This is a genomic window from Roseovarius ramblicola, assembly GCF_042430665.1.
Taxonomy (GTDB): Bacteria; Pseudomonadota; Alphaproteobacteria; order Rhodobacterales; family Rhodobacteraceae; genus Roseovarius; species Roseovarius ramblicola.
The window spans coordinates 165,701-209,102 of sequence record NZ_JBHMEC010000009.1; the positions used below are offsets into that span (position 1 = coordinate 165,701).

32 protein-coding genes, 1 tRNA gene and 1 other annotated feature (1 of these 34 only partly in view) are annotated in these 43,402 nt (G+C 67.0%); of the genes, 17 read left to right on the top strand and 16 right to left on the bottom strand.

Features of this window, described 5'->3' with window-relative positions:
- From ACFFU4_RS06205 to ACFFU4_RS06240, 8 genes are all read right to left on the bottom strand, one after another.
- Positions 1–431 carry the beginning of a hydantoinase/oxoprolinase N-terminal domain-containing protein gene (locus ACFFU4_RS06205; RefSeq protein WP_377068159.1) on the bottom strand. The gene continues 1,570 nt to the left of window position 1, outside the view, so only the first 431 of its 2,001 coding nucleotides appear in the window; it begins with the start codon at positions 429–431; the stop codon falls past the left edge of the window.
- A gap of 49 nt (positions 432–480) precedes the next feature.
- Positions 481–1,533: a tRNA epoxyqueuosine(34) reductase QueG gene (gene queG, locus ACFFU4_RS06210; protein WP_377068161.1), complete on the bottom strand. Its 1,053-nt coding sequence runs from the start codon at positions 1,531–1,533 to the stop codon at positions 481–483.
- Positions 1,534–1,602: 69 nt separating this feature from the next.
- Positions 1,603–2,268 carry an FtsZ-binding protein FzlA gene (gene fzlA, locus ACFFU4_RS06215; RefSeq protein WP_377068163.1) on the bottom strand — a complete coding sequence of 222 codons (666 nt, stop codon included), beginning with the start codon at positions 2,266–2,268 and terminating at the stop codon, positions 1,603–1,605.
- Positions 2,269–2,329: 61 nt separating this feature from the next.
- Positions 2,330–3,061, bottom strand: coding sequence for a monofunctional biosynthetic peptidoglycan transglycosylase (gene mtgA / locus ACFFU4_RS06220; RefSeq protein ID WP_377068165.1), 732 nt, complete (start codon positions 3,059–3,061; stop codon positions 2,330–2,332).
- Between the two features lie 169 nt (positions 3,062–3,230).
- Positions 3,231–7,763, bottom strand: coding sequence for a glutamate synthase large subunit (gene gltB, locus ACFFU4_RS06225; RefSeq protein ID WP_377068167.1), 4,533 nt, complete (start codon positions 7,761–7,763; stop codon positions 3,231–3,233).
- A gap of 5 nt (positions 7,764–7,768) precedes the next feature.
- Positions 7,769–8,194 (bottom strand): GFA family protein, encoded by a 426-nt coding sequence (locus ACFFU4_RS06230; protein WP_377068169.1) that lies wholly within the window; start codon positions 8,192–8,194, stop codon positions 7,769–7,771.
- On the bottom strand, positions 8,191–8,634 hold the full coding sequence (locus tag ACFFU4_RS06235; RefSeq protein WP_446692661.1) for a GFA family protein: 444 nt from the start codon (positions 8,632–8,634) through the stop codon (positions 8,191–8,193). Before ACFFU4_RS06235 ends, ACFFU4_RS06230 begins: the two co-directional genes overlap by 4 nt.
- A 114-nt stretch (positions 8,635–8,748) precedes the next feature.
- Complete coding sequence (locus ACFFU4_RS06240; protein ID WP_377068173.1) at positions 8,749–10,182, bottom strand: NAD(P)-dependent oxidoreductase; 1,434 nt, start codon at positions 10,180–10,182, stop codon at positions 8,749–8,751.
- Between the two features lie 217 nt (positions 10,183–10,399).
- On the opposite strand from ACFFU4_RS06240, the gene ACFFU4_RS06245 reads away from it, so the two are divergent.
- On the top strand, positions 10,400–11,203 hold the full coding sequence (locus ACFFU4_RS06245) for an undecaprenyl-diphosphate phosphatase (protein ID WP_377068175.1): 804 nt from the start codon (positions 10,400–10,402) through the stop codon (positions 11,201–11,203).
- A gap of 6 nt (positions 11,204–11,209) precedes the next feature.
- Here the strand turns inward: ACFFU4_RS06245 and ACFFU4_RS06250 are convergent, their stop codons facing one another.
- Positions 11,210–12,190 (bottom strand): complex I NDUFA9 subunit family protein, encoded by a 981-nt coding sequence (locus ACFFU4_RS06250; RefSeq protein WP_377068229.1) that lies wholly within the window; start codon positions 12,188–12,190, stop codon positions 11,210–11,212.
- Positions 12,191–12,335: 145 nt separating this feature from the next.
- Here ACFFU4_RS06250 and ACFFU4_RS06255 point away from each other — a divergent pair.
- Positions 12,336–12,422 (top strand) — tRNA-Leu (locus ACFFU4_RS06255).
- 460 nt (positions 12,423–12,882) lie between these two features.
- Here the strand turns inward: ACFFU4_RS06255 and ACFFU4_RS06260 are convergent.
- Both ACFFU4_RS06260 and ACFFU4_RS06265 read right to left on the bottom strand, forming a co-directional pair.
- Positions 12,883–15,978 carry an efflux RND transporter permease subunit gene (locus tag ACFFU4_RS06260; protein WP_377068177.1) on the bottom strand — a complete coding sequence of 1,032 codons (3,096 nt, stop codon included), beginning with the start codon at positions 15,976–15,978 and terminating at the stop codon, positions 12,883–12,885.
- Complete coding sequence (locus ACFFU4_RS06265) at positions 15,975–17,282, bottom strand: efflux RND transporter periplasmic adaptor subunit (protein WP_377068179.1); 1,308 nt, start codon at positions 17,280–17,282, stop codon at positions 15,975–15,977. The genes ACFFU4_RS06260 and ACFFU4_RS06265 overlap by 4 nt, the downstream gene beginning before the upstream one ends.
- Positions 17,283–17,905: 623 nt before the next feature.
- Between ACFFU4_RS06265 and ACFFU4_RS06270 the strand changes: the two genes are divergently transcribed.
- The 6 genes from ACFFU4_RS06270 (at position 17,906) to ACFFU4_RS06295 (ending at position 23,491) form a co-directional block, all read left to right on the top strand.
- Complete coding sequence (locus ACFFU4_RS06270) at positions 17,906–19,030, top strand: C4-dicarboxylate TRAP transporter substrate-binding protein (protein ID WP_377068181.1); 1,125 nt, start codon at positions 17,906–17,908, stop codon at positions 19,028–19,030.
- A gap of 64 nt (positions 19,031–19,094) precedes the next feature.
- Positions 19,095–19,727: a TetR/AcrR family transcriptional regulator gene (locus ACFFU4_RS06275; RefSeq protein ID WP_377068183.1), complete on the top strand. Its 633-nt coding sequence runs from the start codon at positions 19,095–19,097 to the stop codon at positions 19,725–19,727.
- On the top strand, positions 19,724–20,251 hold the full coding sequence (locus ACFFU4_RS06280) for a TRAP transporter small permease subunit (protein WP_377068185.1): 528 nt from the start codon (positions 19,724–19,726) through the stop codon (positions 20,249–20,251). Before ACFFU4_RS06275 ends, ACFFU4_RS06280 begins: the two co-directional genes overlap by 4 nt.
- 1 nt (position 20,252) lies before the next feature.
- Positions 20,253–21,563 (top strand): TRAP transporter large permease, encoded by a 1,311-nt coding sequence (locus tag ACFFU4_RS06285; protein WP_377068187.1) that lies wholly within the window; start codon positions 20,253–20,255, stop codon positions 21,561–21,563.
- A gap of 20 nt (positions 21,564–21,583) precedes the next feature.
- Positions 21,584–22,228 carry an isochorismatase family protein gene (locus ACFFU4_RS06290; RefSeq protein WP_377068189.1) on the top strand — a complete coding sequence of 215 codons (645 nt, stop codon included), beginning with the start codon at positions 21,584–21,586 and terminating at the stop codon, positions 22,226–22,228.
- 33 nt (positions 22,229–22,261) lie between these two features.
- The gene (locus tag ACFFU4_RS06295; RefSeq protein WP_377068191.1) at positions 22,262–23,491 is read left to right on the top strand and encodes a metal-dependent hydrolase family protein; all 1,230 of its coding nucleotides are present in this window, start codon (positions 22,262–22,264) and stop codon (positions 23,489–23,491) included.
- Positions 23,492–23,806: 315 nt separating this feature from the next.
- Here the strand turns inward: ACFFU4_RS06295 and ACFFU4_RS06300 are convergent, their stop codons facing one another.
- Positions 23,807–24,541, bottom strand: coding sequence for a glutathione binding-like protein (locus tag ACFFU4_RS06300; RefSeq protein ID WP_377068193.1), 735 nt, complete (start codon positions 24,539–24,541; stop codon positions 23,807–23,809).
- Positions 24,538–25,752 carry a CaiB/BaiF CoA transferase family protein gene (locus tag ACFFU4_RS06305; RefSeq protein WP_377068195.1) on the bottom strand — a complete coding sequence of 405 codons (1,215 nt, stop codon included), beginning with the start codon at positions 25,750–25,752 and terminating at the stop codon, positions 24,538–24,540. Before ACFFU4_RS06305 ends, ACFFU4_RS06300 begins: the two co-directional genes overlap by 4 nt.
- Before the next feature lie 496 nt (positions 25,753–26,248).
- Positions 26,249–26,305 (top strand) — a sequence feature (sul1 is cis-regulatory element that is thought to sense ions involved in sulfur or methionine metabolism; They are found in Alphaproteobacteria).
- 67 nt (positions 26,306–26,372) lie between these two features.
- Between ACFFU4_RS06305 and ACFFU4_RS06310 the strand changes: the two genes are divergently transcribed.
- Entirely contained in the window at positions 26,373–27,863 is a 1,491-nt protein-coding gene (locus ACFFU4_RS06310; protein ID WP_377068197.1) for a SulP family inorganic anion transporter, read from the top strand.
- 12 nt (positions 27,864–27,875) lie between these two features.
- Positions 27,876–28,745: a universal stress protein gene (locus tag ACFFU4_RS06315; protein WP_377068199.1), complete on the top strand. Its 870-nt coding sequence runs from the start codon at positions 27,876–27,878 to the stop codon at positions 28,743–28,745.
- Positions 28,746–28,893: 148 nt separating this feature from the next.
- Here the strand turns inward: ACFFU4_RS06315 and ACFFU4_RS06320 are convergent, their stop codons facing one another.
- Together ACFFU4_RS06320 and ACFFU4_RS06325 are read right to left on the bottom strand one after the other, a co-directional pair.
- Complete coding sequence (locus tag ACFFU4_RS06320; RefSeq protein ID WP_377068201.1) at positions 28,894–30,726, bottom strand: SLC13 family permease; 1,833 nt, start codon at positions 30,724–30,726, stop codon at positions 28,894–28,896.
- Between the two features lie 117 nt (positions 30,727–30,843).
- On the bottom strand, positions 30,844–32,127 hold the full coding sequence (locus ACFFU4_RS06325; protein ID WP_377068203.1) for an ABC1 kinase family protein: 1,284 nt from the start codon (positions 32,125–32,127) through the stop codon (positions 30,844–30,846).
- Between the two features lie 377 nt (positions 32,128–32,504).
- Here ACFFU4_RS06325 and ACFFU4_RS06330 point away from each other — a divergent pair, with 377 nt between their 5' ends.
- The 6 genes from ACFFU4_RS06330 to ACFFU4_RS06355 all read left to right on the top strand — a co-directional run bounded on the left by ACFFU4_RS06330 (position 32,505) and on the right by ACFFU4_RS06355 (position 38,888).
- The gene (locus ACFFU4_RS06330) at positions 32,505–33,185 is read left to right on the top strand and encodes a cyclic nucleotide-binding domain-containing protein (RefSeq protein WP_377068205.1); all 681 of its coding nucleotides are present in this window, start codon (positions 32,505–32,507) and stop codon (positions 33,183–33,185) included.
- Between the two features lie 124 nt (positions 33,186–33,309).
- Complete coding sequence (locus ACFFU4_RS06335; protein WP_377068207.1) at positions 33,310–33,450, top strand: hypothetical protein; 141 nt, start codon at positions 33,310–33,312, stop codon at positions 33,448–33,450.
- The gene (locus ACFFU4_RS06340; RefSeq protein ID WP_377068209.1) at positions 33,447–33,827 is read left to right on the top strand and encodes a DUF3307 domain-containing protein; all 381 of its coding nucleotides are present in this window, start codon (positions 33,447–33,449) and stop codon (positions 33,825–33,827) included. Before ACFFU4_RS06335 ends, ACFFU4_RS06340 begins: the two co-directional genes overlap by 4 nt.
- Before the next feature lie 105 nt (positions 33,828–33,932).
- Positions 33,933–35,348, top strand: coding sequence for a TolC family protein (locus tag ACFFU4_RS06345; RefSeq protein ID WP_377068211.1), 1,416 nt, complete (start codon positions 33,933–33,935; stop codon positions 35,346–35,348).
- The gene (locus ACFFU4_RS06350) at positions 35,345–37,558 is read left to right on the top strand and encodes a type I secretion system permease/ATPase (protein WP_377068213.1); all 2,214 of its coding nucleotides are present in this window, start codon (positions 35,345–35,347) and stop codon (positions 37,556–37,558) included. Before ACFFU4_RS06345 ends, ACFFU4_RS06350 begins: the two co-directional genes overlap by 4 nt.
- Before the next feature lie 4 nt (positions 37,559–37,562).
- Positions 37,563–38,888 (top strand): HlyD family type I secretion periplasmic adaptor subunit, encoded by a 1,326-nt coding sequence (locus tag ACFFU4_RS06355; protein WP_377068215.1) that lies wholly within the window; start codon positions 37,563–37,565, stop codon positions 38,886–38,888.
- A 15-nt stretch (positions 38,889–38,903) separates the two neighbouring features.
- Here ACFFU4_RS06355 and ACFFU4_RS06360 read toward each other — a convergent pair whose 3' ends face one another.
- Entirely contained in the window at positions 38,904–41,126 is a 2,223-nt protein-coding gene (locus ACFFU4_RS06360) for a CHASE2 domain-containing protein (RefSeq protein ID WP_377068217.1), read from the bottom strand.
- A gap of 377 nt (positions 41,127–41,503) precedes the next feature.
- Between ACFFU4_RS06360 and ACFFU4_RS06365 the strand changes: the two genes are divergently transcribed.
- Positions 41,504–43,402, top strand: a 1,899-nt coding sequence (locus ACFFU4_RS06365) for a FecR domain-containing protein (RefSeq protein ID WP_377068219.1), incomplete at its 3' end; no start/stop codon positions are given.

The following is a 43,402-nucleotide window of genomic DNA, read 5'->3' on the forward strand; positions in this document are numbered from 1 at the left end:
GCATAGGCCCCGGCCCCCTGCCCCGCCTCCAGCCACGCCCGCAGCGCCGCCTCGTCCAGCGGCGCGGCCTCGGTGCCGCCCGCGCCATGCCCGCCCGCGATCACCAGCGCCGGATCGCCACCCAGCGCCTCGCGCAGCCCCTGCGCCGCCAGATCGCTCTCGCGAAACCCGATATGCACCAGCCCGGCGCGCCCGCCCTGCCCCTCGACCAGCGCATTGGTGGCCAGCGTCGTCGACAGCGACGCCAACCCGACGTCGCGCGCATCCGCACCGCCCTGCCGCAACACCTCCGCCACCGCCGCGCCGATCCCGATCGCCAGATCGTGCCGCGTGGTCAGCGCCTTGGCACTCGCCACCACCTCGGTCTCGTCGCGCAGCAGCACGGCGTCGGTATAGGTACCACCGGTATCCACCCCCAGAAGCAATGCCATGCGCCCCGCCCTTCTCTGCCCCCGACGCGCCTAGCCCGGATGCGTGCCCTTAGTCCTGCCCGTTTGCGTCATCGGACAGTCGCATGACCGCCCATCGCGCCGCATCCGCCACCGCCGCATCCGCATCTCCGCAATGCCCCTGCGCCACCGCGCGCAAGCGCGGCTCCCCCGAATTGCCGATCGCGTAGAGCACGTTCCGCAAGAACCGGTCGCGCCCGATCCGCTTGATCGGCGAGCCGGAAAACCGCGCCCGGAACCCGGCATCGTCCAGCGCCGCCAGCTCCACCAGCTTCGGCGCCACAAGGTCGTCGCGCGCGGCATACTTCACCTCCCGCGCCTCGACGGCAAACTTGTTCCATGGGCACACCGCCAGGCAATCGTCGCAGCCGTAAATCCGGTTGCCCAGCATGGGCCGCAGCGCCTCGTCCACCGGCCCCTTGTGCTCGATCGTCAGGTAGGAAATGCAGCGCCGTGCATCCAGTTGGTAGGGTGCCGGGAACGCATCCGTCGGGCACACGTCGAGACACGCCCGGCACGACCCGCAATGATCCGCCTCCGCGCCGTCCGGCTCCAGATCGAGCGTGGTAAACACCGACCCGATGAAAAACCAGCTCCCCAGGTCCCGACTCACCAGGTTGGTATGCTTGCCCTGCCAGCCAAGGCCGGCCGCCTCGCCCAGCGGCTTCTCGGGCACGGGGGCGGTATCGACAAACACCTTGACCTCGCCGCCCGCCTCGGCGATCAGCCACCGCGCCAGCCGCTTCAGCCGCTTCTTGACCGTGTCGTGATAGTCCCTGTTCCGGGCATAAACCGAGATATTCCCCCGATCCCGCCGCGCCAGCCCCGCCAGCGGGTCCTCCTCCGGCGTATAGCTCTCGCCCAGCACGATCACGCTGCGCGCCTCGGGCCACAGCACGTCGGGCGCACCCCGCCAGTGGCTGCGCTCCTCCAGCCAGCCCATCTGCCCGTGATAGCCGCGCGCGAGGAACGCCGCCAGCCGCTCCGGCACATGGCCCACATCCCACGGACGGCACAGCCGACAGGCATCGAACCCCTCGGTCCGCGCCCGCGCCACCAGCTTCTGTTTCAGTTCATCCTTCATGTTTCCGGCAAATACCCCGGGGGACGCGCCGCTCGCGGCGACGGGGGCGGCGCCCCCGCACCCCGGATATCAGAAATCCAGGTCGGCATAATGCGCCGGCGGCGGAAACCCCGGCACCTGATCCGCGAGAATCCCCCGGAACGCGGGCCGCGACTTGATCTTGGCATACCAGTCCTTGACCGCCTCCGACCTGTGCCAGTCCACGTCCGAAATATAGTCCAGCGCCGACAGATGCGCGGCCGCCGCGAAATCCGCCATCGTCATCGCGTCCCCCGCCAGCCACCGCCGGTGATCCAGCAGCCACGCCATGTAGTCGAGGTGAAACTTGATCGCCCGCGCCCCGTCCTTGACGTTGCGACTGTCGGGAAAGCCCTGCTTCATGATCTTCTTGTTGACCCGTTCGTAGAGCAGCCTCGCCGTCACCTCGTGGTGGAACTTGTCGTCGAACCACCCCACCAGCCGCCGCACCTCGTACCGCGCCTCGGCCCCTTTCGGCATCAGCGGCGGTTCGGGGTGGCGCTCGTCGAGATATTCGCAGATCGCGGCGCTCTCGGCCATGGTCTGCCCGTCGATACGCAGCACCGGCACCTTGCCGCCCGGATTGCGCCGCAGGAAATCCGCGTCCCGCTCCCAGTAGCGCTCCTCCACCAGTTCGCACTCGATCCGCTTCTCGGCCAGCACCAGCCGCACCTTGCGGCAAAACGGCGAGAGCGGAACGTGGTAGAGCCGGGCCATGTCGAATGCGTGCCTTTCATCGGGGAAAACACCCCCTCCATGCCCCCTTTGGCGCGCGGTTTCAATCCTCGAAACAGGCGGCGCGCCCGTCGCGGGCGATGGTCGCCGCCCCGTCCATGATCGCCGCCGCGCGGGCCCGCAACGCCGCCGTCGGGCGACTCGCCGAGCGCTCCCCGGGATCGGGCAGCACGGCGGCGAGCCTGGCCGCCTGCACCGCGCTCAGATCCGCCGCCGCCACCCCGAAATAATGCCGCGCCGCGGCCTCCACCCCGAACACGCCCTCGTCGAACTCGGCGAGGTTGAGATACACCTCCAGCACCCGCCGCTTGGGCCAGACCGCCTCCATCAGCGGCGTGATCGCCGCCTCCAGCGCCTTGCGCGCCCAGTTGCGCCCGTGCCACAGCCACACGTTCTTGACCACCTGCTGGCTGATGGTCGAGGCCCCGCGCCCAGCCCCTTCGGCGATGGCGTCGCGAATGGCCGCCATGTCAAACCCCCAGTGCAGGCAGAAATTGGCGTCCTCGGCGGCCACTGCCGAACGCGCCATCACCGGCGCGATGCGCGCCATCGGCACCGGCTCGCGCGCCACCGAGCCCAGCCGCCGCGCCTCCTGCCAGGTGTGGATCGTCACCGGCGGCTCCACCCAGCGATAGGCCAGCAGGCTCAGCGCCAGCACCGCCACCACGCCAAGCGCGCCCCGCCACAGCCAGCGCCGCAGCCTGCACCACGGCCCCGCCGGGGCCGCCCGCCGTCGCCCCTTCGCCGTCTTCTTCCTGCGTCCTGCCCGTGCCATGCCCCAGCTATAGCCGCCCGCCGCGCCCGGCAAAACCGCTTTGGCGCGACCGGCGGGGTTTGACTGGCGAAAATGCCCGGATCGGCGCGGCCCCGGCACGCGCCCGGCTTCTTCTTGGCAAAAATACTCATGCGACGGGGGACACAAGCGCCCCCCGCGCACGCCGAACTCACTCCGCCGGGATCGCCTCCGGCTCCACCCCCAGCGGATGCGCGATCTTGTCGAGCATCTCGCGCGGGCAAAGCTGCACGAAACGCGGCAATTCGCGGTCCCAGTATTGCAGGATATCCGCCGCCCGCCGCGAGCCGGTCTCGGCGAGATGGCGCTCGATCAGCCCCTTGAGTTCCTCCTGCCAGTGCGGCTCGGTCACCGGGCAGGCGACCAGCGTCTCGCCGTTGACCAGCGCCGGCGCGCGGCCCTCGGGGTCATGGATATAGGCCATGCCGCCGGTCATGCCGGCACCGAAATTGGCCCCGATCCCGCCGAGAATCACCGCCACGCCGCCGGTCATGTACTCGCAGCCGTTGCTGCCGCAGCCCTCGACCACCACATGCGCGCCCGAGTTGCGCACGGCAAACCGCTCGCCCGCCCGGCCCGCGGCAAACAGGTATCCTTCGGTCGCCCCATAGAGGACCGTATTGCCGATGATCGTGTTGTCATGCGCGACAAGCGGGCTCTCCATCGGCGGGCGCACCACGATGGTGCCCCCCGACAGGCCCTTGCCGACATAGTCGTTGGCATCCCCCGAGACCTCGATCTTCAGCCCCGGCGCCGCGAACGCGCCCAGCGATTGCCCGGCGCTGCCGCGCAGCTTCACGGTCAGGTGATCGGGCTGCAGGCCGTTGCGCATGCCAAAGCGCCGCACGATATGGCTGCTGACCCGCGTGCCCACCGTCCGGTGCGTGTTCTGCACCGTGTAGTGAAGCTGCATCTTCTCGCCATCCTCAAGGAACCGCGCCGCGTCGCGCACGATCTCGGCGTCGAGCGTGTCGGGCACCTCGTTGCGCGGGCGAGTGCGGTCGTAGCGGATGTCCTTGGCCCCGTCGATGGTGATCAGCATCGGGTTGAGGTCGAGATCGTCGAGATGCGCCGAGCCGCGGCTCACCTGCGTCAGCAGGTCCGCGCGCCCGATCACCTCGTCGAGCGACCGCGCACCGATGCTTGCCAGGATTTCCCGCACCTCCTGCGCGTAGAAGGTGATCAGGTTGACCACCTTGTCGGCATTGCCGGTGAACTTGGCGCGCAGGTCCTCGTCCTGCGTGCACACGCCCACCGGGCAGGTGTTGGACTGGCACTGCCGCACCATGATGCACCCCATGGAAATGAGCGCGGCGGTGCCGATACCGTATTCCTCGGCCCCCATCATCGCCGCCATCACGATGTCGCGCCCGGTGCGCAGGCCGCCGTCGGTGCGCAGCGTCACCCGGCTGCGCAGGTTGTTCATGCTCAGCACCTGATGCGCCTCGGTGAGGCCCATCTCCCACGGCAGCCCGGCATATTTGATCGAGGTGGCGGGGCTCGCCCCGGTGCCGCCATTGTGCCCCGATATGAGGATCACGTCGGCCTTGGCCTTGGCCACCCCGGCGGCGATCGTGCCCACCCCCGACTGCGCCACCAGCTTGACCGTTACCTTGACCGTCGGGTTGATCTGCTTGAGGTCATAGATGAGCTGCGCCAGGTCCTCGATGCTGTAGATGTCGTGATGCGGCGGCGGGCTGATCAGCGTCACCCCCGGCGTCGAGTGGCGCAGCCTTGCGATCAGGTCCGTCACCTTCATGCCGGGAAGCTGCCCGCCCTCGCCGGGCTTGGCCCCCTGCGCGATCTTGATCTCCAGCTCCTCGCAATGGTTGAGGTATTCCGCCGTCACGCCGAACCGTCCCGACGCCACTTGCTTGATCTTGGCACTCGGGTTGTCGCCATTGGCATCGGGGGTGAAATGCGCCGGATCCTCGCCGCCCTCGCCGCTGTCGCTGCGCGCGCCGATCCGGTTCATCGCGATGTTGAGCGTCTTGTGCGCCTCCGGGCTCAGCGCCCCGAGGCTCATCCCCGGCGTCACGAACCGCTTGCGGATCGCCGTCACGCTCTCGACGTCCTCCAGCGCCACCGGCTCGCCCAGCATCTTGATCGCCATCAGGTCGCGCAGGTGAATCGGCGGGTTGGCCTGAAGCGCCGCCGAATACCGCTTCCACAGCGCATAGCTCGCCTTGTCGCAGGCCATCTGCATCATGTGCATGGTCTGCGCGCCCCAGGCATGGGTCTCGCCCGACTTGCGCGCCTTGTAGAAGCCGCCGATCGGCAGGATATCCTGCCCGCCCCCGAAGGCGCGGCCATGCACCTCCTCCAGCTTGGCCTGAATGCCGCTCACCCCGATGCCGCTGATCCGGCTCACAATCCCGGGGAGATACTCGGCACACATCGCGCGGCTGAGACCCACCGCCTCGAAATTCAGCCCGCCGCGATAGGACGAGATCACCGAAATCCCCATCTTCGACATGATCTTGAGAATCCCCAGGTCGATCGCCGCGCGATACCGCGCCACCGCCTCGGTCAGGCTGCCCTCGATGAGGCCGCGCGCCACACGGTCGGCAATGGTGTCCTCGGCGAGATAGGGGTTCACCGTGGTCGCCCCCGCGCCGATCAGCACGGCGAAATAATGCGGGTCGATGCACTCCGCCGACCGCACGTTGAGGCTGCAAAACGTCCGCAGGCCCTTGCGCGTCAGATGGGAATGCACCGCGCTCGTGGCGAGGATCATCGGCATCCCCACATGCGCCTCGTTCAGCCCGTGATCGCTCAGCACCAGGTGTCCGATCCCCGAGCGCACGGCATCCTCGGCCTCGGCGCGGATGCGCTCCAGCCCGGCGCGCAACGCGCCCGGCCCCGGTGCAAAGGTACAGTCGATCTCGGCCACATCCGTCTCGAAGGCACGGATCATCTCCTGCCACTGCGCGTTGCCCACGAACGGGCTCTCCAGCACGATGATCTCGGTCTGCGCGCTACTCTCGTCCAGCACGTTCTTGAGATTGCCGAACCGGGTCTTGAGGCTCATCACCCTGAATTCACGCAGGGAATCAATCGCCGGGTTCGTCACCTGACTGAAATTCTGCCGGAAATAATGGCTCAGCGGGCGGTATTGCCGCGACAGCACGGCGGCGGGCGTGTCATCGCCCATGCTCGCAATCGCCTCCTTGCCGTCCTCGGCCATCGGCGCGAGGATCGACTCGATCTCCTCGATGGAGTACCCCGCCGCGATCTGCCGCCGCCGCAACTCGCCGCCCTCGAAGAGCGGTGCCTCGGTCACGCCCGAGAGCACATAGTCAAGCTCGTTGATCTTGCCGACCCACTCGCCGAACGGCTGCGAGCCGGCCAGCTTGTCCTTCATCTCGGCATCGTGGAACAGGCGGCCCTCGGTCATGTCCACCGCGATCATCTGCCCGGGGCCCAGCGCGCCCTTTTCGCGCACGTCTGATTCGTCCACCGGCACCATGCCCGCCTCGGACCCGGCGATGAGCAGCCCGTCGCCGGTCACGACATAGCGCATCGGCCGCAGGCCGTTGCGGTCGAGCCCGGCACAGACCCAGCGGCCATCGGTCATGGCGAGCGCGGCAGGACCGTCCCACGGCTCCATCACGCTGTTGCAGTAGGAATACATGTCGCGCCACGCCGCGGGCAGGTCCTCGGCCTGCTTGGACCAGGATTCCGGTACCAGCATGGTCTTGGCCATCGGCGCCTTGCGGCCCGCGCGCACCAGCACCTCGAACACGGCATCGAGCGCGGCACTGTCCGACGATCCCTGCGCCACGATCGGCTTGATATCCTCTGCCATCTCGCCAAAGGCCGACGACGCCATGCGGATCTCGTGGCTCTTCATCCAGTTGAGGTTGCCCTTCAGCGTGTTGATCTCGCCGTTATGCGCCAGCATCCGGAACGGCTGCGCCAGCCACCATTGCGGGAACGTGTTGGTGGAATAGCGCTGGTGATAGATCGCGAACGCGGATTTGAACCGCTCGTCCATCAGGTCGGGGTAGAATACCGCCACCTGCTCGGCCAGCATCATGCCCTTGTAGATGATGCTGCGGCACGACAGGCTCGCGATATAGAGCGCGGCCACGCCCGCCGCCTGCGCCGCCTTCTCGATCCGGCGGCGGATGACATACAACTCGCGCTCAAAGCTCTCCTCGTCCAGCCCCTTGGCGTCCGAGATCAGGATCTGCTCGATCTCGGGCCGCGTCGCGTTGGCCTTCTCGCCCAGGCAGGACACATCGACCGGCACATGCCGCCAGCCATAGATCGTGTGCCCCATCCGCAGCACCTCGGTCTCCACGATGGTCCGGCAGCGCTCCTGCGCGCCGAAATCGGTGCGCGGCAGGAACACCTGCCCCACCGCCACCAGCCGGCTCTCGTTCGGCTCGTGCCCGGTGCGCCGGATCTGATCATAGAAGAACGGCACCGGGATCTGCACATGGATGCCCGCGCCGTCGCCGGTCTTGCCGTCGGCATCCACTGCGCCGCGGTGCCAGATCGCCTTCAGCGCGTCGATCCCCGCCTGCACCACCTTGCGCGAGGGCTTGCCGTCGATGCTGACGACAAGGCCCACGCCGCAGGACGAATGCTCCTCCTCGTGGGCATACATGCCGCGCTCGGCCAGCCAGTCGCGCTTGGCCTCTTCCTTGGCTGCCCAGTTGCTATCGAAATCCGACATCGCGATCACTCCTCATCCGGCGCAAACAGCGCTTCCGTTTCTTCAGTCGTCAGTTTCCGGTGCCCACCGGCCAGCCCGTATCCGTGCGGGCACATGTCGGCGTAGAACTCCACCTTCATCTCGCCACCCGCAGCACTGTCGAACAATCCTGCCGCCGGGTGGCGCACGCCATCCGTGACCGTCCCGTACCAGAGCGTCGATCCGCAGGTCTGACAAAACCCGCGCTCCGCCCATGCCGACGACCGGAACGACGTGGCCGGGCCGCTGACCTCGACACTGCCGGGCAGAGTGGCAACCGAGATGAACATGCCGCTCGTGTGCCTTCGGCACATGTCACAGTGACAGGCGCGCAGCGCGGGCGTCTCGACCATGGCGCTTACAGTGACCGCACCGCACAGGCACCGGCCGTCGATCCGCGTGGCCCCGCTCATGCCTCGCCCTCCACGTATCGTTCCGACGCCTCGTACTCGGCCCGCGTCATGCGCTTGTGCTCGCCCGCCAGCACGACGCTGGCAAACGCCTGGTCCACGTATATCTCGTGCGACAGGGGCAGCCCCCGCGCGCCGTCGAACAGCCCCGGCGACACCTCGTAGGGTCCATCGTCGTCCTTGATCCAGAGCTGCGTGCCGCATTCCGCGCACCATGCGCGCTCGGCGAATGACGACGAGCGATAGCGCTGCACCGGCCCCGTCACCTCGACCGCGTCACCCGGTGCCTCCAGCACCCACATCGCCGCGCCGCTCCAGCGGCGGCACATGGAACAGTGACAGGCGCTGACGGCCACCGCATGGGACCGAACCGTGACCTTCACGGCCCCACAGAGGCAACGCCCCGTCAACTCGTCCGACTCTGGTTTCCTGGCTTCACCCATTTGGGTCACCTGTCCTGTCTTTTTTGAGGCCGGGCTCGTATCCTTGCTAAACCCTTGCAGCACCGTCACACCGCGCGCCGCGAACCTTGCGGTTCGCGGCGTGAACCTGCAGGTTCACTCCGCCGCGATGGCCTGCGCCGCGCCCAGATCTTCGAGGATTGCCGCCGCCGCATCGCGCCCGTCGCGGATCGCCCAGACCACGAGGCTCGCGCCGCGCACGATGTCACCCACCGCGTAGACGCCCGGCAGCGTGGTGCGCCCGGTGGTGAACTCGGCCTTGACCGTGCCCCAGCGCGTGACCTCCAATTCCTTTTGATTCCAAAGGGTTGGAAAGTCTTCCGGCTCGAATCCCAGCGCCTTGATCACGAGGTCGGCGGGCGCGTCCTCGACCGCGCCCTCGATCGGCTCGGGGCTTTGGCGGCCCGTCGCGTCCGGCGCGCCAAGGCGCATCTTCTGCACCCGGACCGCGTTTACCGGATCGCCCGCGAACCCTGATGGCGCGCTAAGCCATTCAAAAACAACGCCTTCTTCCTCGGCATTGGCCACTTCACGTTGACTTCCGGGCATGTTGTCGCGGTCGCGGCGGTAGAGGCAGGTGACCGATGTCGCGCCCTGCCGCACGGCGGTGCGCACACAATCCATTGCGGTATCGCCACCGCCAACCACAACCACTTGTTTACCTTCGGCATTCAGCTCGCCGCTGTCGAACTCCGGCACGCTGTCGCCAAAGCTCACCCGGTTGCTCGCGGTCAGGTAGTCGATGGCCCGCACGATGCCCGTCGCACCCACGCCCGGCGCCTCCAGATCGCGGCTCTTGTAGACCCCGGTGGCGATCAGTACCGCATTGTGTTTATTACGAATTTCGTCAAAGCTGATATCCGTCCCGACATCGCAATCGAGCACGAATTCCGCGCCGCCCTGCGCCAGTTGCTCGACCCGGCGCATCACCACGTCCTTCTCCAGCTTGAAGCCGGGGATGCCATAGGTCATCAGCCCGCCTGCGCGGTCGTAGCGGTCATAGACCGTCACCTGAACACCCGCCCGACGCAGCACGTCCGCGGCTGCCAGCCCCCCGGGGCCTGCGCCGATTATCCCAACGGATTCAATACGTTCTGAGGTGGGCGAGATGGGCTCGACCCAGCCTTCCTCCCACGCGGTGTCGGTGATGTACTTCTCCACCGCGCCGATGGTGACGGTGCCATGGCCCGCCTGCTCGATCACGCAATTGCCCTCGCACAGCCGGTCCTGCGGGCAGATACGCCCGCAAATCTCGGGGAAGGTGTTGGTCAACTGGCTGATTTCATACGCTTCTTTCAGCCGCCCCTCGGCGGTTAGGCGCAGCCAGTCGGGGATGTTGTTGTGCAGCGGGCAATGCGTCTGGCAATACGGCACGCCGCACTGGCTGCACCGCCCGGCCTGTTCCTTGGCCTTGGCATCGGCATATTCGGCATAGATTTCATGAAAATCCTGCCTGCGCGCCTCCGCCGTCCGCTTCTCGGGCATGTCGCGCCCGACGCTCACGAATTTCAGCATGGGTTGCTTCGCCACAACGTGCCCTCCCGGAATCCTTCCACCGCACGTCTCTATCGCATGGATTATCCGATTAAAAGTCAGAATATATGACCTATATACGAAAACATACCAAATTTCCCACGCAGAAAGTTAAGAAATCATGAATTCTAGGTCCGATGCGGACCTGTATTGCCGATTGCGTCGGAAACACAAAGGTTTATAGCTGCCAGCGTCGCAAGCAGGACCCCCCGGAATGACGCTGTTTCACATCTTCCTCGTCGCCATCATTCAGGGAATCACCGAGTTTCTGCCGATCTCCTCCTCCGGCCACCTCATCCTGCTGCCGAAACTCACCGGCATGGCCGATCAGGGGCTGGTCATCGACGTGGCCGTCCATGTCGGCACGCTGTTCGCCGTGGTCCTGTATTTCCGGTCAGATGTGCGGATCGCCCTTGCCGGCCTGCCGCGCGCCCTCACGGGGCGCGTTGACACACCCGGCGCGCGGCTGGCGCTGCTTCTGCTCATCGCCACCGTCCCGGTGATCGTCGCCGGGGCCCTGCTCAAGCTCTCCGGCCATACTGAAAGCCTGCGCTCGGTCGCCGTGATCGGCTGGACCTCGATCATCTTCGGGCTGGTTCTCTATTGGTCGGACCGGATCGGTCCGCACAAAAAATCCATCGCGGACTGGACCGTGACCGACGCGATCGTGACCGGCCTTTGGCAGGCGATCGCCCTCATCCCGGGCACCTCCCGCTCGGGCATCACCATCACCGGCGCACGTATCCTGGGATACCGACGGCACGAGGCGGCCCGCATCTCGATGCTGATGTCGATTCCCACTATCGTGGCAAGCGGCGTGCTGCTCGGTGCCGAAGCGGCGATGGAGCCCGATCCGACCGTCCTGGCCGGTGCCGCGACAGCCGCCGCCTTCGCCTTCGCCGCGGCCCTCGCGGCACTCAGCCTGATGATGCGGTTTCTCGACCGGGTGAGCTTTACGCCCTACGTGATCTACCGCGTCGCGCTCGGATTGGTGCTGCTTGCCCTCGCCTATGGCTGAGGGGCGTTACGCCTTGAGATTGCGGGCGGATTCGTGGATCGCCTCGTATTGCCCCGCAAGCCGGAACCGCCACAAATAGTCAGGCAGGACCGCCTCCATCGCGACCGGCTCGATCCCGAAATCGGCGAAGGTGCGGGCGCCCACGCTCACCACGTTGTCCACCCGCAGGCTGCGCACCTGATCGCGCGTGACCTGCGGCGGCACGAGGCCGAAGGTGATCGTTTCCACGAATTCCATCCCCGCCGCCATCATCGAGGCGATCCCGAACGGGATACCGACAATCAGCCGCCGCCGCCGGATCACCCGCAGCATCAGCTTCATCAATTCGCGGAACGTGGCCACCTCCGGCCCGCCAAGCTCGTAGATGCCCGGCTCTGCCGCGCCCATGGCCGCCTTCGCCGCCGCATGGGCCACATCGTCGGCGTGGACGGGTTGAAACCGGGTGTCGCCGCCGACAACCGGGATCACCGGCGAAAACCGCGCCATCCCCGCGAACCGGTTGAAAAACTGGTCCTCGGCACCGAACACCACCGAGGGGCGCAGGATCACCGCCTGCGGAAAATGCGCCGCGATACCGGCCTCCCCGGCAGCCTTGGTGCGGGCGTAGATGCTCGCCGATTCAGGGTCCGCCCCGATGGCCGAGAGATGCACGAGCCGCGCCACCCCCTCCTCGGCGGCGATGCGCGCGATCCGCGTCGCGCCCTCGTCCTGCACGGCGTGAAAATTGTTGCGCCCGCCGCGGTCGAAGGTGCCGACGCAATTGACCACGGCATCCGCGCCGCGAGTCACCGCGCGCACGCTGGCATCGTCGCGGATGTTGCAGAACACCGGCTCGACCTGCCCGGGCACACCATAGGGCTTGACGTGCATGGCCTCGTTGGGGCGGCGCACCGCCACCCGCACCCGCCAACCCGCCGACGCCATGCGTCGCGCGATGTAGCGTCCGACGAAACCTGATCCGCCAAAGATGGTGACGAGCTTGGACATCGGGGCCTCCGGGCTGCGCGTGATCCTGTCCTTTCCTAACGCCGCCATGACCCCGCGACAAGACGATAACGCCCACGCGTCAAATCGCGCAAAATCGCCGTTGACACCCGTCCGGGCTGGGTCTAAACGCCGCCCCACGACACCTGCCCAGGTGGCGGAATTGGTAGACGCGCTGGCTTCAGGTGCCAGTGGCCGCAAGGCCGTGGAGGTTCGAGTCCTCTCCTGGGCACCACTTTCCATTGAAATCATTGACTTTTCATGCACTTAGCGTGAAAACCACTACACGAACGCTACACAGCGTTGGGTGTCGGCCATGAGGTTGGTAGTGGAAATCGAGAGAGAATATCTGAAGCTCGGAAAGACCGGCAACGCAAAGTATAGAAGGCCGATAAGGTCAGAGAAGCTACAAGCGTTTCTAGGCAAGCGTGCCGTTGAATGGTCGCTCGGGACACGCGATCCACTGAGGATTGTGGCTGCGTGGGAACGGGAGCCTGTCCGGCGGTGACAAACAGGTTTACGTCAGGATCACCCAAGACATTCTGCAATCGTGGAGGGAATGGCATCCCCTCCCTGCCTTGCGACCGCGCTGCGCAAGATCCGGAAAACGTTTACCGCGGCGATGGCAGATTGGCGATCGAGCCGCGCAGGAAACCTCGGCGACCCGCGTCTGCAGCGCTCGCGCCACCGCGCTTTCAAGTCCGCTGCGATTGGTGGCCTGGTCGGAGATCATCCAGGATGGCGTAAAAGGCGGGCAGCACCAGCAGCACGAGCACGGTCGCACTGAACAGACCGAACACCACCGAGATCACCAGCGGCTTGACCGTCTGCGCCTGTGTGCTCGTTTCCAGCAGCAGCGGCGCGAGCCCCATGAGGGTGGTCGAGACCGAGACCACGATGGGCCGAAAGCGGTCGCGGCTGGCCAGCCCGGCGGCCTCGGTCGCCGGGGCGCCCTCGCCCATCCGGCGCTTGATCACCTGGACCAGCAGGATGGCATTGTTGACCACGATCCCGGCCAGCGAGGCCGCCCCCATGATCGACGGCATCGAGATGTTGTAGCCCATCAGCATGTGCCCCAGAACCACGCCCACGAGCGCGAGCGGAATGGTCAGCATGACAATGACCGGCTCGACATAGCTGCGGAACTGGAAGGACAGAACGACATAGATGCCGACCAGTCCGATCAGGAAGCCGCGAAGGATCGACCCCATGGTCTGGGCGGAATTGGCGTTCTGACCCTCGATGGAGACCGTGACATCGGGGAAATTTTCGGCCAGCCCGGGCAGGAACCCGGCGATCACGTCGCTCACAATGGCGTCGGCGTTGCCGATGCGCCCGTCTACATCCGCAGCGACCGTCACCGTGCGTCGGCCATCGACATGGGTGACGCGTCCCCAGCCGCGCGCCGCCTCGATCCGGGCGACGGTGGCAAGCGGCGTGCGCGTGCCGTCGGGCAGGCGGATCTCGAAGGTGGTCAGGTCCTCGAGCGTGCTGCGATCTCGCGGCGCCTGTTCGATCTCGATCTCGTGCGCGATGTCGCCGTCCTGCACAGTCATCACGATCCGGCCCAGAAACGCCGCACCGACCTGATCGGCGATGTCGCGCCCTGTCAGCCCGAGGCCGGTGGCCCCCTCGGCCAGAGTCAGCCGCAACTCGGGGCGTCCGGGGCGCAGATCGTGCATCGCGTTGTAGATTCCGGCATAGGTTTCAAGCTCGGCCAGAAGACGGTTCGCCGCTTGTTCCAGCGTTGAAAGGTCCGGCCCCGAGAGCCGGATTTCGACGGCGCGGCCCTGCGGGCCGATGCCCGGCTCGGTCAGGGTGATGGCGATTGCGCCGGGCACCGCGCCGATTTCCGCGCGCCATGCTGCGATCAACTCGTCGAGCGTGGTCACGCGACGCCCGGCCCCCAGCAGGTCGGCGGACAGGGTGGCGACATGCGGGCCGGTCTCGCCTGCGGTGACGTTCCTGTTGAAGATGGTTTGCACGCTTTGCACCAAGGCCGCGCCGTCGGGCTGGTCAGGCGAAAGCTGCCCGTTGACCTTTTCCAGCGCTGCCGCGACGCGGGCCGCGACCTCGTCAGTCCTGTCGAGCGGTGTGCCCTGCGGCATCAGGATTCGGGCCTCAAGCACATCGCCGTCGATATCGGGCAGTGCTTCGCGCTGGATATGCCCGCCGCGCAACAGGCCGATTGTCACGATCATCGCAGCCAGGGTCAGGCCGGTCACGAGATAGCGCCATGTTACGGCCCCATCCACGAGCGCGCCAAGCCCCCTGTCGCGCAGCCGCCCGAAGCCGCGCTCGAACCCCGCGCGGAACCGCGATGGCGGGGTGTCGGTCGATCTGAGCCCGTGCGAAAGGTGGTGCGGCAGGACCCAGAACGCCTCGATCAGGCTCGCGGCGAGGGCAGCGACAAGGACCACGGGCAGCACCTCGAGCACGGCACCGAGGTCTCCGGACAGGAATGACAGCGGCGCGAAGATCGCCACGGTCGTCGCGAAGGATGACAGCACCCCCGGCAGGACACGTTTCGTGCCCGCGATGGCCGCCTCGATCCGCGAGGTGCCCGTCGCGGACTCGTCCGAGATGGCATCCGAGATCACGATGGAATCGTCCATCACGATCCCGATGGCCATGAGCAGCGCCACCAGCGTGATCATATTGAGCGTGAGCCCCGTCAGGGCCATTACGACAAAGGCCCCCAGAAAGGCGACCGGCAGCCCGAGCGCGGCCCAGATCGCGTAGCCGGGGCGAAAGAACAGGCTCATCACACCCACAACGAGGATCAGGCCGATCACCCCGTTCTGCACCAGCATCACGAGGCGGTCGCGCACGATGCTGGTCATGTCCTGAACAACCTCGATCCGGATCGTCGGCGGCAGGCGATCGCGTTCCTCGGCAACAACCGCCTGCACCGCGTCGAAGACCCGCAAGGCATCCGCGCCGAGCGACTTCTCGACCTGCAGGAACGCCGCCCGCTGTCCGTCGAGAAAGGCGCGCTCTTCCTCGGGGCTGTAGGTCTCCTCGATCGCGGCGATCTGGCCGAGGGTCAGCTCGGCCCCGTTTGGCCGCGACAGGACCACGATGCGCGCCAGCGCCTCGGGGCTGCGGCGTTCTTCGGCAAGTCTCAGGGCAATGTCCTGTGCGTCCGTTTCAAGACTGCCCAATGGCCGGTCGAGGCTTTGCGCGCTGATCCGCTCGGCAAGCTCGGACACGGTCAGCCCGTGCTGCAGCAACACGGCGCGGGCCACCGTGATCCGGTATTGACGCGCGCCAAAGCCGGTCATCGTCACCTCGGCCACGTCCGGCAGGGCACCGAGCCTGTCCTTCAACTCCGCCGCATAGAGTTCGAGCTGCGCGGGTGGCATGTCGCCGGCCACGGCAACCGAGGCCACCGCGTCGGAGCGGTGCAATTGCCGCACGGTGGCGGGGTCGGCTTCATCCGGGAAATCGTCGACGGCGGAAATCTCTGTGCGCAGATCGGTGACGAAACGACCAGCGTCTCCGTCCGGTGCCATGGTGGCCACGGCGCGGGCGATGTTTTCCTGCGCGGTGCAGGTCAGCTCCTGCAGATGTTCAACAGCATCGACCGCGTCCCATATCCGGCGGCAGATCGCATCTTCCACCTCGCTCGCCGTGGCCCCGCGATAGACCACGGAAATCTCCGCCTCGGTGTCGCGGAAATCGGGAAAGGTCTCGCGCTTGAGGGTCGGGGCGGCCATGATCCCCGCCGCCGCGATCAGCACCAGAAGAAGATTGGCCGCGGTCGGATGACGGACAAACCACGCGATCATTCGGCCGGCTCCAGCGCGCGCACGCGCAGTCCCGGCAGCGCGGGCACAATATCGTCGAGGATGACCTCGTCACCGGCGTCGAGTCCTTCGGCGATTACGCTTTCGCCCGCCTGTGTCCAGGCCACGGTCACCTCGCGCATCTCGAGCCGTCCCTCAGCGTCGCGCAGATAGACGGTATCGCCACCATGCACCGCCTGCGCCGGCAGGACGATCACCGGCGCGCCCGCAGGCCCGGTCAACGTCACCTCGACATACATGTTGGGGACCAGCGGAAGGCGTGCGGGCGGGTGCGCCCCCTCGTATGGCGCATTCACCGCGATCACGGCGGGAACCGACCGGGCCTGCGGGTCGAGGCCGTTCTCGACCCGGATGAGCTGCCCGCGCCAGACCTGCTCCGGATCGGAAACGAGCCGCACCTGGGCGGTGATCCGCCCGAGTATTGCGTCACGTTCGCCGGCGCCGAACCGAACACCATCCGTCGCGGCGAACCCCATCAGCCGCGGAAAACTTTCGAGCGGCATCTGCGCCACGATTTCCGCCTGCGCGACGCCATCGGCGCTGACCAGAGACTGGCCGACGGTCACGAACTGATGCCGTTCGGCATGCACCTCGCCCACCCGCAGATCGAAGGGGGTCTCGATCCTGGTCATGCGCAGGTCCCGCTCGGCGCGGGCGCGGGCGGCCTCGGCTCGGGCGATCTGCGCGTCGAGCCGCGCCTCGCGCACCGGGGTGAGGGCGAGTGTGTTCTCAAGCTCCTGCACGGTGCGGCGCAAGGCCAGCGTCGCCCGCGTCTGCTCGTCCAGCCGCGCCTGCGGAACAGTGCCCTGTTCGGCGAGTCTCCGCACCCGTGCCAGCTCGGTCTCGGCAAGCGCAAGGCGGTCCCGTTCGATCCCGAGGATCAGGCGGGTATTCCCGGCCTCCTGCTCGATCTGACGCCCTTCGGCCTCGAAGGCGTTCAAGTCCGCGCGCACCTCCTGCAAGGCCGTTTCGTAACGGCTAGGGTCGATCTCCAGCACGCGTGTCCCCTCGGGGATCATGTTGCCGGTCTCGAGCTCCGGGCGGCGATAGGTAATAGCGCCCGCGACCTCGGCCACCGCCTGCCAGCTTTGTGCCGCGTGCACCGTGCCGTAGCCCCGAACCACGGGCGCGACTGGCCTCGCTTCGACGCGGATCGTGCGCGCCACGACCTCGCGCTCCGGCCGCTCGGTCTGCGCGGGCGGCGCGGCTGTCGAGACAAGCCAGATCGTTACACCGAGGCCGATAACAACGGGAGGAAAGAGCCGCAACATGCGCCAGACCCTCATGAATGTTCCCCTTTCTCGTTGTCCTGCCTTTGCCCGAGACATGACCCGGTCGTCGTAACAGGATGCTCGCATGGAAGCACGTCCATCAACGGTGAACGAAGCCTGATCCATGTGCCTTGGCGGCCTTATGGCTACGAATACCCTGTATCGATAGTTGATTTACGGATTTGACAACGATCAAGACTCAAGCTGGTTTGGCGCATTTATGGATTTTAATCATCTGACGACGCGGACGCGAGAGGGGCGGGGCCACACGGCAGCTTGGGTTGGACGAACCTCCCGAAGCTCTTGATATCGTTATTGCTCATCACCATCCCTGACGTTTTCTCGTTCCGGATGTGCGGAGAGCTGTCGGAGCGCAACAGTGGAGCAGGGCGCGTTGCGGTTGTCCAGAACTGCCACGGTCGCGGTCCCAGCCGAAGCGGTCATATTTCTTCGCCAGAGGGGGTCCGGGTTGCAGGGCGGATGCTGCGCGCCATGACAAGGCCCGTCGGCGGCTCACTGCAGCGTTGGCTTGCCGGTCCGCCAACTGATAAAAACAGTCTTGACTGTTTGTAACATCAGGCTTCACACTGCGTGGTGTCGAAAACCCGATTGCTCGGGACAGTCACAGGGAGACAAAAATGACCAAGACACTCATGGCCAGCGTCGCAGCTATCGGACTCCTGGCAGGCACCGCGTCGGCCGAGGTCCAGTTCACAGCCAACTCTTTTTATGCTGCGGAGCATCCGCATTCCAAGGACGGCTATATCGCGTGGGCCGAGATCGTGAAGGATCTCTCTGACGGCGAGCTGCAGCCGGATGTCTACACCGGGACGGTGCTACTGGCACCGCGCGCGAACCTTCAGGGCATCCGCGACAACGTCGTGCAGGTGGCGCATCACGCGGCGGTCTACACCCCGTCGGAAATGCCCGTTGCCAACAGCGTGCAGGAGCTTGGGTTCAACTATTCCGACCCGCTTGTCATGATCTTCGCATCGACCGATTTCAGCATGAACAACCCGACCCAGCTTCAGGAATGGGCGGACAAGGGCGTGGTCTATCTCGGCTCCTACGCGACACCGCCCTACGTGCTGTTCTGCCGCGAGCCGGTGCGCACCCTGGAAGAGTTCAAGGGCAAGCGGATCCGCACCGCCGGGTCCAGCGTGTCGCAATGGGTCGAGAAGGCCGGCGGCGTTCCCGTCAACGTGCCTTCGAGCGAGATGTATACCGGGCTCGAACGCGGCACCCTCGATTGTGCCTCGAACGCCGCCAACGACCTGATCGACCGGTCGCTCTGGGAGGTGGCCGAGCACACGACGATGCTGTCCACCGGCATGTACTGGACCGGCCCGCAATGGGGCTACAATCCCGAATTCTGGGCCGGGCTGACAACCGGGCAGCGCGAGATCCTGATGCAGGCCACGGCGCGCGCGATGTCGCAGATGATCGTCAACTATGTCGACAGCGCCGAGTCCAAGCTCGAACTGGCCAAGCAGAAGGGCAATAACGTCTATCAGCCGGCCGAGGATCTGCTCGCGTCGGCCGAGGCCTACCGGGCGAATTCGGTTGAGACGGCCTATCGGACGGCCGAGGAAACCTACGGTCTGAGCAACGGCAAGGCCGTCATTGACGATTTCATCGCAACGCACGAAAAGTGGGAAAAGCTGCTCGCGGATGTGGACCGGTCCGATGTCGACGCGCTGACCGATCTGGCGATGCGCGAGATCTACAGCAAGATCGACGCATCCGGTTACGGCGTTCAGTAACGGCAACTGTCAGGGCCCGCGACATTGCGGGCCCTTCCTTGCACTCCTGCAACCGGACGGGGTCATGTCGACACAAAAGCGCCGCACCCAGGCGGAACGCAGCCTGGCAACCACGACCAGCATTCTCGAAGCGACGTTGTCCTGCATCAAGGACAAGGGGCTGATCAACACATCGACCACCGAGGTGGCGATGCGGGCCGGCGTGTCGCGTGGCGCGCTCCTGCATCATTTCCATACCAAGGAATCGCTGATGACAGAAGCGCTGAGGCTGCTCTTGCTCCGCGAGGCCGCCGAGGCGGAGCGCATCGCCGATTCCGTTGTCGAACACGAATTGAACGTGGACCAGTTCATCGACTTCGTCTGGGAGCGTTTCTCGGGTGACCTCTACATGGTGTCCATGGAATTCGTGAACGCGGCCCGAACCGATCCGAAAATCAGGGCGGCGCTCGTGCCCGTGGCGCAGGAATTCAACGATGCCTATGCCCTGATCTGGGAACGGATCGCCGAGGGCGGCGATCGTGCACCCGACAAGCGGCGGCAGAAAATCGAGATCACCGCCATCATGTGTCTGGCGCGGGGCATGGCCACGCAAACCATCTGGCGCGACGAGCCCGCCCTTTTCCGTGAGACGATAGATTACTGGAAAGACCTGCTGAAGCTGTCGCGTCAGAACCAGTCGAGGGAAGGCGCGGCATGACACATGCGCAATCTCCGGCAGGCAGGACTGCCGATCGTATCGACCGCATCATAAATGCCCTGAATACGGGCTTTATCGTTCTCGCCTCGGTCGCTCTGCTGCTGATGATGCTGCATGTGACCGCCGATGTCGTGGCGCGTGCGACGGGTGCGGTCAACCTGATCGGCACGCTCGAGATCGTCTCCTATTACTACATGATCCTTCTGGTCATGCTTCCGATGGGGTTCGTGGAACTCAGGAACGAGCACATCCGCGTGGATCTGTTTGTCCAGATGATGCCGCGGTCCGTGCAATTCGTGCTCTACCTGCTCAGCGGCCTCCTGTGCCTCGTGTTTTTCGCGATCATGCTGCGGCAGAGCTTTCTGGACGCCTGGAATTCGAGCCTGCGCCAGGAGACCATAATGTCGAATTACATCTTCTACATCTGGCCGAGCCGCTGGGCCCTGCCCATCGGCTTCTTCGGGCTGTTGATCGCCGTTCTTGCGAACATGCTCAAGGCGGTCCGTTTGCGAAAGGCGCTCTGACGTGGACAATACAACCATCGGAGTCATCGCGATCGCCGTCACGCTTGTCCTGATCGCGCTGCGGTTTCCCATCGGCGTGGTGCTGGGCATCGTCTCCATCGCAGGCATTGCCGAAATCACCAACATGCGCGTCGCATGGGGCGTGGTGTCATCGACACCGTTCGACTTCATCGGGCAATGGGAGCTGACCGCCGCGCCGATGTTTCTGTTCATGGGCTACCTCGCCACCGAGGGAAAGCTCACAAGCGGGCTCTTCTCGGCGCTCAGGCTGTTTCTGGCACGGCTGCCCGGCGGGCTCGCGATTTCCAGCGTGGGGGCCTGCACGTTTTTCGCGGCGGCGTCGGGGTCGAGCGTGGCCACGGCGGCCGCGATGTCGCGGATCGCGGTGCCCGAGATGCTCCGCAACGGCTATGACAAGGGGCTCGCCACGGGCACGATCGCCGCTTCCGGCACGCTCGGCTCGCTGATACCGCCGAGCGTTCTGCTGATCCTCTACGGCGTTTACGCGCAGGTCTCCGTCGGGCAATTGTTCATGGCCGGATTCATTCCCGGGCTGGTCTCGGCCCTGCTCTATGCGATGATGATCATGGTCAGGGTCAAGGCCAATCCGGCCCTCGCAGGGCAGGTTGTGGTGGACGCGACCCGCGCGGAGAAGCTGGCGGCGCTCAGGGAAATATGGCCTCTGCCGACGCTCATTATTCTGGTGCTCGGCGGGATTTTCACGGGTTACTTTTCGCCGACCGAGGCGGGGGCGCTCGGGGCGTTCTTCGCCCTGTGCATCGCCATGCTGCGACGCAGCCTCGATTTTGCCGGGTTCAAGGCGGCGGTGGTCAACACGCTCCAGAGCACGGCGGCGATCTTCCTGATCCTGATCGGGTCGGTGCTGTTCACCAAGTTTCTCGCCATGTCCCGCCTGCCCACGGCGTTCTCGGAGATGATCCTGTCGGTCAGCGACAGCCAGTGGTGGATCCTTTTCGCGGTCGCGGTGATCTATCTCATCCTTGGCATGCTGATCGATTCCATCGGCCTGCTGTTGCTGACCCTGCCGCTCATCCTGCCGCTTGTGGATGCCGCCGGAATAGATGCCATCTGGTTCGGGATCATCGTGATCAAGCTGCTCGAGGTGGGGCTTGTCACGCCGCCCATCGGTCTGAACGTCTATGTCATCAAGGGGGCGTTGGGAAACATCGTCACCTTGCCCGAGGTCTTTCGCGGAGTGAGCTGGTTCATCGCGATGGATTTCGTGGCGCTCCTGCTGATCGTCCTCATACCCGCGATGTCGCTGTGGCTGCCATCGCTTGTCTATAACTGAACACACGGGAGGGAACCGCCATGACAGCTTTCGCCAACGCCGATTACGCCGGGCGGTCATACGGAGAAATACCGGTCGGCTACGGGCAGCGCCCGGGAATCGTGGTCATCGATTTCCAGAAAGCGTTTACCGAGGATCGCTATCCGCTTGGCGGGGCGCCCCTGATCATGCGCGGGCTGGAGAATACCGCGCGCCTGCTCGGGGTCGCGCGCCGCAACAACATCCCCGTTGCGAGCTGCTATACCGCCTACAAGGACGAGGCGGACATGCCCTACTGGAAGATCTCGGCGGTGCGCGAGCAGTTCCGCCACGAGCACCCCGGCTCGGAACTCGACCCCTCGATCTACGATCCGGACCATGACGTGAAGGTCTGCAAGACCGGACCGTCGATCTTCTTCCAGACGCCGGTGGTGCCGTTCTTCATCCGGCAGCGGGTCGATACGGTGATCGTGACCGGCTGCACCACCAGCGGCTGCATTCGCGCCTCCAGCATCGACAGCTTTCAATACGGCTTCCGCACCATCGTGCCCGAGGATTGCGTGGGCGATCACGAGGAGCAGCCGCATCTGGACAACCTGCGCGACATCTCGCGCCGCTATGTCGACCAGACCACCTCTGACGAGGTCATCGACTACATCGAACGCGTCGGGCGCCTGAACGCCTGACCCACCCGACAAGACCCGAGAAAAGGAACCACCATGAGCATGCAGATCATCCGCAACGCCCGCATCATCGACGGATCGCGGGACCGCCCCGCCGACCCGCAGGATATCGTCATCGAGGACGGCATTTTCCGCGAGGTCTCGGACAAGGTGTCGGTCAGCAGTGACGACGAGATCGACGCCAGCGGTCGTTTCGTGCTGCCCGGACTGATCGACTGCCATGTCCATGTGATCGCGACCACGGCCGATCTGGGGGCGAATGCGGCGCTGCCCAATTCGCTGCTGGCCTACCGCGCCATGGGGCTGATGAAGAACATGATCATGCGCGGCTTCACCACCGTGCGGGATCTTGGCGGGGCCGATATCGGCATTGTCGATGCGATCGAGGAGCGGCTGATCGTGGCCCCGCGTCTGGTGATCTGCGGCAAGGCGCTGTCCCAGACCGGCGGGCATACCGACTACCGCGGCCCCTACAATCCGCGCAATGTCGATTTCTACCGCGACCAGATCGGCGCCATGGGCCGCATCGTGGACGGCGTCGACGACATGCGCCGCGCCTGCCGCGAAGAGGTCAAGGGCGGCGCGAAATTCATCAAGCTGATGGCCAATGGCGGGGTGTCCTCTCCGACCGATCCGATCGGGTTCATGGGGTTCTCGGTGGCCGAACTCGAGGTCGCCGTCGAGGAGGCGGCGAACGCCGAGACCTATGTCGCGGGGCATCTCTATACCGACGAGGCGATCAACCGTGCGCTCGATGCGGGTATCCGCTCGATCGAGCATGCCAACCTGATAAAGCGGGAAACCGCGAAACGCGTGGTCGCGCAGGACGCCGTCGTGGTGCCGACGAATATCACCTATGAATTGCTCGGGACCCGTGGTGCAGACTTTGGCTTGCCGCCCGAATCCGTGGCAAAGGTCGCCGATGTCCGCGATGCCGGGCTGGACGCGCTCGGCATCCTGCACGAGGAAGGCGTGACCATGGGGTATGGATCGGACCTTCTCGGGGGTATGCAGCAGTATCAGTCGGGCGAGTTTCCGCTGCGCGGCCGATACCTTCCCGCCCATGACGTGATCCGCTCGGCAACGCTCGATGCGGCCAGGGTGATGCGCATGGAGGGCCGGATCGGAGCGATCACGCCCGGCGCGCATGCGGATCTGGTGATGCTGGAGGGGAACCCGCTCAAGGATCTTTCACTGCTCGACGGGCAAGGCGAGCATCTTGCCGTCATCATGAAGGACGGCCACGCCATCAAGCGGAGCTTGTAATCCGGCGGACAGGTCTGACCTGCACCGTCGATCTCTTGTGCACGGTGAACCGGCCGTCCGGTGCAAGCCCGCCGAATGGTCTGGTTCTTCGGTCGGAACCGGCACAGCGGATCGGCGGCGCTCGCCTCGCCCTTCAGGGCCCCCCGGCGCGACCTTCGCCTTGATCCCGGGCGCGTGGGGCTTGCGTTTCGGCATCCCTGGTCTCCGTCCTGTCGAGGATCGGCAGACTGCAAACCGCTGGCTCTCTCTTCGCATAAGAGCCGGGGTCAGCATAAGACAAGCGTGTCGCGTGAATGCGGATGAACGCGACACGCGCTAGTCGCGATTGCCTTTCGCCCTGGACCTGAGAGACGCGGCGGACTGGTTGAACAGGACCGTGTTGTTGTCGGCGCGGTGTTGCCCCCTGTTCTGCTCCGACTTGTGCAGGTCGATGGCGCGCTGCACCGCCGGGCGCGCCTTGATCCGCGCGCGCCAGTCGGCCACGCGGGGAAAGGCGTCGAGCGAGGCGCCAAGCGGCTTGGCAATGAAGGCCCAGGGAAAGGCCAGCATGTCGGCGATGGAATAGTCGCCCAGAATGTACTCGCGCCCGTCCAGGCGGTTTTCCAGCACGCCAAGGTTGCGGTCGTATTCGCCAAGGTAACGCTCGAAGCCATAGGCGCGGTCGCCCTCGGGCGCATAGTTGCGGAAATGGCTGAGCTGACCGGCCATCGGCCCCTGATTGCCAACCTGCCAGAACAGCCATTCCATCAGCGCCTTGCGGGCGCGCAGATCGGTCCGGGGCGGGACGAATTGCCCGGTCTTGTCGGCGAGGTACAAGAGCACTGCCCCGGATTCGAACACCGTCACGGGGTCGTCGCCCCAATCCGCGCCCGGCGCGTGATCGACGATGGCGGGCATCTTGGCATTGGGGCTGATCGCCAGAAATTCGGGCGTGAACTGGTCGCCCTCGCTCAGCCGCATCAGGATCGGGCGATAGGCGAGGCCGGTCTCTTCCAGCATGATGGCGGCCTTCCAGCCGTTGGGCGTGGGCGCGAAATAGAGGTCGATCATCCGGGGCTCTCCTGCGTGTCGGTGGCGATGCCCTCTGCAATCATTTCGTCGATGGTGTCGGCGTCATAGCCCGCCTGCGCAAGCACGGCGCGGGTATCCTCACCCAGACGGCGGGCGGGCTGCGGTGCCTCGGGCTGGGTGGATGAAAACCGCGCCGGTGTGCGGGTCTGGCGGATCGGGCCGGCCTGCGGGTGGTCCTGCTCGATCACGATGCCATTGGCCTGCACCTGCGGGTGGCGATAGACCTGATCGCGCGTCAGAACCGGCGCGCAGGGCACGTCATGGTCGCTCAGCCGCTGCATCCAGTTGTCGGTGGTGTCGTCAAGCAGCGCCTCTTGCGTCAGTTCCAGCCGGGCGGGCTTGTTTTCCTCCCGCGCGGCCACGGTGGCAAAGCGCGGGTCATCGAGCCAGTCGGGCCGCCCCACCGCCGCCGCGAGCCCCTTCCAGGTGCTGTCGGTATGCGCCGAGACCGCCATCCAGCCATCGGCGGTCTGGTAGATCAGCTCGACAAAGCTCTGCGCCTCGCCCCCCTTGTCGGGCGGCACCTCCGCGCCGACAAAGGTATGGCCCGCCATGTCCGAACTCCACAAAAAGGCCAGCACGGTGTCGAGCATCGAGACCCGCACATGGCTGCCCTCGCCCGTCCGGGCACGCGCCAGCAGCGCGGCGGTGATCGCCTGCGCGGTCTGGATCGCGGTCAGCTTGTCGGGCAGGATGGTGCGCACCAGCCGGGGGCGCGCCGCATCCGCCCCGCCCTGCACGCTCGCAAGCCCCGACAGTGCCTGAATCAGCGGATCATAAACCGGCTTGCCCGCCCAGTCCCCCTCGAACCCGAAGCCCGAAATCGAGGTATAGATGATGTCGGGGCGGACCGCGCGCACCGCCGCCTCTCCGAGCCCGATCCGTTCGGCCACGCCGGGGCGGAAATTCTGCACGATCACATCCGCCGTCTCGCAGAGCCGCAGCGCCGCCTCGCGCCCGCGCGGGTGCTTGAGGTTGAGCGTGACCGACGCCTTGCCGCGGTTGTTGTTGAGAAACGACGCCGAGAATCCGCCCCGCCGCCCGGTGACCTGCCGGCTGAGATCGCCGCCCTCGGGGTGCTCGATCTTGATCACCTCGGCCCCCTGATCGGCGAGCGTCATGGTGGCCAGCGGCCCCGAGATCATCGTTGTCAGGTCGATCACCCGAAATCCGTGCAAGGGTCCGGACATTTTGCTGACCTCCGGTTTGAGGGGGGGTGTGAGACAGGGCCGTTCGGATCGCGCGGGCAAACCGCCTTCTCCGTTAGCCTAAAGCGCGGGCAAATATCAGTCCAGTGTCACATCGGCGCATCGGCCTTCCGTCAGACGGCGGCGATCTCTGCGGTGTGGAACAAGGCGCTGCGCCCGCACTGGTATCAGCGCCCATCAATGACCGTCGGCACCCAACCAGTCCTTTTGGTGGCGCCGATGGCATCCATCGCCAGCGGCCCGGTGTCCGCCATCAACGCCGCCGCAAACGTCTTGAGCGCCCCGGCAATCGCGCCGCTGTCGCAGACCGCGCACCGCCGGTCACGGCAAGGCCCGGAGCCGCGCCGCCACGCCCCCTCTCCGGGGCGCTGACGCGGCAGAGATTCGGCGCGCGGTGTCATTCCGGCACCAGGACGGGTCGCGCGGCGCTATCGGGTTGCGCTCCGTCACGGGACCGCCTATGCCGCGCCGCAGCAAAGATGGACCCGGGATCGTTCCCGGGTGGCTCTTCCGGCCGCCGATCCGCCGGACAACGACAGACACCCGTGCAGATGCACACCGGCCCCGCGCGCACGGCAAGGTCGGTTTCGGATACCCATGACATGATTTCACTCGATGCCTATCGCGGCCAGTGGCTGGGACACGTTCGCGGCGACCTGCTGGCCGGTCTGGTCGTGGCGCTGGCGCTCATCCCCGAGGCTATTGCCTTTTCCATCATCGCCGGCGTCGATCCCAAGGTCGGACTTTACGCCAGCTTTTCCATCGCCGTGATCGTCGCGATCACCGGTGGCAGACCCGGCATGATCTCCGCGGCAACGGCAGCGACCGCCGTCCTGATGATCACGCTGGTCAGGGACCACGGCCTGCAATACCTGCTGGCGGCCACGGTCCTGGCGGGCCTGCTGCAGATCGCCGCCGGGGTTCTCAGGCTGGGCTTCATCATGCGGTATGTCTCGAAATCCGTCATGACCGGGTTCGTCAACGCGCTCGCCATCCTGATCTTCATGGCGCAACTGCCCGAACTGGACCCGCGTGAGGTGACGTGGCTGACCTATGTGCTGGTCGCGGGCGGTCTCGCCATCCTCTACCTGTTTCCGCTCCTGACGACGGCGATCCCGTCGCCGCTGGTCACCATAATCGTCCTCACCGCGCTGGCCTTCACGCTCGGGCTCGACGTGCGCACGGTCGGCGACATGGGCGCGCTGCCCGACACGCTGCCGGTGTTTCTCATCCCGCAGATCCCGCTCACCTTCGAGACGCTGATGATCATCCTGCCCTATTCGGTGGCGGTGGCCGTCGTCGGCCTTCTGGAAAGCCTGATGACCCAGACCATCGTCGATGACCTGACCGACACGAAATCGGACCGCAACCAGGAATGCATCGGCCAGGGGATCGCCAATACCGCCACCGGGTTCATCGGCGGCATGGCGGGCTGTGCCATGATCGGGCAGTCGATCATCAACGTCAAATCCGGCGGACGCGGGCGGCTGTCGTCCTTCACCGCGGGTGTCTGTCTGCTGTTCATGGTGGTCGTTCTGGGCGATCTGGTCAGCATCATTCCCATGGCCGCGCTGGTGGCGATCATGATCATGGTCTCGGTCGGCACGTTCTCGTGGTCGTCGATCAAGGCGCTGCGCACCCATCCGCGCTCCTCTTCCGTGGTGATGATCGCCACGGTCGTCACCGTGGTCTACACGCACAACCTCGCCATCGGCGTTCTGGTGGGTGTGCTGCTTTCGGGGATCTTCTTTGCCGGCAAGATCGCGCAACTGTTCCGGGTCCGCTCGGAGATCGGCGATGACGGGCGGGTGCGCACCTACCATGTCGAGGGCCAGCTCTTCTACGGATCGGTCGAGGATTTCATGGACGCCTTCGATTTCAGGGAGGCGCCGGAGCGCGTCGTCATCGACGTGAGCCGCGCGCATATCTGGGACATCAGCTCGGTGCAGGCGCTCGACCTCGCGATCCTCAAGTTCCGTCGTGACGGGGCCGAGGTCGAGGTCGTCGGCATGAACGACGCGACCGAAACCCTCGTCGACCGGCTCGCCATTCATGACAAGCCCGGCGCGATGAAGGCGTTGATGGACCATTGAGGGAGGAACCCCATGAACGACACGATCATCAACAACAAGATCATCGCCCTGGTGGACGGGTCGATATATTCCGAAAGCGTCTGTCATCACGCGGCCTGGATCGCAAAGCGAACCGACGCGCCGGTGGAGCTGATTCACGTTCTCGGGCGCCGGGGCGGTCCCGAGAAGCAGGACCTTTCAGGCTCGATCCGCCTCGGGGCGCGGACGAAACTGATGGAGGAACTGGCCGAACTCGACGCGCAGCGCGCCAAATTGATCAGCCATCGCGGCCGTGCCGTGCTGGAAGACGCGCGCGCGATCGTCGATCAGGACGGCATCACCGAGATCACCACGCGCCTGCGCCACGGTGATATCGTCGAGACGATCACCGGGATCGAGGAAAGCGCCCGTGTCATCCTGATCGGCAAGCGCGGCGAGGCGGCGGATTTTGCCAAGGGGCATCTGGGCTCGAACCTTGAACGCATCGTGCGCGCGGCCCATCGGCCGGTCCTTGTCGCCTCCCGCGCGTTTCAACCCATTGAATCGGTGCTTGTCGCTTATGACGGCGGCAGCTCGTCGATGAAGGCGGTGGATCATATCGCGCGCAGCCCGCTGTTCGCGGATCTCAAGGTCACCGTCGTCACGGTCGGCAGCGAAACCCCCGACATCAGCAAGGGGCTGGAAGATGCCAGGGCATTGCTCAAGGCGGCGGGCATCGAGGCGGACACGCGTGTCATCGAGGGGCAACCGGAAACCGAGCTTGGCAAGCTCGTCGAGGACGAGGGCTTCGGCATGGTCGTGATGGGCGCCTACGGTCACAGCCGCATCCGCAGCCTGGTGATCGGCTCCACCACGACCGAGATGGTGCGAAGCTGCAAGGTGCCCGTCGTCCTCATGCGCTGACCGCCATGACGGCACCGTCTTGCCGGCCCCTTGCGGTTCACCACGGCCCGCACCAATAGGCGACTCCGGGCTTGTACTGTTCGGGGGCCGTGGCGGCACGGACCGGCCAGGCCGCCGCAAGGCCCGGAGGCGGCACGCGGCCCGGCGGTCACAGCGGCCACACGACCAGAAGCAGCGGCACGCTGACCGTGACGATCAGCACCTCCAGCGGCAGGCCCAGTCTCCAGTAATCCCCGAAACGAAAGCCCCCCGGCCCGAGGATCAGGGTGTTGTTTTGATGCCCGATCGGGGTCAGGAACGCGCAGGACGCCCCGATCGCCACGGCCATCAGAAAGCTGTCGGGATTGACGCCCAGCGTCTGCGAAATCCCCAGCGCGACGGGGCACAGGACGGCGGCGGTGGCGGCGTTGTTCATCACGTCGGACAGGAACATCGTGGTCACCAGCACCACCACCAGCGCGGCGACGGGATTGCCCATCGCGATGATATCGACCAGCACACGCGCCAGCATGTCCGCCGCCCCGGTGCCCTGCATCGCGCCCGCCACCGGGATCAGCGCCGCCAGCAACACGATCACCGGCCAGTCGATGGCGGTATAGACCTGTCTCGGCGGCACCGTGCGCGCCACCATCGAGACAAGCACCCCCAGCGCAAAAGCCACCGCGGCCGGCAGCAGCCCGAAGGTGACGATCCCGATCGCACCCAGCATGATCGCCCCGGCAACGGCGGCCATGCGCTTGTCGGGGATGCGCAGGTCGCGCGCGCCCAGCGGCACGCAGCCGGTGTCGTTGATGAACCCGGTGACCGCGTCCGAGGCCCCCTCGACCAGCAGCAGATCGCCGGACTTCAACTTGACCGTGCGCAGGCGGGCGCGCGGCTGATGGCCGGCGCGCGACAGGGCAAGCAGGTTCAGCCCGTAGCGCGTGCGCAGCTTCATGTCCCTTGCCGAGCGTCCCGCGATGGTCGAGCCGGGCAGGACGGCAAGCTCGCGCAGGACGATGTCCTCGCTCTCCGCATGGGCGTGACCGGCCTCGTCCTCGGCGGTGCCGCGATCGGCCTCGTCCCCGTCCTCGTCCCCGTCCTGCGCCTCCGCGGGCGGGTCCACCATCTCGATCCCGAAGACCGAAAGCGCCTCTGCCAGCGCATCGACCTCGGCCTCGACCACGAGGATATCCCCGGCACGGATGCGCCGGCCGCCATGCGGTGCCGTCATGCGGACCCTGTTGCGCACAAGGCCGACGATCTGCGCGCCGCTGTCCTCGATCTCGCGCTCGAAGCCGCGCAGGGTCAGCCCGACGGCCTTGCTCTTTTCGGGCACGTACAACTCGGACAGATACGCCCCGGTGTCAAAACCCTCACCGGCCGCGGACGCGCGCACCGGCACCAGCCGCCACCCCGCGGCCACGATAAAGATCACGCCGATCACCGCCATCGTCACGCCGATGGGGGCAAAGTCGAACATCGAGAAATGCCCCAGCCCCGCCTCGGCCCGGAACCCCGAGACGATCAGGTTGGGCGGCGTGCCGATCAGCGTGGTCATGCCCCCCAGGATCGTGCCGAAGGCCAGCGGCATCAGTACCTGACCGGGGCTAAGGTCGAGCCGGTCGGCAAGCTGCACCGCGACCGGCATCAGCAGCGCCATCGCGCCCACGTTGTTCATGAACCCCGAGAGCGCGGCCCCCAGCCCCATCAGCGCGAGCATCCCGGTCGTCCGCCCCGCATCGCGCGGCAGCGCGCTGCGCGCCAGCCAGTCTACCGCGCCGGTGTTCTGAAGGCCCTGGCTGAGGATCAGCACGCAGGCCACGGTGATCACCGCCGGGTGGCCGAACCCCGCGAACGCCGCCCCGGCGGGCACCAGCCCGGCGATCACGCTCGCCATGAGCGCGGCCAGCGCCACCACATCATGGCGAAAGCGGCCCCACAGGAACAGCCCCATGGTCGCGCCGAGGATCGAGAAGATGAGCATCTGGTCAGTGGTCACGCGGGCGGTCTTTCACGAAATGTCACGTCGCAGGTTGCATCGCCGCAGACTGCGCGCCGACCTTGCAGATCCATCGCGCATTCGCGGTGGCGCGTCAAATCCGCATCACCACCGGCCTCAGCCCAGATGGCGCCGGATGAGCGCCGCGACCGGCAGCACCGCGCCAAGCCGCGATCCCAGCAGGAACATCCCGCCGAACTTGCGCTGGAGATAGAGCACATCCATCGGCAACGGCGGCGGAACATAGCCCGCCTCCGCCAGCGCCACGCCCTCCGCGTTGAGCCTCCGCGACAGCGCGGTGTCGGTGAAATCGAAATCGGCCCGGTCGCGAATCGCCTCGAAAACGGCCCCGGTCATCGCAAGGATACGGTCGTCGAACGCCCCGCCGCCGTCGATGAGGCGCAACGCCGTCGCCGACCGGCGCAGCGCCGCCGCATCCCCCGCCAGCCCCGCCCGCATGAGCCCGCAATACCCATCGACAATGGCGGGGTCGAGGTGACGCGTCGCGCCGAAATCCAGCAGGATGATCCGTCCGGTCGCGGGATCGACGCGGTAATTGGCGAAATTGGGATCGCTCTGCATCACCCCGAACTCGAACACCTCGCGCAGGGTCAGGTCGATCAGCGCCGTGACAAGGCGGTTGCGCTCCGCCTGCGGGGCATCGGCGGCGCGCTCGACGGGATCGCCGCGCAGGTATGTCATGGTGAGGATCTCGCGCGTGCTCCAGTCCTCGTGAAACGCCGGCAGCGCAAAGCTGCCGCTGTCCTTCAGCAGCCCGGCAAACCGTCTCAGATGGGCGCCCTCGCGCAGGTAATCCGTCTCTTCGTGAAGCTGCTTGCGCGCTTGCTCCATATAGGGGGCAAGGTCGAACCCGGCGGGCAGCAGGCCAGACATCCGGATCAGCGCGCCGACATTGGCGACGTCGCTGTCGATGCTGCGGGCGATGCCCGGATACTGCACCTTGACCGCCACCTCGCGCCCGTCCCGCAGGCTGGCGCGGTGCACCTGCCCGATGCTGGCGGCGGCGACAGGGTGTACATCGAAGCTGCGAAAGGAGCGCAGCCATTGAGGCCCCCAGTTGCGCGTCAGCACCTGTTTCAGTTGCTTCGGCGGCATGAAATGCGCCTGATCGCGCAGCCGCGCCATGATCGCGGCGAGCTCCGGCGGCAACAGTTCGCCCGCGTCCATCGAGACGAGTTGTCCCAGCTTCATCGCCGCGCCGCGCATGCGCGACAGCTCATCCGCCAGCCGGTGCATGTTTCCCGGTGTCATCAGCAGGCGGCGCATCTCTGGCCGCGTGCCGCGGCCCAGCCCGGTCAGCGCGCCGACCGCCATCGACCCCGCGATGCCCGCCGTCATGGAGCCCAGCCGCGCGAGGCGGCTGGCCCTGCCTGAGGGCACCGCGAGAGGACGCGACGAGGCGGGTTTCCTGTACACCGGCAAGCACCTTTCGTGTTCGACGCCCCGGGCGCCGGGGCCTCTTCGGACGCGCGCCGGACACCGGATGCGCAAACGCGGCGCGTCCGGTCGCACCCGACCATGCGCACCGGATCAGATACGGCTGGCCCCGGCGGTTGGATGCGTTGCGCAGGCGGATGATGCTGCCGCTGCCGCCTGCGGGCGGCAGCGGGCGCATCGCCGGACGATGCCACGGGCCCGGTTGCGCTTTGATCCAGACTTGCCAGAAAACCGGTGTTATGGCATTGGGATGAAGCAGCCTGTACCCGGTTGCCCGACCGCAACGCAAGGGGGTCATGGTGCCGTCTCTTGATACTTATGTGTATGATTGGGCAGGCTATCTCGGCGTCGCCATCTACCTCGGGGCCTATATCTGTCTGCAACTCGGCTACATCCGGGGCAGCGGATACCGCTATGCGTCGCTCAACATGGTCGCGGCGATTTGCGTCCTGGTCAGCCTGTCCGCTAACTTCAACCTCGCCTCCGCGATCATCCAGGGATCCTGGGTCCTGATCAGCCTCGTCGGCATCACCCGCGTCTTCCTGCAGAACCACCGCCTGCGGTTCACCGAGGAGGAGGCGGACCTCCTGAGCCACGGGCTGCCGACCATGCCCAGGGCGATGGCGCGGCGCTTTCTCGACACCGGCGTGTGGCGCGATGCGCGGCCCGGCGTGGACCTGACCCGCGAGGGCGAGGAGGTCGCGCAGTTGCATTTCATCCGCGACGGTCTGGCGGGCGTCTATCTCGGCGGCAGCAAGGTCGCCGAGATCCGCGAAGGCTTCGTCGGCGAGATGAACGTGATGGAGCCGGGGCCCGCCTCGGCCACGGTCAGGATCGAGGCCGGGGCGCGCGTCTTCTCCGTCTCCGGGGATGCCCTGCGCCGCATCAGCCGCACCGATTCGGAATTCCGCGCCTTTCTGGAGCAGAACCTGAACGCGGCGGTCAAACGCAAGCTGATCGAGGCCAATACCCGGATGACCAGCAAGCCCGCCGCCGAATGAGCGCGCGCGACAACCGCCGCGCATCCGCGCAATCGCGCAATCCGTGCGCGCGGGGGGCGTCGCGATCACAGGCCATGCCGGCCTGCCGCGCACCGCCGACGTGATTGCGGACACCGACGCCGTCGTGTATCTCGCAAGCGAGACGCTGACGCGAGAGACCGTGGCCGACGCGCCCGATCCCGCCGCCGCACTGCACCGGAGCGTCGCCATCACCCTGGCCGAGCGGCCCGACCGGACCAACAAGCTGCTGGGGAACCAGTCATGACAGCCAATACCCTGCTGATCCTCATGCTTCTTTTCGAGATCAAGCACCTGCTGGCGGATTTCATCTGGCAGTCCGGATGGATGGTTCACAACAAGGGCAGCTACGGCCATCCGGGCGGCATCGCACATGCCGGGATGCACAGCCTGCTGACCGTACCGGTGCTGATCTGGACGCCGCTGACGGTCCTCACGGTCCTTGCCATCGCGGCGGCGGAGTTCGTCCTGCATTACCACATCGACTGGACCAAGGACCGGCTTCTGTACCGATGGGAGCAGACCCCCCAGCAAAAGGGTTTCTGGGCGCTCACCGGACTGGACCAGTTCGCCCACCAGGCCACTTATGTGGCGATCCTCTGGCTGGCGGTGTCTATTGTGTGATTTTTGCACCCGTATATTGTGCCGTCCGGATGGCTAATTCTTGTTTTCATTGACTTTGACCTAATCTGACCGAAGATGTCATAATAAAGTTCCGGAGATCTTTTTATGACGCTGACAGAATCATTCCGTCTGGGCGCGCGGGGCCTGATTCCGGCGCTTGCGGCCTGCCTCGCATTCGCCCCGGGGCTGGTCCGCCCTGCCGCCGCCGAAAGCCTCGCGGACGCGGTGCGCGCCGCGGTGACAACGAACCCCACCGGACGCGCCGCGAACGCCGATGTCAAGGCGTCGGCGCTGGAGCTCTTGCAACTGCGCGGCGAGTATCAGCCGCGCCTGTTCCTGCGCGGCGAGGCCGGTGCCGAGCGGTTCGACGACCCCGAGCGGCTCACCCCATCCGACAACGAGGACACCAAGTTCAACCGCGAAATCAGCCTCACCGCCGAGCTGACCCTGTTCGACGGCTACCGCCGCGCCAACCTGGTCTACCGCAACGCCTCGCGGCTGGATGAATCGATCTTCGGCCTGCTCGACGCGTCCGAGACCATGGCGCTCAACGCCGTGGAGGCGTATGTCGATCTGGCCCGGCACAGCAGGCTTCTGAACGTCGCCAACCGCAACATCGCCCGCCACCGGGATATCGGGCGGCAGGTGGACGAGCTGGTCGATGGCGGCAAGCTGCCGGTCAGCGACCGGTTCGAGGTACAGGAGCGGCTGCTGGCGGCGCGCCTGTCACGGCTCGAAGTGCAGCGCGCGATGGCGGATACCGCCGCGCGCTACCGGGCCGTGATCGGCCATGATCCCGGCGGCACCGAGCCGGTGCCCGCGGTCGGCGATCTGCCGATGACCAAAAAGGACATGGTGCTGCACAGCCTGCGCAACAGTTTCCGCCTCAAGGGTGCCGGTCAGAGGATCGCGCAGACGCGCTTCCGCCAGGGCATCACCACCGCCGACGAGAAGCCGCAGGTGACGCTTCAGGCCGGTGTCCGCGCGGGCGAGGACGTGGCAGGCTCCGCGGGCGCGGAAACCGACGCCTTTGTCGGCCTGCGGCTGGATTGGGAGCTTTTCGCCGGCGGCCGCGACGCGCGCCGCCGCGCGCTCCAGCAGCGCACCCTGCAGGCCGAGGAAGAACGCCGCGAAGTGGTCCGCGATGTCCGCGAGATGGCCGAACGGAGCTGGAATGCCTACCATACCAGCATCGAGCGCACGGTGCTCCTGGACCGGCGCGTCTCGGCGGCGCGCAAGACCTCCGCGCAATACCAGGATCAGTTCCTCGCCGGCACCCGCAGCCTGCTCGACGTGCTCGACGCGGAACGGACCTACTTCAACGTGCTGTTCGAGAACGTGAGCGCCGAGGCCAGCTTTACCTTCAACCAGTACCGTATCCTCGCCGCCCAGAGCCGACTTGCCGCGCATTTCGATGTCGAGCCGGCCGATGTCCCGCTCGAACCCGATTTCGCCGCTCGCGCGCAACAGGCCCCCCGCGCCACCGGGATCTTCAAGACAGAGATCAGGGCCCTGAGATGACACCGGCCGCCGGGTCCGCCTCCGCCGGGGCACCCGGGCGGCGCACAGCAGAGACCGGGACCGAGACCGTCGCCGGGGACGACAGCGATCCGATACCCGGGCTGGAGGCCGCCGGATGGCTGGCCCGCCATCACGGCAGGCCGTGGAGCCCCGAGGCGGTGCGCGCGCGCATGCCCGCCGGGTTCGACGCCCGCGATCCCGACACGCTGGCCCGCGCCCTCGCCACCGCGGGCATGAAATCCCGTCTCGTGCTGCGCAAGCTGCGCCAGATCGACCCGGCGGTGCTGCCCTGCATCCTGTTCGACCGCAAGGGCGGCGATCCCCTGATCCTCCTCGGTTTCTCGCCGGACCGGCGCAACGCGCGCGTCCTCGACCCCGCGCAGGACGCCCCCGAACGCGAGGTCCGGCTGCGCAGGCTCGCCCGGCGAGTCCGGCCCGAGGCCATGCTGGTCTCGGTGCGCGACGACCTCGTCGACCGGCGGCTCGAGGCCGGGGCGCAGGACCGGCCCCGCCACTGGTTCTGGGGGCCGATGCGCGACAACCGCGCCGGCTGGATGCAGGTGGTCATCGCCGCGCTGCTGATCAACGTTCTGGGGCTGGCGCTGCCGATCTTCGTGATGAATGTCTACGACAAGGTGATCCCCAACCTCGCCTATGTCACCCTGTGGACGCTGGCCATCGGGGTGGCGCTGGCGATCGGGCTGGATCTGGCGCTGCGCAGCCTCAGGACCGGCGTTCTGGAAACCGTCGGCCGGCGGCTCGATACCGGCATCGCGGCCACGCTCTTCGCCCACGCGCTCAGCCTGCGGGTGGCCGACCGGCCCGGTGGTGCTGCGGGGCTCGCGAGCCATATCCGCGATTTCGAGGCGGTGCGCGAATTCTTCGGCTCCGCCAGCTTCGTGTCGCTGATCGACCTGATGTTCATCGGCCTGTTCATCTTCGTGCTCTGGATGATCGTCGGGCCGCTGGCGATCGTGCCGCTGGTCGCGGTGCCCATCGTCCTGGTCCTCGCCATCGTGGCACAGCTTCCGATGGGGCGCGCGGCGGGGACCGCGCAGGCGCTGGCCGGGCGGCGGCAGGCGGTGCTGGTGGAATCGCTGATGGGGCTGGAAACCATCAAGACCCTCAACGCCGAGCCGGTGATGCAGCGCGAATGGGATCGCGCCAGCGCCGCCACCGCGCGCATCAGCGGGCGCAGCCGGTTCTGGTCGGGCTTCGCCGCCTCGGGCACCCAGATGATCCAGCAGGGGGTGAGCGTGGCGATCATCGTCTGGGGCGTCTACCTCGTGGCCGAGGGGCGGATCACCGTCGGCGCGCTGATCGCGGCCAACATTCTGGCGGGGCGCGCGCTCGCCCCGCTGGGCACCATCGCGCAGACGATATTCCGCGCGCATTACGCGCTCCGGGCGATGCGCGCCCTGTCGCAATTCATGAAGGTCGCCCCCGAACGCGGCACCGCCGTCCACAGCAGCGCCCGCGTGAACCGGGGTGCCGCCAGCCTCTCCGAGGTCACCTACCGCTATCCCGGCGCCGGGGCGGACGCGCTGCAATCGGTCACGCTCGACATCGCGCCGGGCGAATGCATCGCGCTGCTGGGCCGCGTCGGCTCGGGCAAGAGCACGCTGGGCAAGCTGCTCTGCGGGCTGCTGGCCCCCGACAGCGGCACGCTGCTGATCGACGGGCGCGGGGCGGCACAGTATGACCCGGCGGAACTGCGCGCCGGGGTGGGCTACATGCCGCAGGAGCCCGAACTGTTCACCGGCACCCTGCGCGAGAACCTGGTGATCGGGCGGCCCCACGCCACCGAGTCCGGGATCGAGACCGCCCTGCACCTCGCCGCGATGGAGCGTTTCGTCAAGGACGACCCCGAGGGGCTCGACCGGTTCATCGGCGAGCGGGGCGCGCAGCTTTCCGGCGGGCAGCGGCAGGGGCTGGCGCTGGCGCGGCTGCTGCTGCGGCAGCCCAAACTCCTGTTCCTCGACGAGCCCACCAACGCCATGGACCGCGACATGGAGGCCGAGGTGGTGACGCGCCTGCGCGACCTGAACGCCGCCGGGACGACGCTGGTGCTGTGCACCCACCGCCCGGCGCTGGCCGATCTGGCGCGCCGCTGGATGGTGATCGACCACGGTCGCAAGATCCTCGACGGCCCGCGCGAGGAGGTGGTCGCGCAACTCAGGCAGGCCGCGTCCCGCCGCGCGGCGGAGTGAGCGGATGTTCGGACCGCGGACAGAAGAGGATTTCGTCAACGACGCCACCGCCGACCGCCCGCGCGGCCGCGGCCGCGGGCCATGGCTTCTGCTCCTGCTGATCGCCGGCGGCATCGCCGCCTTTGTCGCCTGGGCCGCGCTCTACCGGATCGAGGAGGTCACCCGCGGCACCGGTCGCGTGGTGCCGACCAGCCAGATTCAGGTGGTCCAGAGCCTCGAGGGCGGCATCGTCGCGGAGATCGGGGTGCGCGAGGGCGACGTGGTGCGCAAGGGCGACGTGCTAATGCGGATCGACGATACCTCCGCCGGTGCCGAACGCGGCGAGCTGCGCGAGCGCGAGGCCGCGCTGATCGCCGAGGCGGCGCGCGCCGGGGCCGAGGCACAGGGTGGCGAAACCCTCGAATTCCCCGACGGGCTGGCGGACCGCGCCCCCGGCGCGACCGCCGCCGAACGCGAGGTGTTCCTGTCGCGCCGCGCGCAGTTGGAGAGCGAATTGTCGGTGCTGCGCAACAAGCTCTCGCAGCGGCAGTCGGGCCTGCGCGAACTGGAGGCGACCGTCACCAAGCTCGAAACCCAGATCGCACCGCTGACCGAGGAAATCGAGCTGACCGGCGGCCTCGTCGAGAGCGGCGCGGTCCCGCGGATCGAGCTGTTGCGCCTGCAAAGCCGCATGGCCGAGCTGGAGGGCGAGCTTGCGGTATCCCGCGCCCGCCTGCCCGGCCTGAGCGCCGCCATCGACGAGGCCGAGAGCCAGATCCGCGCGGCGCGCACCGGCTACGTGCTGACCGCGCGCGAACGGCTCGCCCGGATCAACGGCGATCTCGCCGTCCTGCGCGAGGCGCTGCGCGCGGCCACCGAAAAGGTCTCGCGCACCAGCCTGCGCGCCCCCGTCAACGGCACGGTCAACACCGTGCACGTCACCACCATCGGCGCGGTGGTACAGCCCGGTGCCCCCCTCGTCGAGCTTGTCCCGCGCGACGACCAGTTGCTGATCGAGGCCCGCATCCGCCCCGGCGACGTGGCCTTCATCCGCCCCGGAGATGCCGCGTCGGTCAAGATCACCGCCTATGATTACCTCGTCTACGGCGCGCTCGACGGCACGGTGCAGCGCATCGGTGCCGACACGGTCGAGGACAGCGAGGGCACCGAGTTCTTCCGCGTCATGGTCCGCACGCGGGAAAGCGCGCTCGAGGCCGACGACGGCACGCCCCTTCCGATCAGCCCGGGCATGGTGGCGCAGGTCGATATCCTGACCGGGCGCAAGACGGTGCTCGATTACCTGTCGCGCCCGCTGCGGCGCGCGCAGTCCGAGGCCCTGCGCGAACGCTGAGCGCGGCGCGCGGGCCTACTTGTCGGTGGCCACGTGCACCCCGTCCCAGCCCGCGCCCGGCGGCTCGGCGCGCAGCACCTCGAACCGCCGGCGATAGAGCGCGGCATACCCCGAAAGATCGATGTCCAGCGGCCCGCCCGCCGCCTCCAGCCGGTCGAGCGCGGCCTCCGCCTCGTCCCAGTCCTGCGCCGCATAGGCCGCGCGCATCTGCGCATTGGCCGCCTCCAGCGCGGCGAATTCGGGGCGCGCCAGCATCGCCGCGTCGCCCATCAGCCCGAACACCTGCTCGGGCTCCATCTTGCCCTTCACGCGCAGCAGGTCCAGTTCGATCAGGGCGAACCGGCCCTCGACCGCCCGCGCCGTCGCCGACCCCAGGATGATGCCCAGACCGTAGGGCTTGGACTGCCCCTCCAGCCGCGACGCGAGGTTCACCGCATCCCCCAGCGCGGTATAGTCGAAGCGCATGTCGCTGCCCATGTTGCCGACCACGCAATCGCCGGTATTGAGCCCGATGCCCACGTTGATCGGCAGCGCCTCGCCCCCCGACTCCTCCGCTGCGCGCGCGCGCTCGGCGTTCAGCGTCGCCACATCCGCGCGCATCGCCAGCGCGGCACGGCAGCCGGCGGCGGCATGGTCCGGCGCGTCGAGCGGCGCGTTCCAGAACGCCATCACCGCATCGCCCATGAACTTGTCGATGGTGCCGCCCTCGCGCAGGATCGCCCGCGACAGCACGGTGAGAAAGCTGTTCATCAGCGCGGTCAGCCCCGGCGGATCGTCGCGGAACCCCTCGGCCAGCGTGGTGAAGCCGCGCACGTCCGAGAACAGCACCGTCAGCTCGCGCCGCTCGCCGCCCAGGGTCAGCGCCTCGGGGCTTTCCTGAAGCCGGGCCACCAGATCGGGCGAGACATATTGCCCGAACGCGCCCCGGATCTGCTGTTTCTGGCGTTCCTCGCGCAGGTAATTGGCGCTCGACATCAGCATCAGCGTCAGCACCGTGCCCAGCACCGGCCAGGTCGGATCGATCAGGAGCCGCATCTCTTGGAACAGGTAATACGACAGCCCCGAATACCCGCCCAGAAGCACCACCGCCAGCGCGATGATCAGCCGCGCGCCGATCACCGGCACCAGCACGATCGCCAGCCCCGACAGCACAAGGACCGTCACCAGTTCCACCGCCACGGCATAGTTGGGGCGGTTGAGCAACGTGTCAGTCAGGATGTTCTCCAGAAGCTGCGCGTGTATCTCCACCCCCGCCATCGGCTCGCCCAGCGGCGTGGGCCGGAAATCCTCCAGCCCGATCGCCGAGGTACCCACCAGCACCAGTTGCCCGGCCAGCCGCCCCGGCGGCACCCGGTCGGCCAGCACGTCGCCCGCCGATACATAGCGCCCCGGCAGGCTTGGCGTCAGGTAGGGCCACACGCTGCCGTCCGGCCCGGTGCGGATCATCCTGCCGCCCAGCACCACGCCGTCGACCCCCGCCTCGTTGCTGCGCACGGCAAAGGCATTGCCCCCCGTGGCCACGCGCAGCAATTCCGGCGACAGGCCCAGCCGGATGGTGTCCTGCACCAGCATCACCATCGGCACCCGCCGGTAGATGCCGTCGGGATCGGGCCGCACGCTGAACACCCCGCGCCCCGCCGCCGCCGCCTCCAGAATGTCGAGATTGCGCACCACGTCGGGAAACCGCGGCAGGAACGGTCGCGGATCGGCCCCCATGATCGCGTGCGGCACCGTGCGCATCTTGGCCTTTTCCTCGCGGTTCGCGCGGGCGCTGCGGACGCTCGTCTGGCCCGTGATCACCCGCGTCTGCCGCATGGCGCGGGCCAGCATGGCGTCATTGTCGGGCAGCGACCGCAGCCGCGCGCGCACCTCCTCCGGCAGCGCCGGGTTGTCGCGCGCCACCTGCGCGGGCGACAGCCGGTCGGGCTCGGCAAACACGATGTCGAAGGCGATCGCCACCGCGCCCGCCGCCGCGACCTTGTTCACCATCTCCGCCACGCGGCTGCGCGGCCACGGCCATTGGCCGAATTCCTCGATGCTGGGATCGTCGATATCGAGGATCGTGACCGGCACCGGCTCCGGGGCGCGCGGCCTGACCTGCTGATAGAAATCGAACGCCGCGTTGCGCAGCCCCGATACCGCGGGCGGGTCCGCGACCCGCAGCACCAGCAGCACCGCCAGCAGCGCCAACCCGGCGAGGCGTCCGGGTCCGATCCGGCGCAGCGCGGCCCGCAGCATCCTGTCTCCCTTTCCCGTTCCGCGCGCCCCGCCCCCGGCGGACGCGTCGCTCGCCTCACCAGAAATCGCCGCGCCGTCCCGGTCAACCCGTAAATCGCCGCCGGGCCCTCCGGCGCGACAGGGGGGCCGGTCGTTCCGCGCCCGAAGGCCCTGCGCCCGTGCCGGTGCGACGGGTGTCGGCGGCGCCGACGGAATACCGACAGTTTACCGACAGGATACCGCCCCCGTCTTTGCCTGCCGGACCGCGGGCGGCGGTCTCGCGGATGAAGAGCCCGTCCGGTGACCGCATCGTGACGCGGGCGGGGCATCAGAATCCTTGTACGAATCCCGGATTCATCTATATCATCTTGAATACTCACACCGCGAAAAGGTGATTTATGAGATTTTCAGGCTCAATTGACGGGTCGCAGGACGGTCCCGACATCGTTCTCCGCAGCAGCGATGGCGAGGCCGTCACCATACAGGACCCGGCGCTTCTCTTCTCCGCCGATTTCTCCCGCGAAGGCACTGATCTGGTTCTGAAAAATCCGGGATCCGCGGACATCCGGGTGGTGGATTATTTCGCCGATGGCACCCCCGCCGACCTGACCACCCCCGACGGTGCCACCCTGCGCGGCGCGGTGGTGGACCGCCTCGCCGGTCCCGAGGCCCCCGGCCAGTACGCGCAGGCCGGTGCCGTCCCGCAGGGCATTCCCATCGGGCAGGTCGAAACGCTCGAGGGGACCGCCCGCGCGCAACGCAGCGATGGCACCGTGGTCGAGCTTGAGGTCGGGGCCAAGGTCTACCAGAACGATGTCGTGATCACCGACCCCGGCGGCAACGTATCGCTCACCTTTGCCGACGGCACGATATTCACGCTTGCCTCGGGCTCGCGAATGGTTCTGGATGAGCTCATCTATTCCACTGACTCCGAAGAGAATTCTGCCGCGTTCAGCCTTGTCGAAGGGAGCTTCGTCTTCATTGCCGGACAGGTTGCCAAGACCGGCGACATGGACGTAACCACGCCCTCCGCCACCATGGGCATCCGCGGGACCACGGTGCTCGTGGATGTCCAGACGATCGACGGCGTCACCACCGTCGAGGTGTCGCTCAACACCGATCCCGATGGTGGTCTGGGCGAGATCGTCGTCTCCGATCTCAACGATAACGAGATCGCCACCATCACCGCGACCGATACCAAGTGGCTGGTGCCCGTTGGCGGCCAGCCCTTCGAGATCGAGCGCACCGCCAGCGACTTTGCCAGTGATTCCGACATCCTCGCCGACGCCGCGAGGGCCTATGCCACCGCTCTGGCGCGCCTGGAGGCCGGGGAGACCTTCGTCGAACTCGACAGTGGCGGCAGCCGCGCCGGCAGCGGCGACGTCAATCTCGCTCCCAGCGGCGGCGACGGCTCGGGTGAAGGCGAAGATGACGGTTCCGATGGCGAAAACGAGGGGCAGGACGGCACCACGACCTTTCCCGATTTCGGCATTGATCCCAACAAGCTCGACAGCGATGACGATGCCCGCCTTGCCCCCGATGCCACGGGCGCAGGAACCGAGGACAGGTTGATCTCCGGCGCCATCGTCACCAACGATCTCGACGGCGACGGCGCACCCGACCCTGCCACCTTCTCGCCCACGAACGGCGAGGGGTCCCTCCCGCCCGGCGTGATTTTCGCAGCGGACGGCAGCTATACTCTGGATGCGACCGACCCGGCCTATCAGGACCTCGCCGAGGGGGAGCAGCGTGACGTCATCATCGACTTCACCGCCACGTCCGGCGACATCACCGATACCGGCTCCCTCACCGTCACCGTCACCGGCGTCAACGATGCGCCCACGTTCGCCCCAGGTGCCCTGGCAACGGTCGAAGACGCGGCGGTGACGTTCAACCTCGCCACCCTCGGCTCCGATGCCGACAGCGACAACACCGGCACCACCCTCGGCTACGCCATCACCGGCGACCCCGCCGAGGGCACCGCCAGCATCTCCGGCACCACCCTCAGCTTCGCCCCCGGCGCGGCCTTCCAGGACCTCGCCCAGGGCGAAACCCGCGACGTCACCATCGGGATCACCGCCACCGACGCCCATGGCGACACCGCCACCAATGACGTCACCGTCACCGTCACCGGCACCAACGATGGGCCAGCGCTCGCCGCCGACACTCTCGCGGCGGTCGAGGACGGGCCGTCCGTCGACGTGGACCTCGCGACGCTCGGTGCCGATATCGACAGCGACAACACCGGCACCACCCTCGGCTACGCCATCACCGGCGACCCCGCCGAGGGCACCGCC

Excerpts from the sequence above, each read along its gene's own strand:
- ACFFU4_RS06315 (WP_377068199.1), top strand. The coding sequence starts at position 27,876 with ATGAACGACACGATCATCAACAACAAGATCATCGCCCTGGTGGACGGG.
- ACFFU4_RS06300 (WP_377068193.1), bottom strand. The coding sequence starts at position 24,541 with ATGATCGACCTCTATTTCGCGCCCACGCCCAACGGCTGGAAGGCCGCC.
- mtgA (WP_377068165.1), bottom strand. The coding sequence starts at position 3,061 with ATGGCACGGGCAGGACGCAGGAAGAAGACGGCGAAGGGGCGACGGCGG.
- ACFFU4_RS06340 (WP_377068209.1), top strand. The coding sequence starts at position 33,447 with ATGACAGCCAATACCCTGCTGATCCTCATGCTTCTTTTCGAGATCAAG.
- ACFFU4_RS06355 (WP_377068215.1), top strand. The coding sequence starts at position 37,563 with ATGTTCGGACCGCGGACAGAAGAGGATTTCGTCAACGACGCCACCGCC.
- ACFFU4_RS06270 (WP_377068181.1), top strand. The coding sequence starts at position 17,906 with ATGACCAAGACACTCATGGCCAGCGTCGCAGCTATCGGACTCCTGGCA.
- ACFFU4_RS06260 (WP_377068177.1), bottom strand. The coding sequence starts at position 15,978 with ATGATCGCGTGGTTTGTCCGTCATCCGACCGCGGCCAATCTTCTTCTG.
- ACFFU4_RS06265 (WP_377068179.1), bottom strand. The coding sequence starts at position 17,282 with ATGAGGGTCTGGCGCATGTTGCGGCTCTTTCCTCCCGTTGTTATCGGC.
- ACFFU4_RS06350 (WP_377068213.1), top strand. The coding sequence starts at position 35,345 with ATGACACCGGCCGCCGGGTCCGCCTCCGCCGGGGCACCCGGGCGGCGC.
- ACFFU4_RS06295 (WP_377068191.1), top strand. The coding sequence starts at position 22,262 with ATGAGCATGCAGATCATCCGCAACGCCCGCATCATCGACGGATCGCGG.
- ACFFU4_RS06290 (WP_377068189.1), top strand. The coding sequence starts at position 21,584 with ATGACAGCTTTCGCCAACGCCGATTACGCCGGGCGGTCATACGGAGAA.
- ACFFU4_RS06305 (WP_377068195.1), bottom strand. The coding sequence starts at position 25,752 with ATGTCCGGACCCTTGCACGGATTTCGGGTGATCGACCTGACAACGATG.
- gltB (WP_377068167.1), bottom strand. The coding sequence starts at position 7,763 with ATGTCGGATTTCGATAGCAACTGGGCAGCCAAGGAAGAGGCCAAGCGC.
- ACFFU4_RS06235 (WP_446692661.1), bottom strand. The coding sequence starts at position 8,634 with ATGGGTGAAGCCAGGAAACCAGAGTCGGACGAGTTGACGGGGCGTTGC.
- fzlA (WP_377068163.1), bottom strand. The coding sequence starts at position 2,268 with ATGGCCCGGCTCTACCACGTTCCGCTCTCGCCGTTTTGCCGCAAGGTG.
- ACFFU4_RS06360 (WP_377068217.1), bottom strand. The coding sequence starts at position 41,126 with ATGCTGCGGGCCGCGCTGCGCCGGATCGGACCCGGACGCCTCGCCGGG.
- queG (WP_377068161.1), bottom strand. The coding sequence starts at position 1,533 with ATGAAGGATGAACTGAAACAGAAGCTGGTGGCGCGGGCGCGGACCGAG.
- ACFFU4_RS06230 (WP_377068169.1), bottom strand. The coding sequence starts at position 8,194 with ATGAGCGGGGCCACGCGGATCGACGGCCGGTGCCTGTGCGGTGCGGTC.
- ACFFU4_RS06280 (WP_377068185.1), top strand. The coding sequence starts at position 19,724 with ATGACACATGCGCAATCTCCGGCAGGCAGGACTGCCGATCGTATCGAC.
- ACFFU4_RS06310 (WP_377068197.1), top strand. The coding sequence starts at position 26,373 with ATGATTTCACTCGATGCCTATCGCGGCCAGTGGCTGGGACACGTTCGC.
- ACFFU4_RS06250 (WP_377068229.1), bottom strand. The coding sequence starts at position 12,190 with ATGTCCAAGCTCGTCACCATCTTTGGCGGATCAGGTTTCGTCGGACGC.
- ACFFU4_RS06245 (WP_377068175.1), top strand. The coding sequence starts at position 10,400 with ATGACGCTGTTTCACATCTTCCTCGTCGCCATCATTCAGGGAATCACC.
- ACFFU4_RS06345 (WP_377068211.1), top strand. The coding sequence starts at position 33,933 with ATGACGCTGACAGAATCATTCCGTCTGGGCGCGCGGGGCCTGATTCCG.
- ACFFU4_RS06275 (WP_377068183.1), top strand. The coding sequence starts at position 19,095 with ATGTCGACACAAAAGCGCCGCACCCAGGCGGAACGCAGCCTGGCAACC.